General features: G+C 38.6%; 48 protein-coding genes, 5 tRNA genes and 2 pseudogenes (2 of these 55 running past the window's edge). 30 read left to right on the forward strand and 25 right to left on the reverse strand.

Translation table 11 applies throughout. The annotated features are described in order from the left end of the window. The 6 genes from ilvY to ppx form a co-directional block, all read left to right on the forward strand. Positions 1-719 carry the 3' portion of an HTH-type transcriptional activator IlvY gene (gene ilvY, locus KP710_RS07345; protein WP_111407808.1) on the forward strand. 160 nt of this gene lie to the left of the window's left edge, so the window shows 719 of its 879 coding nt (coding positions 161-879); its start codon lies beyond the left edge, outside the window; its stop codon occupies positions 717-719. 31 nt (positions 720-750) lie between these two features. Next, the gene (gene rarD / locus KP710_RS07350; protein WP_111407809.1) at positions 751-1,629 is read left to right on the forward strand and encodes an EamA family transporter RarD; all 879 of its coding nucleotides are present in this window, start codon (positions 751-753) and stop codon (positions 1,627-1,629) included. After that, complete coding sequence (gene glpE, locus KP710_RS07355; protein ID WP_111407810.1) at positions 1,630-1,947, forward strand: thiosulfate sulfurtransferase GlpE; 318 nt, start codon at positions 1,630-1,632, stop codon at positions 1,945-1,947. A gap of 122 nt (positions 1,948-2,069) precedes the next feature. Beyond that, positions 2,070-3,806: an autotransporter assembly complex protein TamA gene (tamA, locus tag KP710_RS07360; RefSeq protein ID WP_215771038.1), complete on the forward strand. Its 1,737-nt coding sequence runs from the start codon at positions 2,070-2,072 to the stop codon at positions 3,804-3,806. A gap of 9 nt (positions 3,807-3,815) precedes the next feature. Next, the gene (tamB, locus tag KP710_RS07365; RefSeq protein ID WP_111407812.1) at positions 3,816-7,712 is read left to right on the forward strand and encodes an autotransporter assembly complex protein TamB; all 3,897 of its coding nucleotides are present in this window, start codon (positions 3,816-3,818) and stop codon (positions 7,710-7,712) included. A 7-nt stretch (positions 7,713-7,719) separates the two neighbouring features. Next, the gene (ppx, locus tag KP710_RS07370; RefSeq protein ID WP_048953329.1) at positions 7,720-9,249 is read left to right on the forward strand and encodes an exopolyphosphatase; all 1,530 of its coding nucleotides are present in this window, start codon (positions 7,720-7,722) and stop codon (positions 9,247-9,249) included. A gap of 163 nt (positions 9,250-9,412) precedes the next feature. On the opposite strand, the gene tuf is transcribed toward ppx, so the two are convergent. The 5 genes from tuf to KP710_RS07395 form a co-directional block, all read right to left on the reverse strand. Then, the gene (tuf, locus tag KP710_RS07375) at positions 9,413-10,597 is read right to left on the reverse strand and encodes an elongation factor Tu (RefSeq protein ID WP_005646706.1); all 1,185 of its coding nucleotides are present in this window, start codon (positions 10,595-10,597) and stop codon (positions 9,413-9,415) included. 102 nt (positions 10,598-10,699) lie between these two features. Further along, positions 10,700-10,775, reverse strand: a tRNA-Thr gene (locus tag KP710_RS07380). 3 nt (positions 10,776-10,778) lie between these two features. Then, positions 10,779-10,853: transfer RNA gene (locus KP710_RS07385), tRNA-Gly, on the reverse strand. Between the two features lie 42 nt (positions 10,854-10,895). Then, positions 10,896-10,980: transfer RNA gene (locus KP710_RS07390), tRNA-Tyr, on the reverse strand. Positions 10,981-11,009: 29 nt separating this feature from the next. Then, positions 11,010-11,085, reverse strand: a tRNA-Thr gene (locus KP710_RS07395). Positions 11,086-11,299: 214 nt separating this feature from the next. Here KP710_RS07395 and coaA point away from each other — a divergent pair. Then, the gene (gene coaA / locus KP710_RS07400) at positions 11,300-12,235 is read left to right on the forward strand and encodes a type I pantothenate kinase (protein ID WP_048953349.1); all 936 of its coding nucleotides are present in this window, start codon (positions 11,300-11,302) and stop codon (positions 12,233-12,235) included. A gap of 76 nt (positions 12,236-12,311) precedes the next feature. Here the strand turns inward: coaA and KP710_RS07405 are convergent, their stop codons facing one another. Continuing rightward, complete coding sequence (locus KP710_RS07405) at positions 12,312-16,169, reverse strand: YadA-like family protein (protein ID WP_215771039.1); 3,858 nt, start codon at positions 16,167-16,169, stop codon at positions 12,312-12,314. Between the two features lie 307 nt (positions 16,170-16,476). On the opposite strand from KP710_RS07405, the gene KP710_RS07410 reads away from it, so the two are divergent. After that, complete coding sequence (locus KP710_RS07410; protein WP_215771040.1) at positions 16,477-16,794, forward strand: DUF4298 domain-containing protein; 318 nt, start codon at positions 16,477-16,479, stop codon at positions 16,792-16,794. Between the two features lie 93 nt (positions 16,795-16,887). Here KP710_RS07410 and tpiA read toward each other — a convergent pair whose 3' ends face one another. Next, entirely contained in the window at positions 16,888-17,679 is a 792-nt protein-coding gene (tpiA, locus tag KP710_RS07415) for a triose-phosphate isomerase (protein ID WP_065249271.1), read from the reverse strand. Positions 17,680-17,844: 165 nt separating this feature from the next. Here tpiA and KP710_RS07420 point away from each other — a divergent pair, with 165 nt between their 5' ends. Together KP710_RS07420 and xerC are read left to right on the forward strand one after the other, a co-directional pair. After that, positions 17,845-18,279 (forward strand): GNAT family N-acetyltransferase, encoded by a 435-nt coding sequence (locus tag KP710_RS07420; protein WP_005629228.1) that lies wholly within the window; start codon positions 17,845-17,847, stop codon positions 18,277-18,279. Next, the gene (xerC, locus tag KP710_RS07425; protein ID WP_215771041.1) at positions 18,279-19,166 is read left to right on the forward strand and encodes a tyrosine recombinase XerC; all 888 of its coding nucleotides are present in this window, start codon (positions 18,279-18,281) and stop codon (positions 19,164-19,166) included. Before KP710_RS07420 ends, xerC begins: the two co-directional genes overlap by 1 nt. A gap of 117 nt (positions 19,167-19,283) precedes the next feature. Here xerC and KP710_RS07430 read toward each other — a convergent pair whose 3' ends face one another. From KP710_RS07430 to fkpA, 5 genes are all read right to left on the reverse strand, one after another. After that, complete coding sequence (locus KP710_RS07430) at positions 19,284-19,571, reverse strand: DsrH/TusB family sulfur relay protein (protein WP_111407818.1); 288 nt, start codon at positions 19,569-19,571, stop codon at positions 19,284-19,286. Positions 19,572-19,579: 8 nt separating this feature from the next. After that, positions 19,580-19,939, reverse strand: a complete 360-nt coding sequence (gene tusC, locus KP710_RS07435) for a sulfurtransferase complex subunit TusC (protein ID WP_111407819.1) — start codon at positions 19,937-19,939, stop codon at positions 19,580-19,582. Beyond that, entirely contained in the window at positions 19,936-20,316 is a 381-nt protein-coding gene (gene tusD, locus KP710_RS07440) for a sulfurtransferase complex subunit TusD (RefSeq protein ID WP_111407820.1), read from the reverse strand. The genes tusC and tusD overlap by 4 nt, the downstream gene beginning before the upstream one ends. After that, on the reverse strand, positions 20,316-20,981 hold the full coding sequence (locus KP710_RS07445) for a helix-turn-helix transcriptional regulator (protein WP_111407821.1): 666 nt from the start codon (positions 20,979-20,981) through the stop codon (positions 20,316-20,318). The genes tusD and KP710_RS07445 overlap by 1 nt, the downstream gene beginning before the upstream one ends. A gap of 87 nt (positions 20,982-21,068) precedes the next feature. After that, positions 21,069-21,794 carry an FKBP-type peptidyl-prolyl cis-trans isomerase gene (gene fkpA / locus KP710_RS07450; protein ID WP_111407822.1) on the reverse strand — a complete coding sequence of 242 codons (726 nt, stop codon included), beginning with the start codon at positions 21,792-21,794 and terminating at the stop codon, positions 21,069-21,071. Positions 21,795-21,891: 97 nt separating this feature from the next. On the opposite strand from fkpA, the gene KP710_RS07455 reads away from it, so the two are divergent. Then, positions 21,892-22,113 (forward strand): SlyX family protein, encoded by a 222-nt coding sequence (locus KP710_RS07455; protein WP_111407823.1) that lies wholly within the window; start codon positions 21,892-21,894, stop codon positions 22,111-22,113. A gap of 91 nt (positions 22,114-22,204) precedes the next feature. Here KP710_RS07455 and pgdx read toward each other — a convergent pair whose 3' ends face one another. Further along, positions 22,205-22,930 (reverse strand): hybrid peroxiredoxin PGdx, encoded by a 726-nt coding sequence (gene pgdx / locus KP710_RS07460; protein WP_111407856.1) that lies wholly within the window; start codon positions 22,928-22,930, stop codon positions 22,205-22,207. Between the two features lie 124 nt (positions 22,931-23,054). Here pgdx and oxyR point away from each other — a divergent pair, with 124 nt between their 5' ends. Together oxyR and fabR are read left to right on the forward strand one after the other, a co-directional pair. Then, positions 23,055-23,960, forward strand: a complete 906-nt coding sequence (gene oxyR / locus KP710_RS07465) for a DNA-binding transcriptional regulator OxyR (RefSeq protein ID WP_048953362.1) — start codon at positions 23,055-23,057, stop codon at positions 23,958-23,960. Further along, entirely contained in the window at positions 23,960-24,583 is a 624-nt protein-coding gene (gene fabR, locus KP710_RS07470; RefSeq protein ID WP_048953364.1) for an HTH-type transcriptional repressor FabR, read from the forward strand. The genes oxyR and fabR overlap by 1 nt, the downstream gene beginning before the upstream one ends. Positions 24,584-24,708: 125 nt before the next feature. On the opposite strand, the gene mutS is transcribed toward fabR, so the two are convergent. After that, entirely contained in the window at positions 24,709-27,294 is a 2,586-nt protein-coding gene (mutS, locus tag KP710_RS07475; RefSeq protein ID WP_111407824.1) for a DNA mismatch repair protein MutS, read from the reverse strand. Between the two features lie 58 nt (positions 27,295-27,352). Then, a tRNA-Sec gene (locus KP710_RS07480) sits at positions 27,353-27,447 on the reverse strand. Between the two features lie 70 nt (positions 27,448-27,517). Here KP710_RS07480 and selA point away from each other — a divergent pair. The 3 genes and pseudogenes from selA to KP710_RS09440 form a co-directional block, all read left to right on the forward strand. Beyond that, positions 27,518-28,903, forward strand: a complete 1,386-nt coding sequence (selA, locus tag KP710_RS07485) for an L-seryl-tRNA(Sec) selenium transferase (protein WP_111407825.1) — start codon at positions 27,518-27,520, stop codon at positions 28,901-28,903. Beyond that, entirely contained in the window at positions 28,900-30,759 is a 1,860-nt protein-coding gene (gene selB, locus KP710_RS07490; protein WP_111407826.1) for a selenocysteine-specific translation elongation factor, read from the forward strand. Before selA ends, selB begins: the two co-directional genes overlap by 4 nt. Before the next feature lie 51 nt (positions 30,760-30,810). Continuing rightward, positions 30,811-31,007: pseudogene (locus KP710_RS09440) on the forward strand (hypothetical protein); the annotation flags it as partial. Between the two features lie 33 nt (positions 31,008-31,040). On the opposite strand, the gene KP710_RS07495 reads toward KP710_RS09440, so the two are convergent. From KP710_RS07495 to lexA, 6 genes and pseudogenes are all read right to left on the reverse strand, one after another. Continuing rightward, on the reverse strand, positions 31,041-31,421 hold the full coding sequence (locus tag KP710_RS07495) for a cupin domain-containing protein (RefSeq protein ID WP_111407827.1): 381 nt from the start codon (positions 31,419-31,421) through the stop codon (positions 31,041-31,043). 291 nt (positions 31,422-31,712) lie between these two features. Next, positions 31,713-31,940, reverse strand: a pseudogene (locus tag KP710_RS07500) (phosphoribosylformylglycinamidine synthase subunit PurQ); the annotation flags it as partial. A gap of 86 nt (positions 31,941-32,026) precedes the next feature. Continuing rightward, positions 32,027-32,656, reverse strand: a complete 630-nt coding sequence (locus tag KP710_RS07505) for a YkgB family protein (RefSeq protein WP_140523550.1) — start codon at positions 32,654-32,656, stop codon at positions 32,027-32,029. A gap of 128 nt (positions 32,657-32,784) precedes the next feature. Beyond that, a complete protein-coding gene (gene purL, locus KP710_RS07510; protein WP_215771042.1) occupies positions 32,785-36,732 on the reverse strand; it encodes a phosphoribosylformylglycinamidine synthase in 3,948 nt (1,315 codons plus the stop codon). A 130-nt stretch (positions 36,733-36,862) separates the two neighbouring features. After that, entirely contained in the window at positions 36,863-37,687 is an 825-nt protein-coding gene (gene dapF, locus KP710_RS07515) for a diaminopimelate epimerase (RefSeq protein ID WP_111407830.1), read from the reverse strand. A gap of 142 nt (positions 37,688-37,829) precedes the next feature. Continuing rightward, the gene (gene lexA / locus KP710_RS07520) at positions 37,830-38,453 is read right to left on the reverse strand and encodes a transcriptional repressor LexA (protein ID WP_005632942.1); all 624 of its coding nucleotides are present in this window, start codon (positions 38,451-38,453) and stop codon (positions 37,830-37,832) included. 174 nt (positions 38,454-38,627) lie between these two features. Between lexA and plsB the strand changes: the two genes are divergently transcribed. The 13 genes from plsB to psiE all read left to right on the forward strand — a co-directional run bounded on the left by plsB (position 38,628) and on the right by psiE (position 51,358). Beyond that, positions 38,628-41,054 carry a glycerol-3-phosphate 1-O-acyltransferase PlsB gene (gene plsB, locus KP710_RS07525; RefSeq protein ID WP_111407831.1) on the forward strand — a complete coding sequence of 809 codons (2,427 nt, stop codon included), beginning with the start codon at positions 38,628-38,630 and terminating at the stop codon, positions 41,052-41,054. Positions 41,055-41,282: 228 nt separating this feature from the next. After that, positions 41,283-42,956: a YadA-like family protein gene (locus tag KP710_RS09445; RefSeq protein ID WP_252346389.1), complete on the forward strand. Its 1,674-nt coding sequence runs from the start codon at positions 41,283-41,285 to the stop codon at positions 42,954-42,956. A gap of 183 nt (positions 42,957-43,139) precedes the next feature. Continuing rightward, positions 43,140-43,751, forward strand: a complete 612-nt coding sequence (gene rsmG, locus KP710_RS07535; RefSeq protein ID WP_111407833.1) for a 16S rRNA (guanine(527)-N(7))-methyltransferase RsmG — start codon at positions 43,140-43,142, stop codon at positions 43,749-43,751. 125 nt (positions 43,752-43,876) lie between these two features. After that, a complete protein-coding gene (locus KP710_RS07540; protein ID WP_048953129.1) occupies positions 43,877-44,251 on the forward strand; it encodes an ATP synthase subunit I in 375 nt (124 codons plus the stop codon). A 36-nt stretch (positions 44,252-44,287) separates the two neighbouring features. Continuing rightward, a complete protein-coding gene (gene atpB, locus KP710_RS07545) occupies positions 44,288-45,085 on the forward strand; it encodes a F0F1 ATP synthase subunit A (RefSeq protein ID WP_046943039.1) in 798 nt (265 codons plus the stop codon). Positions 45,086-45,133: 48 nt separating this feature from the next. Further along, complete coding sequence (gene atpE / locus KP710_RS07550; RefSeq protein WP_005632219.1) at positions 45,134-45,388, forward strand: F0F1 ATP synthase subunit C; 255 nt, start codon at positions 45,134-45,136, stop codon at positions 45,386-45,388. Between the two features lie 38 nt (positions 45,389-45,426). Further along, on the forward strand, positions 45,427-45,897 hold the full coding sequence (gene atpF / locus KP710_RS07555) for a F0F1 ATP synthase subunit B (protein WP_046943038.1): 471 nt from the start codon (positions 45,427-45,429) through the stop codon (positions 45,895-45,897). Positions 45,898-45,909: 12 nt separating this feature from the next. Further along, positions 45,910-46,443: a F0F1 ATP synthase subunit delta gene (gene atpH / locus KP710_RS07560; RefSeq protein WP_111407834.1), complete on the forward strand. Its 534-nt coding sequence runs from the start codon at positions 45,910-45,912 to the stop codon at positions 46,441-46,443. A 12-nt stretch (positions 46,444-46,455) separates the two neighbouring features. Continuing rightward, entirely contained in the window at positions 46,456-47,997 is a 1,542-nt protein-coding gene (gene atpA / locus KP710_RS07565) for a F0F1 ATP synthase subunit alpha (protein ID WP_005629241.1), read from the forward strand. Between the two features lie 15 nt (positions 47,998-48,012). Continuing rightward, a complete protein-coding gene (atpG, locus tag KP710_RS07570; RefSeq protein ID WP_048953131.1) occupies positions 48,013-48,885 on the forward strand; it encodes a F0F1 ATP synthase subunit gamma in 873 nt (290 codons plus the stop codon). A gap of 16 nt (positions 48,886-48,901) precedes the next feature. After that, a complete protein-coding gene (gene atpD, locus KP710_RS07575) occupies positions 48,902-50,275 on the forward strand; it encodes a F0F1 ATP synthase subunit beta (protein ID WP_048953132.1) in 1,374 nt (457 codons plus the stop codon). Positions 50,276-50,305: 30 nt separating this feature from the next. Further along, on the forward strand, positions 50,306-50,734 hold the full coding sequence (locus KP710_RS07580; protein ID WP_048953133.1) for a F0F1 ATP synthase subunit epsilon: 429 nt from the start codon (positions 50,306-50,308) through the stop codon (positions 50,732-50,734). Positions 50,735-50,938: 204 nt separating this feature from the next. Beyond that, positions 50,939-51,358: a phosphate-starvation-inducible protein PsiE gene (gene psiE / locus KP710_RS07585; RefSeq protein ID WP_048953134.1), complete on the forward strand. Its 420-nt coding sequence runs from the start codon at positions 50,939-50,941 to the stop codon at positions 51,356-51,358. 68 nt (positions 51,359-51,426) lie between these two features. Here psiE and KP710_RS07590 read toward each other — a convergent pair whose 3' ends face one another. The 4 genes from KP710_RS07590 to hemC are packed head-to-tail and all read right to left on the reverse strand — an operon-like array spanning position 51,427 to position 55,644. Further along, on the reverse strand, positions 51,427-52,689 hold the full coding sequence (locus KP710_RS07590; protein ID WP_048953135.1) for a heme biosynthesis protein HemY: 1,263 nt from the start codon (positions 52,687-52,689) through the stop codon (positions 51,427-51,429). 9 nt (positions 52,690-52,698) lie between these two features. After that, on the reverse strand, positions 52,699-53,946 hold the full coding sequence (locus tag KP710_RS07595) for a uroporphyrinogen-III C-methyltransferase (RefSeq protein WP_048953136.1): 1,248 nt from the start codon (positions 53,944-53,946) through the stop codon (positions 52,699-52,701). Positions 53,947-53,955: 9 nt separating this feature from the next. Further along, positions 53,956-54,702 (reverse strand): uroporphyrinogen-III synthase, encoded by a 747-nt coding sequence (locus KP710_RS07600; protein WP_111407835.1) that lies wholly within the window; start codon positions 54,700-54,702, stop codon positions 53,956-53,958. Positions 54,703-54,714: 12 nt separating this feature from the next. Continuing rightward, positions 54,715-55,644, reverse strand: coding sequence for a hydroxymethylbilane synthase (gene hemC / locus KP710_RS07605; RefSeq protein ID WP_048953138.1), 930 nt, complete (start codon positions 55,642-55,644; stop codon positions 54,715-54,717). A 268-nt stretch (positions 55,645-55,912) separates the two neighbouring features. Between hemC and KP710_RS07610 the strand changes: the two genes are divergently transcribed. Beyond that, positions 55,913-57,671 carry the 5' portion of a TonB-dependent hemoglobin/transferrin/lactoferrin family receptor gene (locus tag KP710_RS07610; RefSeq protein ID WP_279386095.1) on the forward strand. 521 nt of this gene lie beyond the right edge of the window, so 1,759 of the gene's 2,280 nt are visible here — the first part of the coding sequence; it begins with the start codon at positions 55,913-55,915; its stop codon lies beyond the right edge, outside the window.

A 57,671-nucleotide genomic window follows, 5' to 3' on the forward strand; every position in this document is an offset into this window, starting at 1 on the left:
AAGTTAAACTCACTGAATATGGCGAGAAATTTTTGCAATTTGCTAAAACAGAATGGCAAAACTGGCAACAATTTAAACAACAGCTCAAGGATGAATCCGATGAACTTTGCGGTGAAATTAAACTTTTTTGTTCTGTAACCGCATCTTATAGCCATCTTCCGCACGTACTTAAAGAATTTCGCCAGCGTTATCCTAAAGTGGAAATTCAGCTGACTACGGGTGATCCGGCGCTTGCATTAGAGTTGATTCAAACACAACAAGTTGACCTCGCTATTGCGGGTAAGCCGAATAATCTGCCATCCAGTGTGGTATTTCATAAAATTGATGATATTAGCTTATCTTTAATTGCACCGCGAGTGGCTTGTTTGGCGACACAATTACTGCAAGAAAAACCCATTAATTGGCAGCAAATGCCTTTTATTTTCCCTGTTGAAGGGCATGCTCGGCAACGGATTGAACAATGGCTACGGGAGAAACATATTAAACATCCAAAAATTTATGCTACCGTTGCAGGGCATGAAGGGATTGTTCCAATGGTTGGATTGGGATTCGGATTAGCGATGTTGCCTGATGTGGTCATTGACAATAGTCCAATGAATAATCAAATTTCCAGACTTAATCTTGATAAGCCTGTTGAGCCTTTTGAATTGGTTATTTGTACCCAAAAAAGGAATCTCGAACAGCCCTTAATCCGTGCATTTTGGGCGATGTTAGAATAGAATGATTGGCTGTTTAGAATAAGGATTTCTTATGTTTAAAGGTGTTCTCGTTTCATTACTTGCCTCATTTCTATTTGGCTATATGTATTATTTTTCTACGCTGCTGAAACCTTTGAGTGGCACGGATATTTTCGGTTATCGGATGATTTTTACGTTTCCCTTTGTTGTTCTTTCCGTGTTTATGTTTAAGCAGAAAAATGCATTGATTCATCGCTTAAAACTCATCAAAAAACAACCGCACTTGGCATTGCCCTATCTTTTTTGCGGCTTATTGATGGGGTTTCAGATGTGGCTTTTTCTTTGGGCACCGAATAATGGCAGTTCGTTGAGTGTGTCTTTTGGTTATTTACTTTTGCCAATTGTGATGGTGACAGCTGGTCGGTTAATTTTTAAAGAACGAATTTCAACGTTCAAATTTATTGCAGTCGTAATTGCCGCATTGGGTGTGATTTCTAATATCGTGCTAAAAGGTGGGCTTTCTTGGGAAGCTATTGCGATTTGTGTTGGCTATACCACCTATTTTTCCGTTCGAAAAGCATTAAAAAATAGTGATCTAGCTTCTTTTTGTTTAGAGATGTTAATCCTAATCCCGATTAGCATTTATTTTGCCTTGCAAACAGATTTCGCTGTGGTTGAACAAAGTAATCCTAATATTTTGGGGCTGCTGGTGTTGCTTGGATTAATTAGTGGCACCGCATTGATAGCTTATGTCATTGCCAGCAACATGCTACCGATGAATTTGCTTGGCTTACTTGGTTATGTGGAAACCATTATGATGATTTTCGTATCGTTTTTTATCGGTGAACAAATTGACGCCGAAAGTTACCCACTTTTTATTTGTTTAGTACTCGCTATGATTCTTATTATGATTGATGGTGTGTACAAACAGCACACAAAAGGAAGTTTATAAATGTCATTTAAAGAAATTACACCACAACAAGCTTGGGAAATGGTTCAACAAGGGGCGGTGTTAACCGATATTCGTGATGATGCCCGCTTTACCCACTCGCATCCTAAAGGTGCTTTTCATTTAACGAACCAAAGTTTTTTGCAATTTGAAGAGTTAGTCGATTTTGACTCCCCTATCATTGTGAGTTGTTATCATGGAGTAAGTAGTAAAAGTGTAGCGACCTTTCTAGTGGAACAAGGCTATGAAAATGTGTTTAGTATTATTGGTGGATTTGATGGCTGGTGTAGAGCAGAATTACCTATTGAAACCGCTTATTAATGTTTACCCACATTCAAGTATAAAAATTATGACAAGAAATGATAAATAGCATTGATCATCTTTTACATATCCGTAGACTATAGCCACTAATGTGCAACGATAATACCTAGTAGCATTTAAGCATGAATAAAAAACCTCTAAAACTCACCGCACTTTTTCTTTTTTTTCCTAGCCTAGCTGCTTTAGCTGAACAAACGGTGGATATTGAAATTCAAGGTATCCGTGGATTTCGTGCTATTCGTAATACCGATCTTAATGTTCAACTCATCAATAAAGAAGAAATGGATGGCTCAGAACGTTATCAACACCTAGTAAGTAAAGCCGTAGATCGCGGCTTGCGGGTATTCGGCTATTATGAATCTTCCGTGCGTTTTGAACGAAAACAGCGTCAAGGCAAACGTGATTTATTGATTGCTCATGTTACACCTGGCGAGCCAACAAAAATTGCGGGCACTGATGTGCAAATTGAAGGGGAAGCCGCACAAGATGAAAATTTTGATGCGTTACGTAAAAAATTACCTAAAGAAGGGGTGTTAGTTGAACACCAAACTTACGATGATTACAAAACAGCGATCTCACGTTTAGCATTAAATCGTGGATATTTTGATGGGGAATTTAAGATTTCACGTTTAGAAATCAGCCCTGAAACCCATCAAGCATGGTGGCGAATGTTATTTGATAGCGGCGTTCGTTATCATTATGGCAATATTACTTTTAGTCATTCACAAATTCGGGATGATTACTTAAATAATATTCTTAATATTAAATCTGGTGATCCGTATTTAATGAATAACTTATCGGATTTAACTAGCGATTTTTCATCTTCAAATTGGTTTAGCTCAGTATTAGTTCAACCTAATGTTAATCATAAAAGCAAAACTGTGGATGTGGAGATTATTCTTTATCCACGTAAAAAAAATGCGATGGAACTAGGGGTGGGCTTTGCAACTGATGGTGGCGTGCACACTCAAATTGGTTGGACAAAACCGTGGATTAATAGCCGTGGACATAGTTTCCGCACGAATCTTTATCTCTCAGCACCAAAACAAACTTTCGAGGCAACTTATCGACAGCCTTTACTTAAAAATCCATTAAATTATTACTATGATTACTCTGTCGGTTGGGAAGGTGAAAAAGAGAATGATACCAATACGAGAGCGCTTACGTTGTCCGCGTTACGTTATTGGAACAACGCGCATGGCTGGCAATATTTTGGCGGACTTCGTGCGCGATACGACAGTTTTACACAAGCCGATATAACCGATAAAACTTTCCTCCTTTATCCAACGGTCGGATTTACTCGCACCCGATTACGTGGCGGTTCTTTTGCAACTTGGGGCGATGTACAAAAAATTACTTTTGATGTGGGTAACAAAGTTTGGTTATCGGAAGCGTCTTTCGTAAAAGTGCAAGCCTCTAGTGCATGGATTCGTACTTATGCGGAAAATCACCGTATCGTTGCTCGTGCAGAAGTTGGGTATTTACATACAAAGGATATTGAAAAAATTCCACCCGCACTTCGTTTCTTTGCTGGTGGCGATCGCAGTGTACGTGGTTACGGCTATAAAAAAATTGCGCCTAAAAATAAAAACGGAAAATTGGTTGGTGGCTCGCGATTACTTGCGGGTTCTTTAGAATATCAATATCAAGTTTATCCGAATTGGTGGGCGGCGACCTTCGCAGATAGCGGATTAGCAGCTAATGATTACACGACTAAAGAATTGCGTTATGGCGCAGGCGTTGGTGTCCTTTGGGCATCACCAGTGGGCGCAATTAAATTTGATATTGCCACCCCGATTCGTGATAAAGATAACAGCAAAAATATTCAATTTTACATCGGACTTGGTACAGAAATTTAAGGTGAATTTATGACAGAACAAATACAACCATCAGAAACTTCACCAAAATCACCTGAGCAACCTAATAAAAAACACTGGGTGCGCAAGGCTGTTTGTATCGGAAGTGCGGTCATTTTGGTGCCTGTTTTAGGTGTTGCTGGGGCACTTTCTTTCGATGCGGGGCAAAGAGGTTTAATTCAACTTGCCGATAAAATGCTTGATAGTTTTTCCGTTGAGCAAATTGAAGGCGGACTACAAAATGGCTTGGTGCTAAATAATGTTCGTTATCAAACCGCTGGGATTGATACTCATATTGCACAAGCACGTTTACAGCTTGATTTCGGTTGTTTGCTTTCACGTGAGGTTTGTTTACGTGATTTCACTTTAAATAAACCGACGATTGCGATTAATACAGCATTACTGCCTCCATCTACGCCTGATGATTCAAAGTCTGGCACGATGAAACGCATTTCCTTGCCAATTGGTATCAATGCAGAAAATTTGGTGGTGCAAGATTTATCTGTAAATGTTGATCAGACTAATCTCACTCTCAGTCATTTTAAAAGTGCGGTAAGTTTAAATAATGAAAAAGGCTTAACTATTGCGCCGACTGAAATTAACGATATTTCAGTTATTTCAAAAAAATTGTCTGAAGTTAAATCAGAGCCGAAAGCCGAACAGACGAATAAACCTGTAGATTGGGATGCGATTGAGCAATCTTTAACGCCTGCTTTTTTAGGCAATGTATCAGAAATAATTCTTCCTTTTGATTTACACATCCCCGCGATTAAAGGCAAAAACTGGCATTATCAAGCGATGAATGAAAAAGGTGAAACACTTCAATCTATTGAAATCCCAAGCCTGATTGCACAGGCGGATACCGTCGATAACCAACTGCAATTACAAAAATTAGCGGTAGAAAGTTCGTTGGGTAATCTTTATTCGCAAGGTAAATTACAACTTGATGGCGATATGCCACTAGATTTAACTTTAAAATCCCATTTAGAGCCGTTGAAATCCGATGGAAAAGAAATTCTGCCAGCGAGTGATGTCGATCTTACGCTTTCGGGATCATTGAAAAAATCCATCGCACTTTCTTTAAAAACAAAAGGCGTATTAGATGCTGAACTAAATGGCGAAGTGCAATTAGCACAAGACAAAATGCCCTTAAACCTCGCATTAAATGTGGCAAAAGGACAATACGCTTTTGTAAACACAATGGCGCCACTCAAAATTAATGATGTAACACTTAAGCTCACAGGGGATTTACTGAATTATCATGCTGAACTTAAGGGTGGCGTAGATGGAATGGATTATATTCCTGCGTCTCAAGTGGACCTTAATGCTGACGGCAAACTTTATGAAGTAACCGTCAATAAATTGGGGATAGCTTCGTTAGATGGTAAAAGTGAATTTGTTGGGGCTGCAAACTGGAAAGAGGGAGCAAACTGGGATGTACAAGCCGATTTAGAAAAAATGAATATCGGTTTTTATGTACCTGTCATGCCTGCAACACTATCTGGCAAATTGCATTCGCGTGGCTTTGCAGGCTCTCAAGGCTGGCAAGTGGAACTGCCAGTAGCTGATTTAAATGGAACACTGTCTTCAAAACCCATTAGTTTAAAAGGCTCTGCAACACTTAATCAAAATGTACTTCTAACAGTACCTGATTTGCAGATTAGATATGGTGAAAATCATCTTAACGCAAGCGGTGTATTAGATGACCATTCTGATTTTGTATTAGATGTCGATGCACCGAATTTACGTGGTTTATGGTCAGATTTAAGTGGTAATGTGAAAGGGCATGCGGCTATTTCTGGTCAGTTCACCAGCCCAAATCTTGATCTTGACTTAACCTCGTCTAATTTACACTTGCAAGGTTTCCAGTTATCTAAAGCGAGCGCGAAAGGGAATATCAAAAGCGATCCTTTAGCTAAAGGACAATTCAATATTAAGGCTGAGCAACTTCATTATGGTGAAAGTGTTAAACTCCGTTTACTTGATCTCGCCTTATCTGGCGATGAACAAAATCATTTGTTAACGCTTAAATCCCAAGGTGAGCCTGTTGCTGCAAATTTACAAATTAACGGTCATTTTGACCGCACTTTGGAGCAGTGGAAAGGCACACTTTCCCAAGCAAAATTCGATACACCTATTGGCGATGTAAAATCTAACCAAGCTATTGCGGTATCTTACGATCACAAACAAACACAAGCCAATATTGCTTCACATTGCTGGAAAAACACAGATGTAGAGTTATGTTTTCCACAATCTTTCAATGTGGGCAAGCAAGGGAATATTCCTTTCCAATTTAAACGTGTTAATTTGGATTTAGTTAATAAACTTATCGAACAAGATAGCCTCAAAGGCAACTTACAAGCCCAAGGTAATGTTGCTTGGTTTACGGATAAACCATTCCAATTTACCGCCAAAGTAGATGGCAATCACTTAACTTTCTCTCAAAAATTGGATTACCGTACGTTTAAATTGGATATTCCAAAATTAACACTTAACGCCGACATTCAAAATAACAATTTGGTTTTAAAAACAGACATCAATGTGCATAACCAAGGCAGGATTGTAGGCGATATTCATTTAAATGACCTGGCTAAAAATCGTCAACTTGGCGGAACCCTTGCGATAGAACGACTAAACTTGTCTATCGCAAATCAGCTACTTACTAGTGGTGAATCAGTGAATGGTGAGGTAGTTTCGAAGTTGAGTTTCGGTGGGAATTTAGAGAAACCATTATTAAATGGCGACTTCAATATTCGCAATATTCGTACCAAATTAAAATCTATGCCAGTCAATATTACAGATGGCGATATTGCCGTACATTTCCACGGTAATAATTCCACTTTACAGGGCAAAATTGAAACTAGCGATAGTCGTTTAAATTTAACTGGCCGAGCAAACTGGGCGAATATCGAACATTGGACAACAGAATTAAATGCTCAGGCAAATAATTTCAACGTGGATATTCCTTCTATGGCGAAACTACGTTTCAGTCCAAATATCACGGTAAAAGCGAATCCGAAAGAATTGAATTTAAGCGGGACAGTGGATATTCCTTGGGCGCGAATTAGAATTGATAGCTTACCAGACACTGCTGAGCCAGTGAGCGAAGATGAAGTTATTTTAAATGGCCCTCATAAGAGCAAAGAAGAACTGATTAAACGTGAATTTGCGGCAAAAACAAAATCAGGCATGGATATTCGTTCTGATTTACGCATCAATATTGGTAAAGATGTCAGCCTTGATGCCTATGGCTTAAAAACCAATCTTGATGGTTTACTTTCTGTGAAACAAGACAGGGGCAATTTAGGTTTATTCGGGCAAATTAATTTAACCAAAGGACGCTATGCATCTTTTGGACAAGATTTATTAATTCGAAAAGGACAAATTAACTTTTCAGGCCAACCGTCACAACCGATGTTAAACATTGAAGCAATTCGTAATCCAGAAGCAATGGAAGACAGTAAAATTACTGCTGGTGTTAGAGTAATAGGTACGGCTGATAGACCTGATGTCACCATCTTTAGCGAACCAAGCAAACCACAAGATCAAGCACTTTCTTATTTATTAACTGGTCGCTCATTAGAAAATAGTGGTGAGGCAGGTTCTAGTGGCTCCGTGGGGGCGGCGTTACTTGGTCTAGGGCTTTCAAAGAGCGGTAAATTAGTGGGAAGTATTGGTGAGGCTTTTGGTATCCAAGATTTAAACCTTGGCACATCGGGTGTGGGTGATAAATCCAAAGTGACCGTCAGCGGAAACCTCACTAACCGCTTACAAATAAAATATGGTGTAGGCTTATTTGATGGCTTGGCAGAAGTAACCTTACGTTACCGCTTAATGCCACAACTTTATTTTCAATCCGTTTCTAGTACAAACCAAGTGTTTGATTTACTTTATCAATTTGAATTTTAGGAATTTTATGAATAACGCAATATTACCCTCACAACATCGTGGTAATGTCCGTGAAATTGCAGCAATTGATCTTGGCTCAAACAGCTTTCATATGATTATTGCACGTATCGTGAATGGTTCTATTCAAGTCCTTTCTCGCTTAAAACAAAAAGTGAGACTAGCAGAAGGATTAGATGAAAATGCCGTACTCAATCAAGAAGCAATTACTCGAGGAATAAACTGTTTGGCATTATTTGCAGAACGTTTACAAGGTTTTCCGATGGAAAATGTTAACGTCGTCGGTACCTATACATTAAGACGCGCGGTCAATAATGATGAATTCTTACGTCAGGCGGCCCGCGTTTTCCCATATCCAATAAATATTATCAGTGGGCAAACAGAAGCCAAAACAATCTATGCTGGCGTATGTCATACCCAGCCAGAAAAAGGCCGTAAACTGGTAATTGATATCGGTGGTGGCTCAACAGAAATGATCATAGGGGATGACTTTACCCCGCTTATTGCAGAAAGTCGCCATATGGGTTGTGTCAGCTTTGCCACTCAATTTTTCAAAGATGGAATTATTTCAGTAGAAAATTTCCAACGAGCCCGTCAAAGTGCGGTAAATAAAATCGAAGATTTAGGTTTTGAATATCGTAAACTTGGCTGGCAATCTGTACTGGGCTCCTCCGGAACCATCAAAACTGTTTCTCAGGTTATTTCCTCAACTATCGATCCTAATGGTATTATCACCACAGAGCGATTAAATACCCTTATCGCTCAAACGCTACGAGCTAATCATTTCACTTCACTGAATATCAATGGCTTAAATTCTGATCGCGTAGATGTGTTTGTACCCGGACTGGCTATTTTAAGTGCTGTATTTGAGGTATTAAATATTCAACAGATGCGTTATTCTGATGGAGCACTACGTGAAGGTGTTATCTATAGCTTAGAAAAAAACTTTCAAGTTGCTGACATTCGTGCACGCACAGCTTGGGGATTAAGTGAACAATTTAATATAGATCAAGCACAGGCTCACCGTGTTGCTGACAGTGCAAACTTATTAAGTGCTCAATATCAACATTGGCAATCTCAAGCATATATTGAAGAAATGCGAGAAATCCTGCTTTGGGCTGCTCGCCTGCATGAAGTAGGTATTGTCATCAATCACAAAAGTTTGCAAAAACATTCTGCTTATATTTTACAAAATATCGCACTACCTGGTTTTGACCGTGAACAGCAACGTTTACTCACCACCCTCGTTAACTGGCATATTGGTCACCTCAAGCCAAACGAATTTCTTCGATCTTCTCGTTATCATGAACAAGATATCATCACGCTTATACGCATTCTCCGTCTTGCGGTAATTTTCAATAAATCACGTCAAGCCACGGAAAATCTAAAAACGTTCACCTTTCAAACTCAACGATCTGACAATAATTGGCTCTTAACGCTTGAAGAAGGTTACTTAGAACGAAACCCATTAATATGGAATGAATTAAGAATTGAAAGCAATCTTCTAAAAGATTTAGAAATGGGACTAATCTTTAATTAATCCTGTCTTACTAACTATATAAAATAAGCTTTTGAGATAAAATCACAAAAGCTTATTTTTTATCCTCACTATTCCCAGTGGCTCGATATAAATGCAAAAAAGTGCGATGAAAACTCACCGCACTTTTCTCTTACTTGTCTCTTAGACTATTTCGCTACATCTATTATTTGATGATTTTCGCTACAACGCCCGCACCAACTGTACGACCACCTTCACGGATTGCGAAACGTAAACCTTGGTCCATCGCGATTGGGTGGATTAAGCTTACTGTCATTTTGATGTTATCACCAGGCATTACCATTTCCACGCCTTCTGGTAATTCAATAGTACCAGTTACGTCAGTTGTACGGAAATAGAATTGTGGACGGTAACCTTTGAAGAATGGAGTATGACGACCACCTTCTTCTTTTGATAATACGTACACTTCTGATTCGAAGTCAGTGTGTGGTGTGATTGAACCTGGTTTTGCTAATACTTGACCACGTTCGATTTCTTCACGTTTAGTACCACGTAATAATGCACCGATATTTTCACCTGCACGACCTTCGTCAAGTAATTTACGGAACATTTCAACACCCGTTACTGTAGTTTTCGCTGTATCTTTGATACCGACGATTTCTACTTCATCACCAGTACGGATGATACCACGTTCTACACGACCTGTTACTACAGTACCACGACCTGAGATTGAGAACACGTCTTCGATTGGAAGAAGGAACGGTTGGTCAATCGCACGCTCTGGCTCTGGGATGTAAGTATCTAAGTGGTTTGCTAATTCAAGGATTTTTTCTTCCCATTCTGCTACGCCGTTTAATGCTTGTAATGCAGAACCACGTACGATTGGAGTATCGTCACCTGGGAAGTCATATTGAGAAAGAAGTTCACGAACTTCCATTTCTACTAATTCTAATAACTCTTCATCATCTACCATGTCGCATTTGTTTAAGAATACGATGATGTAAGGTACACCTACTTGGCGACCTAATAAGATGTGCTCACGAGTTTGTGGCATTGGACCATCAGTTGCTGCTACTACTAAGATAGCACCATCCATTTGTGCCGCACCAGTAATCATGTTTTTCACATAGTCGGCGTGTCCCGGGCAGTCAACGTGTGCGTAGTGACGAGTTGCTGTATCGTATTCAACGTGTGAAGTGTTGATGGTGATACCACGCGCTTTTTCTTCTGGCGCGTTATCGATTTGGTCAAATGCGCGAGCTGCACCACCGTAGTGTTTAGATAATACGGTTGTGATTGCTGCTGTTAAAGTTGTTTTACCGTGGTCAACGTGGCCGATTGTACCCACGTTTACGTGCGGTTTTGTACGTTCAAATTTTTCTTTAGACATTTAAAGAGTCCCTCTAAATAGACACGGTTATCGATGGGTAAATTAAACCACATTAACCAATAAAATTGTTTGCTATAATTGAAGGAAGAGAGAAATGAAGGATGGTGCTGATAGGCGGATTTGAACCGCCGACCTCACCCTTACCAAGGGTGCGCTCTACCAACTGAGCTATATCAGCGTTTGGAGCGGGCAGCGGGAATCGAACCCGCATCATTAGCTTGGAAGGCTAAGGTAATAGCCATTATACGATGCCCGCAAGTCCTAAATTCGTCTGTCCCATCAGGATTCATCTAAAAGATGGTGGAGGGAGAAGGATTCGAACCTTCGAAGGCTGAGCCAACAGATTTACAGTCTGCCCCCTTTGGCCGCTCGGGAACCCCTCCACGCTAAATGAATACTTGATACGAAGGAATGGTGCCGACTATCGGAATCGAACTGATGACCTACTGATTACAAGTCAGTTGCTCTACCTACTGAGCTAAGTCGGCGTGTCGTAAGCAAGTGAGGCGTATTATATGGAAAAAACTTTTCCTGACAAGTGTTTTTTCTAAAAAATTTATTTTTTTTGTCTATTCGTTTAAATCACAATCAAAAATGTGATTTTTTAATCAGAAATCATGAAGTATGCTGAAAAATCAATGCGAAATTTCATCTTATAGAGTATATTTTCTCGCATTTATTTCACGATAAAATCACTACATCATGGAATTTTCAAATCAATTAACCCCGTTTTTAAGCTTCAATCGCGCACAATGGGCTGAATTACGTAAATCCGTTCCGTTAAAACTCACAGAACAAGATCTTAAGCCTCTCCTAGGTTTTAACGAAGAACTTTCACTGGATGAAGTCAGCACAATTTATTTACCCCTGACACGCTTAATTAATTATTACATCGATGAAAATTTACGTCGCCAAACGGTATTACATCGATTTCTCGGCAGAAACAATACCAAAATTCCCTATGTTATCAGTATTGCTGGCAGTGTGGCTGTCGGGAAAAGCACATCTGCACGGATATTACAGTCACTTCTTTCCCATTGGCCAAAAGAGCGAAAAGTTGAACTCATCACCACTGATGGCTTTCTCTATCCACTTGAGAAACTCAAACAAAATAATCTGTTGCAAAAGAAAGGTTTTCCCATTTCCTATGACACGCCCAAACTCATTCGCTTTCTTGCTGATGTAAAATCGGGTAAAAGAAACGTTCATGCACCAATTTATTCTCACCTGACATACGACATTATTCCCAATAAATTTGATGTTGTCGATCAACCGGATATTCTCATTTTAGAAGGATTAAATGTGCTACAAACAGGCAACAATAAAGCAAATCAAACCTTCGTGTCTGACTTTGTTGATTTCTCCATCTATGTTGATGCAGAAGAACATTTATTAAAAGAATGGTATATCAAACGATTTTTAAAATTCCGTGAAAGTGCCTTTACTGATCCTAATTCTTATTTCAAGCACTATGCAAAGTTATCAAAAGAAGAAGCCATTGCCACAGCAAGCAAAATTTGGGATGAAATTAATGGATTAAATCTTAATCAGAACATATTGCCAACACGAGAACGTGCCAATTTAATTCTAAAAAAAGGGGAAAATCACGAAGTAGAATTGGTGAAGCTAAGAAAATAAAAAAGTGCGGTGAATTTTCACCGCACTTTTAGGATTTATTCATGATGGGAAAATCCCATCATAAATGATTACGCTATTACCATTGGTAACCTACACCAACTCCGGCACCCACATCACCACTGGTGTTTGCGTTACCTTGAAGTTTTAAGATTACTTTACCATTATCACTAATACGAGAGTAACCTACAGCTAAAGCATTTTGACCTTTGAAGGTACCCGCTGCTGCAGCCACCATTGCTTTACCTTGAGTATAAGCTTGTGGTAATGCCGCCGCTGCATTCGCACCTGCAATACCTGCACGCGCTTGTTTGCTGTGTTTGTTTACTTTTCTGTCTAGGCTATCAATAGCACCAGCGTGATGATTAATAACCTTACTTAAGTTATTAACAGTCGTGCCTAAATTCGCTACTTTTTCGTTTGTAGCATATAACTGGCTACCATTCACAGCTTGTTTAGATGTTGAATTAAGATCCGCATCTTTCACATTATTGATATTGGTTGCTGCACCATCCTTACCTGCAAGGTTTAAACCTTTATCATCAGAGGTAATTTTAGTTGCATTATCGCCACTACCGATAGTAACGCTATTCACATCAATATCTTGTGCTAATGCATAAGTTATAGATTTTCCATCACGTTTTACTTTCAAGTTTTTACCAGCAGTGTGAGTAACTGTATCGCCAGATTTAACTGCAACTCCGTTATCATCATCAGTTGACTTTTTGATAACCTCTTGCGAGTCAGCTACTTTCACGAAAGTTGCTGCGCTGTTAATTGCCTCGGCAACTGTATCAACTGTCGCCAACTTACCTTTATCAGCATCAGAAACTGTCACTTTACCAGCTTGATCGCCATCAACCTTAGCTGCTGTTACGTTACCCTTAACACCATTAATCGCGTTTGTAGCATTTACAGAGAAGTTAACTTTTGCATTACCATCTTTATCCACAGTTGGGGTAATAGTTACTGAATTATCATCACTCGCAAAATCAAGACCTTTACCATTAGTTATAGCTGCGGTCTGATTGCCATTAGTTTTTAAATTCCAACCTGCATTTAACACATCATTAACTGTAGCAGCTTCTTTTTTCTGCGCATCTTTTAATGTTGGCGTTTTAACTTCAGTTGCATTAACTACATTACCACCAGTCACTTTATCTGGTGCAGTTAAATGATCATCTAAGTTAGTTACTTTACCATTTTCAAATGTAGTCGTAGCTTCACCTGGAGTTTTAGATTTCACAGTAATCTTATCAACTTCAATTGTTGATGCTAAACCGTAAGTAACATCTTTACCCTCACGTTTTACCGCTAAGTTTTTGTCAGCTTTCAACGTTAGAATATCACCTGCTCCCATGGCTTGAGCATCAGCATCCTTATCATTTTGTGTTCGCACATTCATTGAGTCAGATAAATTTTCAACTTTTGCAAACCATTTTGCGCCATTGATCGCATCAGCAACATTTTTAACTGTAGCAAGTTTAGTAGCATCATTATCATTTACGGCAGCCTTGCCCGCACCGTCTTCTCCAGCTTTTTTATCCTTATCTACAGTAATGTCACCAGTTTTACCTTCTAAGAGTTTTGATGAATCAATGCTGAAAGTAAAGTTAGAACCATCTTGCTCTACATTTACGCCATTTCCGCCTTTTAACGTCAATTTTTTACCTGCATTGATCAATTCACTTTTATTAGACTCACCATTTGACACAACGAAACCAGCATTATTAATAGCATCAACAACATTCTTAACTGTAGCAAGTTTCTTACCTTCGCGAGCATCTGCGTTTGCTTGAGTTTCCGTTGATGTTGGATTACTATCCACGGCAACTTTACCAAGATTAGTTTCATCAACTTTAATTGAGCCTTTATCAACATCAACAGAAACTGTTGTTGTATCTACGCCCTTGTCATCACGTACAGTTTTAACTTTAACTATAGTGCCATCACCATCTGCAAAGTTAACTACATCGTTTGGCGTTACTTTTTCGGTGTCTGATACCTTATCAGAGCCAGTTTTAGCATCTAAAGTAGACTTACCATTTTGCTGAACATAGAAACCTGATTTATTCACAGTTTGATCTAACTGATCTTTATTTACTGCTTGATCTGGTTGGGTAGCCCAGCCCACATTACTTAACTGAACACCATGTTCCCCTGCGGTAATCTTATCCTTAGATTCTGGTTTAGTTTTATCATAACCAGTTTCAGTAATATTGCCTTTGTCATCATAGGTATAGGAATTACCTTTCTCATACGGATTATTCTCTGTATCAGAGTCAGTTAATTTAGCGCCTTTTTTATCAATTTTAGATGCGTCAATTGGATCCCCTTTAATGTCGCCATTTTCATCCACTTGATACCATTTACCATCACTCGCTTTAGTTACTGGTTTACCATCAAATGTTGTGCTTGCGTAGTCAATAGGTGAGTCAGTCGAAATGTTTATAGTGCGTACGCCATTTTCTTCATCAACACCATCTACATCTACATTACCTAAACCAACAAAGTTAACAGTATGTCCAACTGACACATTATTCTTATAGTCATTACCAGATGCAGTAACGTTCCAACCAGCATTAACATAATTATTTAAATTAGTAAGTGCAGTAGTTACATTTGGCGCTGTTATATCTGGTTTCTTTTGACCATTTTCATCTTTATTATAATCACTACCTTCAGCAATAGTTAATGGTTGTGAGAATCCAGTTAACGTACCATCTTTATTTAAAGTAACACCCAAAGCTTTAGCTGTTTGGTTTGCTGCCGTACCTAAAGTTTTAGCCACTTGGTAAAGTTGTGAACCATTGATTGCATCAGTTGATTCTGCTGTAATTTGACCTGCTGCAACATGTTTAATTTGACGTTCATTATCTGCAGATCCAACAGATACAACATTACCTTGCTTACCTGTAGCTTCTTTATTTGTACCATCAGTATCAGTTCCACCTAACTTACCCCAAAAACCAGAATAAACCAATGGAGAACCTTCAGCCACAGCTGAATTTACAGCCATAACCTTTGTAGTATCTTTCCCTGCATCACTGCCATAACCTAATACAACAGCGCCATCACGACCTGCGGCTACAGTTATATTTGAACCTAATGTTGAAACATTATTACTGGATATCTTTGAATCTGCACCAACAGCCGCGATGTTTTTACCTGATAATACTGAGTTACTACCCACATTAACAGAACCCTGGCCAGATACTTTTGAAGCACTACCAACAGTAATGGAATCCCAAGAATTAGCTGTAGCGCTTTGCCCCATCGCAGTAGAGTAAGTTCCCAAAGCTTTTGATTGTGCACCAGTTGCAGTAGCTCGCTGAATTGCCTCTGCCTGTTGACCGACAGCAGTAGATGACTGTCCTTTCGCATTAGCAACTTTACCTACTGCTGTAGAGTCCACCTCATCTGCAACAGCGTGGGCACCAAGTGCAGTACTGCCCTGACCCCTAGCTAATGAATATGCCCCTAATGCAACCGCTGCATTTTGAGCGTTTGCACCACCAGTATCCTTACCATTTGCAAAATTACCAGTTGCTTGAGACATTAAACCTATTGCGATATGTGCATTACCGGCTGTACCAGAATTAGAACCAGAAAGAGCACCATTACCAATTGCAATACCATCATAAGCATTTACTTTCGCTTCAGCTTTATTTTCACTTAAACCTGTTTTAGCTTTATAGTCTGCATTTCCATAAAATTGATTTGTTACTGTGTCAGTTCCAATTGCTAATCCGCCTCTATCTTCTGCTTTCGTAACTACATTTGCAGCTTGTGCTCCACCTGCCACAACAGCTAAAAGTGCGGTAGAAATTGCGGCTAATTTTACAGATTTTGATTTACCTTTTGCGGACGCTAATTCACCCACAGCAGTCCAAGTTTGAGTTGCATGATTCCAAATTACTTTGAAAATGTTGTTCATTTAGGGGATCTCCTAGTATTAAGTAGATAACAGCGCCCTTTGCTGTTGAATATTACAAATAGATAAACAACCTTGTTTATCAGATTAACATCTTTTATAACAAATCTGTCTATAAAATACGTCGTTTAAATTTCGTGCGGATTCTACAAGCAATAACAATAAATGAAAAGCATCTTTACCAAACTTTACAATCTTTACATTGTAAATTATTGACTTTACATTCAATCTCTGTAAATAACTGATAACTTTATAATATAAGTGCGCTAAAATCTGCTCCGACCACACTTTTATAACATGAGAGAAAAATATGCTATCAAAAGAACGTTTATCCCAACTTGCCGAAATGGAAAGTATTTTAGATGAAGCAAATGGCTTTCTTACCGAGGCAGAGCAATTCTTGGAAAAATGGCAGGCGTTTTTACCTAAAATGAAACGCCTAGAACATTATTACTTCGAAGGCGATTGGAGAGAAGATTTTGAGGCTTATGAAAATGGCGAAGTACCAAAGGACCAACCTTGTGGCGTACTTTCCGAAGACTTAGTTTTTAACGCCAGTGTTGCACAACAGGGCTTGGCGATTGAGTATTTGAAAGTGGTGACTAAAATTCTCGATCAAACGAAATAATGACAAGTCATTGGCAATACAGTTTGCTTGAATTCATAAACAAAGTGCGGTGAAAATTCACCGCACTTTGTTGTTATTCTAATTAACTAAAAATTAATTTTTTGCTGCTGCCGCTGCTTTTACAATTACTGCAAACGCTGGGGCTTTTAATGATGCACCACCCACTAATGCACCGTCGATGTCTGGCTGAGTAAATAATTCAGCTGCATTTGCATCATTTACAGAACCGCCGTATTGGATAATTACTTGGTCTGCCACTGCTTGAGATTTCGCAGCGATGTGACCGCGGATAAATGCGTGAACAGCTTGAGCTTGTGCTGGAGTCGCAGATTTACCAGTACCAATCGCCCAGATTGGTTCATATGCGATCACTGCACCGTTGAATGCTTCTACACCTAATGCGTTGATTACCGCATCAATTTGACGTGCACACACTTCTTCTGTTTTGCCTGCTTCGTTTTCAGCTTCAGTTTCACCGATACATAATACTGGCACTAAGCCTGCTTCTTTTAATGCACCAAATTTTTTCGCTACGAATTCGTCGCTTTCTTTGTGGTAAGTACGACGCTCAGAGTGACCGATAATGATGTATTTTGCACCGAAATCTTTTAACATTTCGCTAGAAATATCACCAGTAAATGCACCTTTCACATTGATATCTACGTTTTGTGCACCTAATTGAACTACACTTTTACCGCCACAGCTGCAACCACAACCAGAAAGTGCTGCTTCAGCCGTACCTAAATACATAACTGGTGGGGCGATTGCCACATCACAACCTGTTACATCATGTAATTCTGCTTTTAATCCCTCGATTAATTCTTTGGTGAACGCTTTGGAACCGTTTAATTTCCAGTTACCCATAACTAAAGGACGACGTGCCATTTTTGTTTCTCCATAGTTGATAAAATTAACTCGCTTACTATACCAAAATTTCGCCACGATTCTTTGCAGAAGATCATAAAATTAAAAAAATTCTCATAGAAAGATGATTATCTTGAGTTAAAAAGCTACAATTACCTGTATGGAACCAATAAAAAATAACCAATTATGAAACTTTTCAAAGCTGAACAATGGAATATTGACGTGCTTCTTCCTCTTTTTGAAGCCTATCGCCAAGCCTATGGGCAAGCAGAGAATCCAGAACGCACCTTGGCTTTTTTAACTAATCGTATGCGTTTTAATGAAAGCCTGTTTTTTATTGCGGTGGATGAAAATGAAAAGGCTATTGGCTTTGTGCAGCTTTTCCCTCGCCTTTCTTCCTTACAATTACAACGCTATTGGCAAATCACTGATATTTTTGTGTTGGAACATGCTCAACAAACGGAAATTTATGCAGCGCTAATTTCTAAAGCAAAAGACTTTGTACATTTCACGCAATCCAATCGTTTAGTGGCGGAATTGGCGCAAAATCAATATTCAATGTTGGAATCGGAAGGGTTTAAATTAAACCCGAAAGAACGTTTATTTGAATTGAGTTTGTAATGCTAACCGCGTTAAATCGTTATTGGGATTATTTGCGGATTGAACGCCAAATGAGCCCTCACACGCTCACCAATTATCAACATCAACTTGATGCCATCATCAAAATCTTATCGCAACAAGATATTCATGCTTGGGCACAAGTGACACCCAGCGTGGTGAGATTTATTTTGGCGGAAAGTAAAAAACAAGGCTTAAAAGAAAAAAGCTTGGCTTTGCGTTTATCGGCACTACGGCGATTTCTTAGTTTTTTGGTGCAACAAGGCGAATTGAAAGTGAATCCCGCTACAGGCATTTCCGCACCGAAACAAGGCAAGCATTTACCGAAAAATATGGATGGCGAGCAAGTTCAACAGTTGCTTGCCAACGATAGCAAAGAGCCGATTGATATTCGTGATCGTGCTATTTTGGAATTAATGTATAGTTCGGGTTTACGTTTATCTGAATTACAAGGCTTAGATTTAAACAGCATTAATACTCGTGTGCGGGAAGTGCGCGTTATCGGGAAAGGTAACAAAGAGCGTGTGGTGCCGTTTGGGCGTTACGCTTCGCATGCCATTCAAGAATGGTTAAAAGTGCGGCCATTATTTAACCCAAAAGATGAGGCATTATTTGTTAGCCAGCTTGGAAATCGCATTTCTCATCGCGCCATTCAAAAACGTTTGGAAACTTGGGGCATTCGTCAAGGATTAAATAGCCATCTTAATCCGCACAAACTGCGTCATTCTTTTGCGACGCATATGTTGGAAGCCAGTTCTGATTTACGCGCCGTACAAGAATTGCTTGGGCATAGCAACCTTTCCACCACACAAATTTATACTCACTTAAATTTTCAACATTTGGCGGAAGTGTACGATCAGGCTCATCCAAGAGCGAAACGTAAAAAATAAACGCTCGATAAACTGTTTATAATAAAAATAGGTAAGCCATGATTCTGTCTAGAAGGGCACGAAGAACAAATAAAAAAATTTTACCTGCTTAATACACTGTGACAAATTTAGTTTAATTCAAAGTGCTAATTGCGGGTAAAACTTCTGCGTTATCGCCACAAAATCCAGCATAGTAATAGACCGCACTTTACTTTCTCTAGGTAAAAGTGCGGTGAGATTTCTTGCCAGAATATCTTGCTCTAACAACAGACATTCAGCTGGGCATTGTTCAAAATAATGCGGATATTTAATTGCAAGTAAGACTCCATCTTGCCATAACACCACTGCATCATTCTCAGTAATATTCGCAAAATACCCCTCAAGTTCTCTTTGAGGATAATCTGCTTGTGAAAAAGTATAAAGCATGATTTTCCTTAAAAAGTCAGCAATTTTTCAGCTTGATTCAGTTTGGACATAAAAGAAGCACGATCCATTTTTTCAGCTGAAATAATACATTGCTCTGACGAAATGCCGAATTTTTCCAAACTTTCTGAACAAATGAAACGTTGTGTTATTTCATATAAATCTAACAATTTAAAGGTGCGGATAAAATCTTTTTGGAGAATATGTTCTGGTTGTTGATAAGAAACAAGATTCAGCACACCGTCATCTATAAAGAATACGCCAATATCCTCTTCATCACAAAAAGCCGTTGCGGCAAGTAATGCATCTAATCCCTCACGGGCAAGTGCGGTGCCATGGGGAGCGGTTTTAAACAAAAAAGCAATTTTCATAATGTGATGACTCGCTCAGCCTTTAATGTTGCCGATATAAATTCACCTAGCCCCGCAATCGTGAAGCCCTCAGCAAGATTAATGTTTTCTGGGTTGATAGCTGTTAAAGTATCCACGATACCACGACGTTGCGAAGCGGCAACACAAAGGTGCAATGGGATTTGATGCATCATAGCAAGATCTTGCCAACACTTTTGCAAATTGATTTCATCACTAGCAGGATAAACTAATGCGTTGCCATTCGTTACGCCATCTTGGAAAAAGAAAATTTGGGCGATCTCATGTTTTCTTTCAATCAATGCTTTGGCAAATTGGTAAGCTAAAAAAGCCCCTTGCTGACCATAAATAGGGCTTTTAACTGCAAGTACATAGCGCATTATTCTTGCTCGTGTTTTATTTGACGAATATAGAGATAGACTGTATGGCGGGAAATATCCAAACGCTCAGCCACTAAATTGATCGCATCTTTAATGTCAAAAATGCCTTTTTCATACAGAGATAAGACAATTTGGCGGTTTTTAGTGTTATTGGCCACCATACGATCAGTATTTACTTCCTCGATGGTTTTCTCAATAGTTTGATTGACTAAATCCTCAACAGAGCTTGCAAAATTGACAGCCGATGTTTCTTCTGTTTTTTCTGTTGGCATAAAAGCCTGTACAAATTGTGAAATGGGCACGTCTAAATTAATATTAATACAAAGTAAACCAATAATACGTTGAGCTTTATTACGAATCGCAATCGTGACAGATTTCATCAACACACTGCCTTTAGTGCGAGTAAAATAAGGCTTAGAAACACTTTCACTTTGCATATTACGGAGTGAACGTAATGCCAAATCAGTAATAGGCGAACCAACTTGACGATTCGTATTATGGCCATTTGCAATACAAATAGCAGAATGCTCAATATCTTCTAAAGAATGTAAAACGATTTCACAGTGTTCGCCAATCAGCGCGCTAACGCCATCAACAACCGCTTTATAAGAATTAATAATAGTGCGATCTTCATCCGTGAAAGGTTGTTTATCGTTTAATGTCATGGTTCAAGGTTAAAAGTGCGGTCAAAATTCACTGAGTTTTATAACAAATGGCACGCATTAAAAAAACACGTGCCATGACTAGAAGTATTATTTTTCTGATTTAGGATTTACATCTAAAACTTCTACATCAAAAATGAGGGTTGAATTAGGTGGAATAGAAGCGCCGGCACCTTGTTTACCATAACCTAACGCTGGTGGAATCACTAACTGAATTTTGCCACCTTTTTTCACCAATTGAAGGCCTTCTGTCCACCCAGGAATAACTTGATTTAATTGGAATTCAACCGGTTGACCACGCTCTACAGAACTATCAAATACTTTGCCATTTGGTAATTTACCAGTGTAATGCACTTTCACCTTATCGGTAGCTTTAATTGCCTCACCTTTACCTGCATTTTCAATTTTGTAAAGTAAACCTGATTTAGTCGTTTTAACATCTTTGTCTTTAGCAAAATCAGCGCGATATTTATCTCCCTCTTCCTGAGCACTTTTCGCAATAGCTTCCGCTTTTGCTTTTGATGCAGATACTAATTTCGCTTCAATAGCTTCTAAAGTTTTTTGTACATTTTCATCTTTACGCACATCAACTTTACCCTCTAAAGCATCTTTTAAACCATCTAAGATACGAGCATTATCATAAGTAATCACTTCTTTGTGCGCATCGACCAAATCTTTCATTTGCCCACCCATTAATGCGCCTACGGCATAAGAGGCAGCTTTTTCATCAAGCGCTTTTTCTTCCGCAAAAACTTGACCAGAAATCACCGTACTTACCATTAATGCTGCGATAGATAATTTTTGAATTTTTAACATATGCGTTAATCCTTTATAATAAATGAAACAATTCTGAGGCTAGATTAAATCGCTTTTAACCTATTCTCAACTTTTTTTTAAAATTTAGAGAAATTTTATGCACATTGAACAAATATTAGAAAATCGTATTGCTGAACTTGAAACTAAAATCGCGTTTCAAGAGCAACTATTAGACGAACTGAATCATGCATTAGTTCAACAACAATTTGCGCTTGATAAAATGCAAGTTCAGCTACGCTATATGGCAAGTAAATTAAAAGATTTTCATCCATCAAACATTGCAAGCCAAGCGGAAGAAACGCCACCACCGCATTATTAATTTCTGCAATAAATTCGTACAAATGAAAAGGGCGCACAATGCGCCCTTTAAATTACATTCCCAAATAATAATCAGCTAAATACTTGCCTACTTATGAAAAGTATTTTTCCAAATCGTCGCTACCGCCAATATGCTTACCACCGATAAACACTTGTGGAACAGTAGTACGACCAGAAACCGCACGTACACTCACGATAGTAGCATCATGGCCTAATACGATTTCTTCAAAACTTAATCCTTTATCATGTAAAAGTTGTTTTGCTTTTGTGCAATACGGACAACCTGGTTTAGTAAAAATTGAAATAGATTCTTGAATTTGATGCTGTGGCGCAAGATATTTTAACATTGTATCTGCATCAGAAACTTTGAACGGATCACCCGGTTCATTTGGTTCAACAAACATTTTTTCTACAACGCCATTTTTCACTAACATAGAATAGCGCCAAGAACGTTTACCAAAACCTAAATCTTCTTTACCAACAAGCATTCCCATGCCTTCTGTAAACTCACCATTACCATCTGGAATGAAAGTGATGTTTTCAGATTTTTCGTCTTCTTTCCATGCGTTCATTACGAAAGTATCATTTACAGATACAACGACAATATCGTCTACACCGTATTTTTTGAATACTGGGGCTAATTCGTTATAACGTGGTAAGTGAGAAGATGAACAAGTCGGCGTAAATGCGCCTGGTAATGAGAATACAATTACGGTTTTATTATCAAATAATTCTGAGGTAGTAATATCAACCCATTTATCACCCTGACGAGTGCGGAATGTCACTTGAGGGACTTTTTTGCCTTCCATATTAGACATCATCATTATTCTCCTATTGGTTGTTGATTTAATTTGAATGCGCTGGATTATAGGGAAATTTATGGTATAGTTACAATCAATTAATTCTATTTTTTTAATTGAAGTTTTCTATAGGAAGAATCAAATGAATATCCGAGATTTAGAATACCTTGTAGCCTTATCAGAATATAAACATTTCCGCCGCGCTGCCGATTCTTGCAATGTCAGCCAACCAACTTTAAGTGGTCAAATTCGCAAGCTTGAAGATGAACTTGGCATTATTTTATTAGAACGAACCAGCCGTAAAGTATTATTCACACAATCAGGTATGTTACTAGTGGAACAAGCGCGTACCGTGTTGCGTGAAGTAAAATTATTGAAAGAAATGGCAAGTAATCAAGGTAAGGAAATGACAGGCCCATTGCATATAGGCTTAATCCCAACTGTTGGCCCTTACTTATTACCTTATATTGTTCCAACGCTAAAAGCTGCCTTTCCGGATCTAGAAGTCTTTCTCTACGAAGCACAAACACATCAATTGCTAGAACAACTCGAAACTGGTCGTTTAGATTGTGCAATTGTAGCCACCGTGCCTGAAACAGAAGCCTTTATTGAAGTGCCTATTTTTAACGAAAAAATGTTACTGGCCGTATCAGATGAACATCCTTGGGCAAAAGAAAAGAAAATGTCAATGAATCAACTGAAAGGGCAAGAAATGTTAATGTTAGACGATGGTCATTGCTTACGTAATCAGGCTTTAGATTATTGCTTCACGGCAGGCGCAAAAGAAAATGCCCACTTCCAAGCCACAAGCCTAGAAACTTTGCGCAATATGGTCTCTGCAAATGCAGGTATCACATTTATGCCTGAACTTGCTGTATTAAATGAAGGTGCTCGTAAAGGTGTAAAATATATTCCTTGTCACTCACCTGAACCATCACGCACTATTGCTTTGGTTTATCGACCGGGTTCACCTTTACGTAACCGTTACGAACGCGTAGCCGGTGCAATCAGCAGTGAAGTAAAATTAATTTTAGCCGGAGAAAAATAATGGCTGGGGTTCGTGCAATTCAAAAAGAGAAAACACGTCGAGCCTTAGTAAATGCCGCGTTTAATCAGCTCAGTGCGGAAAAAAGCTTTTCCAACTTAAGTTTACGCGAAGTCGCTCGTGAAGCGGGTATTGCGCCAACTTCATTTTATCGTCATTTTAGCGACATGGATGAATTAGGCTTAGAAATGGTAGATGAAGCTGGTTTAATTTTGCGTCAATTAATGCGACAAGCGCGTAAACGTATCGATGCTGGTGGTAGCGTAATTTCTGTTTCTGTTGATACGTTTTTTGAATTTATTACCAATAGCACAAATGTTTTCCGCTTATTATTACGTGAAAGCTCGGGTACCTCCCAAGCATTTCGAACTGCAGCCGCACGAGAAATCAAACATTTTGTCGATGAACTCGCAGAGTATATTTCATCTAAGCATCAGTATTCTCAATATATTGCATATGTTCAAGCTGAAGGCATTGTGACTATTGTCTTCACCGCTGGAGCAAATGCTTTAGATATGAATAAAGCTGAAAGAGAACAACTCAAAACACGCGTAATTTTACAATTAAGAATGTTAGCAAAAGGTGCAGATTTCGCGGCTCAAAAAGAAAAAGGAAAACACATATAAACTTAACCGCACTTTTTGACTTACAACCAAATCCGCAAAACTGGATTAGTTATCCTATTATTTATTTATAACATAACAAATGGCCACATTTTGCTTTACGAAATGTGGCCATTCTTCTCTATATCTTAACTTACCATTTTCTTTAACTGATACAAATACGCCAAGGCTTGTTTAGGGCTTAGATCATCAGGATCCAGTTTTTCAATAGCCTCTCTTAGTGCATCCGCTTCTTGTTCAAACAACAATTCACCTTGAGTGTGATTGGCTTCACGCAATGCCTGAATTTGTTGATCGGCTGAATGACCTGAGTTTTTTTCTAATTGTGTCAATTTCTGTTTTGCCAGTTTAATAACGGATTGCGGCACGCCAGCCAAAGCCGCAACTGCCAAACCATAACTTTTACTTGCTGCGCCATCTTGTACGGCATGCATAAAGGCAATGGTGTTGTTATGCTCAAGAGCATCTAAATGAATGTTGGCGATGCCTGCTAGCTGTTCTGGCAATGCAGTTAATTCAAAATAATGGGTGGCAAATAATGTAAGCGAGCGGATTTTTTTGGCTAACCATTCTGCACAAGCCCAAGCTAAGGATAAGCCATCATAAGTGGATGTGCCGCGACCAATTTCATCAATAAGAACGAGACTTTGCGCAGTAGCTTGATGAAGAATATTTGCCATTTCTGTCATTTCCACCATAAAGGTTGAACGCCCTGAGGCTAAATCATCAGATGCACCAATTCGAGTAAAAATACGATCAATCGGTCCAATTTGCGCGCTGTCTGCTGGCACAAAGCTGCCGATACACGCCAGCAATGTAATTAATGCGGTTTGGCGCATATAAGTACTTTTACCGCCCATATTTGGCCCGGTGATAACTAATAAATGACGGTTGTGATTGAGCTCTACAGGGTTGGCGATGAAAGGATCTTTCAATACTTGTTCCACGACAGGATGACGACCATTTTCAATTTTCACACTCACTTCATCACAGAATGTTGGCATCACGTAATTGAGGGTGTCTGCGCGCTCGGCAAGATTGACCAATACATCCAATTCAGAAAGTGCGAGGCTCGCCAGTTGTAATGAACCTAAGTGCGGTAATAATAAATCAAACAATTCATCGTAAAGTTGCTTTTCTAATGCTAATGCTGCGCCTTTCGATTTCAGCACTTTGTCTTCATATTCTTTGAGTTCAGGAATAATGTAACGCTCTGCATTTTTCAATGTTTGGCGGCGCACATAATGAATCGGGGCTTTATGCGCTTGGCCTTGGCTAATTTGAATGTAATAACCATGCACTGCATTAAAACCAATTTTTAGCGTATCAATGCCCGTGCTTTCGCGCTCACGTTTTTCTAAATTTTCCAAATATTGCGTTGCACCATCAGACAGCATACGCCATTCGTCTAACTCCGCATGGTAACCTTCAGCAATCACGCCACCATCCCGAATTAAAAGCGGCGGCGTTTCAATCAATGCACGTTGCAATAAATCGCATTGCTCGCTGAAATCGGAAATTTGGCTGAAAAGTGCGGTTAAAAATGGCGGTGTTTTTTGTTGAACAATCGTGCGTAATGCAGGAATTTGTTCTAATGCCGTGCGCAAGCGGGTGAGATCACGTGGACGCGCTGAACGCAGTGCCACACGTGCTAAAATACGCTCCATATCGCCAACTAATTGCAAATAAGGTTGGAGTTCATCGACCAAATCAAAATTCAGAATTTCCGCAATCGCTTGTTGGCGTTGTCTTAATTTTTCCACATTACGAACAGGTTGGTGAATCCAACGTTTCAGCAAGCGGCTACCCATTGGCGTGACGCATTTATCCAAGACAGACGCTAACGTATTTTCTGTGCCACCCGCAAGATTTTGCGTCAACTCAAGATTTCTGCGAGTGGTGGCATCTAACTGAATACAGTCTTGATTTTGAATTAAGCTAATGCTTTGAATATGGGGTAATGCAGTGCGTTGGGTTTCTTTTGCATATTGCAATAAACAACCTGCCGCACTTAAGCCTAGAGGGGATTTTTCCACACCAAAGGCGCGTAAATCTTTTGTGCCAAATTGGCGATTCAGTAATGTAATGGCTGTGCTAAGTTCAAACTCCCAAATCGGGCGACGGCGTAATCCCTTGCAATGTTCAATCGCAGTCATTTCGTTAAATTCTTCACAATACAGCAATTCAACTGGGGCAATACGTTGCAATTCCGCACGTAATGTTTCTTTATCTGCAGGTTCACAAAGCTGAAAACGGCCAGAGGTTATATCTAAAGTAGCTAATCCAAATTTTTCTTTCTCTTGATATACCGCAGCAATCAGATTGTCTTGGCGCTCTGGCAAAAGTGCTTCATCACTCACCGTACCAGGCGTAACAATTCGCACAATTTGGCGCTCTACAGGCCCTTTGCTTGTGGCAGGATCACCAATCTGTTCGCAAATCGCCACAGGTTCACCCAACTGAACCAATTTTGCTAAATAACCTTCCACCGCATGATAGGGCACTCCTGCCATTGGAATTGGTTGCCCTGCAGATTGACCTCGTTTCGTCAAAGAAATATCCAACAATGCCGCTGCTTTTTTCGCGTCGTCATAAAACAACTCGTAAAAATCCCCCATGCGATAAAACAACAAAATATCTGGATTCTCTGCTTTGAGTTTTAGATATTGTTGCATCATTGGCGTATGTTGTTGAAATGTTTCTCCGGAAAACATGAGGCTACCTACTTGTAAGATGAGATATTTAAGTGAATCTATGCGGACTTATATAGATTGGCGGAAGGTCATGGGAGTTGAACCCACCCGGGAACGCTGGCGTCCCCAACAGGATTTGAAGTCCTGCCACCTCACCGGAGATGACGACCTTCCGTGGTTGAAATTGCAGTTACTTTAGCGTAAATTAATCGGCAATTCAACGTTATTTTAAACGGATTCAAAAATGACCGCACTTTTTCAACAACTTCCTTCCGTTGATAAGATTCTCAAAACACCTCAAGGCTTACAACTCATTACCGAATTTGGCCACTCTGCAGTCGTGGAAACATGTCGAGAATTATTAACACAGGCTCGTCAATTTATTCAAAAAAATAATCAACTTCCTGAATATTTTTCTAATTTTGACCGCACTTTTGTAGAAATTCATTCTCGCCTACAAAAACAAAACCAAGTACAAATCAAAGCGGTGCATAATCTAACTGGTACAGTTTTACACACAAATCTTGGGCGGGCGCTTTGGTCTGAAGCAGCACAACAGGCTGCGCTTTCTGCGATGCAAAAAAATGTTTCGCTTGAATATGATTTAGATGAAGGTAGGCGTAGTCATCGCGACAATTACATCAGTGAATTATTATGCAAACTCACAGGTGCTGAGGCAGCCTGTATAGTGAATAACAACGCCGCTGCAGTATTGTTAATGCTGGCAACCTTTGCTCAAGGTAAAGAAGTAATTATTTCTCGTGGCGAATTAATTGAAATCGGCGGTGCATTTCGTGTTCCAGATATTATGAAACAAGCTGGATGCCATTTAGTGGAAGTGGGCACCACTAATCGTACTCACCTGAAAGATTATCGTAATGCTATCACTGAAAATACGGCTTTTTTAATGAAAGTGCATAGCAGCAATTATCAAATTTGTGGTTTTACCTCTTCAGTTTCAGAAGAAGAGCTTGCCGAACTAGGCCGAGAAATGAATGTGCCTGTTGTAACTGATTTAGGCAGCGGTGCATTAGTTGATTTAAGCCAATATGGCTTACCAAAAGAACCAACTGTGCAAGAAAAAGTCGCACAAGGTGTGGATTTGGTCTCTTTCTCTGGCGATAAATTGCTTGGTGGTGTGCAAGCTGGCATTATTGTGGGTAAAAAAGAATGGATCGAACAATTACAAGCCCATCCTATCAAGCGTGCATTACGTTGCGATAAAGTCATTTTAGCCGGCTTAGAAGCTACATTACGTTTATATTTAAATCCTGAAAAATTAACTGAAAAGCTACCAACTCTGCGATTACTCACGCAGCCATTAGAACAACTCAAAATAAATGCTACGCGTCTCAAAGAGCGGTTAGAATCTCGCTTAAATTCACAATTTGAAATTCGAATTGAAGATAGCCAAGCACAAATCGGTAGTGGCTCACAACCGATGGAAAGAATCCCTTCTATGGCTGTCACTATTGCAGAAAAAACAAACGCAAAACTTTCCGCACTTTCAGCTCGTTTTAAACAACTTTCTCAACCTATTATTGGGCGAATGGAAAACGGAAAAATTTGGCTAGATTTACGTAGCCTCGCGGATATTGAAACATTATTAAATATATTGGATGAACTATGATTATTGTTACTTCAGGTCACGTTGATCACGGCAAAACAGCATTATTAAAAGCATTAACTGGCACAAGTACCGCGCATTTACCAGAAGAAAAAAAACGCGGAATGACCATTGATTTGGGATATGCCTATCTGCCGTTAGAAAACAAAGTGCTTGGCTTTATTGATGTACCTGGGCACGAGAAATTCTTGTCAAATATGCTGGCGGGTTTAGGTGGTGTACATTATGCAATGTTAATTGTGGCTGCGGATGAAGGTATTGCGGCGCAAACGAAAGAACATTTAGCAATATTACGCCAGCTTCAATTCCACGAAATTATTGTTGTCATCACAAAAGCAGATCGTACAAATTCAGAGCAAATTGAATCGTTAATCCAAGCAATTAAACAAGATTATAGTTTTTTACGCGATGCTAACTACTTCGTTACCTCTGCAGAAACGGGACAAGGCATCAGTGAATTACGTCATTACTTAGCTAATTTGGCAGAATTAGCTGATACTCAAAAACCTTTCCGCTACGCAATAGACCGAGTATTCAGCGTAAAAGGGGCGGGTACCGTTGTGACAGGCACAGCCTTTTCAGGAACAGTGAAAGTCAACGATGAAATTTACCTTTCCACAGGACAGAAAGTTCGTATAAAAGCGATTCACGCACAAAATACATCAAGCGAACAAGGTATTGCAGGGCAACGTTTAGCGTTAAATTTAAATGCTGATTTAGACCGCACGCCAATGAAACGAGGCGATTGGTTATTGCAGAATGAGCCACTTCCACCAACAGATCGCATCAGTGTACAAATTTTGGCTGAAGTACCATTAAATGAAAGCCAACCTGTGCATATTTATCACGGAGCGAGTCGCACTACGGGTAAGCTCACCTTATTACAAGGAAAAAATGCCGCTAAAAATGACCGCACTTTGGCTGAAATCATATTAGATTCACCTTTATTCTTGGCTTTCGGAGACAAACTTATTTTACGCAGTGGTGATGCTAAATCGTTAATTGCTGGTGCGCGCGTATTAGAAATTGATTCACCCAAACGCCATAAACGAACAGAGGGTCGATTAAGCTTCTTGGCAAATTTAGCGCTTGCTGAAAATGCAGCCCAACGTATTGCATTCATCCTTCAACATAATGCAATATCAGCTCATAAACTGATGTGGATAGAACAACTCACAAATAAACAACTAGATGATGCAATTAACGAACGTAGCGCCGTTCGTTATCAAGATTGGTGCTTTAATACAGACTACAAAAAAGAAAAAATACAACTAATTTTAACCGCACTTAATACCTATCACGAGCAACACAATGATCAACTTGGTGTAAGCAAAGCACGTCTCTACCGAATGGCCGCTTTAAACCAGCCTGAAAACTTGATCAATCATTTTATTGATGAAATGTTAGAAGAGGGAAGATTACAGCAAACTCGAGGTTGGCTTCACTTACCCGAACATAAAATCCAATTTAGCCAAGAAGAACAAAAATATTGGGCAAGTGTACTCGATGAATTTGAAAAAGCTCAAGGACAAGCAATTTGGGTGCGTGATATGGCAAATGCCTTGGCTATGGATGAATCCCAAATGCGTAACTTTATGTATAAAGCAGGCAAACTAGGGTATCTCACACCCATCGTAAAAGATAGGTTTTTCTTAACTGAAAACATTTATGCCTATGCTCGCCTTATTAAGCAAATCGCAGAAAAAGAAGGGAAAGCATCAGTAAATGAAATTCGAGATCGATTAAATTTTGGGCGAAAACTGACAGTTCAACTCATGGAATATTTTGATCGTACTGGTTTCTTACGTCGTAAAGGAAACGATCATATCCTACGCGATAAAAACGTTTTTGATTTATAAGGAAACATTTTACTGATATATAACTAACTTCAATGAAGTAAATAACCAAGTGAAGAGCTCGAACAATACAAAGTGTAATTGCTCCCATACAACGTGCGTAAAAATATTTTATCAGTTCTTCACTGACGTAAATCAAATGTACGATGCGTTATTGAATAAAATCTGGCGCAACTTGTGTATTTACCGACTTCCCAGATACTGGCGTTGAGTTTTTGGGGTGCAGATCAGCAAGCGGTTCAATTTGGTAAAAGTTTTACCATTTTGAACCGCTTTTGCTTTAATTAGTGTTTGTGATCGTGATGATGCTCATGTGTGGCATCATCTACCTCAACTAATGTCACCATAATGACTGAGTCCTCTGCAGCTTCGCCTTGAATAAAGTATTTTCCATCAAAGTTAAGCACTTGCCCTACATTGATTTCATGTTTTTCATTGTCATTCAATACCACATTCATTTTTCCGCTTAGTACGGTAAAAATCACACTATCGCCTTCGTGGTTATGACGTTTTAATTGCTCTCCTTTCTTCAAGGCTTTTTTCACCACGGTAAACTGTTCCGTTTGCATAATTTTACCGAAGCCATCTTTTACTACACCAATATCTGCTTGTGCAATAGAGGCAATACCAAAGCTGAGTAATGAGGCTAATAACACTTTTTTCATAACAAGTCTCCTTCTGTGTTTTGAATTAGATGTCCTAATTCTGACACTTTTACTCAACTATTTCAATGCAAATTATTCTCAAATACAAAAAGCATCACAAAAATAACTCTTTATTACACCTTTTTTCTCAAATGATCCCCATCCGTTTTATGCAATTTCAATACGGTTAAAACAAGAATGATTGCAAAAATATATCCCGTTTCTAGATCAATAACTGGTCCTCCACTTGTTCCCTCATGAACCATTGTATCAAGTAAATCTAAAAATTCGCATCCAAGCGCCATCTTCAGACTAATCTTCAGGATACCATGAGTTGCTCACGGCACGGAATACACGCTCAGGGTGTGACATCATTGCAGCAATATGACCGTCCACTTTAGAAATCACGGTAATCCCTAATGCTGAAGCATTTGGGTTGGCTGGGTAGGTTTCAGTTACATTTAAATGACTGTCGATATACTGCGCCACAATCAAGTTTTGGGCTTGAAGTACGGTCAAATTTTCAAAAGTTTTGAATTCAGTCTCCTTTCTTTGTTATTGGTTTGTATCTCTTAATAACAAAAAAGCTTGCTGTTTTTCCCAGCAAGCCTTTTAAAATAACGCAATTAAGCAAATTGTTTTTTATTATTTAAATAGCGTTTCGCACATTCTGATGCAGCAACTAAACCGCCTGCCATCATAATAATATCTTTAATCACGAGTCGTCCAGCGCCTGAGAGATATGGGAATCCATAATTAGGTGTTGGGAAGTCCCCGCCTAAATTAGGCACCCAGGTTTCTGGCGTAAATATCAGGAACGACAGCGTGACTATCGACATGCCAAAGGTGAGTAAGCCTCCAAATAGCCCGAGTGTTGGAGACCAAATCCCCGCTAATACTAAAATACCAATGGTCACGATCATCGCGCCAATAATATAAGAAGCTGTATAGGTGCCATTAGCTTTATGCCATTCAATATTTTTTGCGACCATTTTGCCTTCAGGGTTTTTATATAGGGTATATTCTTTTACTAAAACACCCTTATCATTTTCTACCATGTTTGCTCCATTTTTGTAAAGGAAGCTTAAGAAAGGGCTATTTGACACAAAATGTGCGATACCATCTGCCTCATATTGGCAAACTTTTAAGCCACCAATCCAAACCATCACTACACAAATAGCAATGCGGATAAAGTTAATAAATTGACGTTGCAATGGTGCAACAATATTAGCTAGCAATGTAACTAAACTACTCATTAAGAACTCCTCATATAGTTCAATTGATATTACGGACAAAATATCCAAGAATTGTTCAGTATAAAAAAGAGATACTGACTCGCCCAGTATCTCTTATTCTGTATTAATTTTCTGTGAGCAATTTCACATTATTTAAAATTCACTCTAGCATTTCTAAAAATTCTCATCCACGCACCATCTTCAGACCAATCTTCTGGATACCATGAGTTGCTCACAGCACGGAATACACGTTCTGGGTGTGGCATCATCGCAGCAATACGACCGTCCACGTTAGAAATGGCAGTAATCCCTAATGGCGAACCATTCGGGTTGGCTGGATAGGTTTCAGTCACGTTTAAATGGCTATCGATATATTGTGCCACAATTAAGTTTTGCGCTTGAAGTGCGGTCAAATTTTCCGGTGTTTTGAATTCTACACGGCCTTCACCATGAGAAACCGCAATCGGCATATGAGAACCTGCCATGCCTTTAAACCACAATGAGTTGGTGTCATTGATTTTCACCATCGCAGCACGGGCTTCAAAACGTTCTGATTTATTGCGCACGAAACGTGGCCAATTTTCTGCACCAGGGATGATTTCCGCAAGGGCGGAGATAAATTGACAGCCGTTACATACACCTAATGAAAGCGTGTTTTCATTGGCGAAGAATTGGCTGAATTGATCGCGTAATTGTGGGTTAAATAAAATGGATTTTGCCCAGCCACCGCCAGCGCCTAATACGTCACCGTAAGAGAAGCCACCACAGGCCACCATCGCGTTGAAATCGTTTAAGTTATAACGGCCTGTCATTAAATCACTCATGTGAACATCAATCGCCGCAAAGCCAGCGCGGTCAAACGCTGCCGCCATTTCAACATGGCTGTTTACGCCTTGTTCACGCAATACGGCTACTTTCGGTTTCACGCCTTTGCTGATGTACGGCGCAGCAATATCTTCATTTACATCATAGGTTAAGTAAGCCGATAAACCTTTGTTGTCTGTCGTTTTTTTCGCTTCAAATTCTTGGTCAGCACATTCTGGGTTATCGCGTAAGCGTTGCATTTGATGGGTCAATTCTGCCCAAATGCCACGCAATTCAGAGCGTTTTTCATCCAAAATTTCCCTTCCGAATTGATGGATCACAATGCGATCATCGTTGCTAACCTTGCCGATGTCGTAGGTAATTCCCTCTAATCCATGTGTTTTCAACACCGTATAAATAGCGTCAAGTTCCGCCTCTAATACCTGAATCACCGCGCCTAATTCTTCGTTAAATAAAATGGCTAACTCGGAAATTTCTTGCGCATAGTGTTCCGCACCGAGCTCAAGCGCCCATCCTTTTCCGCTATCGAATAACGGAGAAATATCCACATCCACGCCACAGTTACCCGCAAACGCCATTTCTGCAAGCGTGGTAATTAAACCACCGTCTGAACGGTCGTGGTAAGCCAATAATTTACGCTCTGCCACCAATACTTGCATTGCATCGAAGAAATTTTTCAGTTTGGCTACGTTCACCACATCGGCTGGTTTGTCACCTAATTGCTTATACACTTGCGCAAGTGCGGTCGCACCTAGGCGATTTTTTCTTTCGCCTAAATCAACCAACAATAAACGGCTTGCGCCTTTGTCTGTACGTAATTGAGGTGTCACGGTCTTGCGTATATCTTCCACGCGCGCAAAAGATGAAATCACTAAAGAAAGCGGTGCAGTAACCGATTTTTTCTCGCCATTTTCTTCCCAAGTGGTTTTCATCGACATGGAGTCTTTACCCACCGGAATGGTAATGCCTAATGCAGGGCAAAGCTCTTCACCCACTGCTTTTACGGCTTCATATAAGCCGGCATCTTCACCACCATGACCTGCTGCAGACATCCAGTTTGCAGACAGTTTAATGCGTTTAATGTCACCAATGTTGGTACCTGCAATATTGGTAATGGATTCGGCTACCGCTAAACGTGCAGAAGCACCAAAGTCTAATAATGCTACTGGCGCACGTTCGCCCATTGCCATAGCTTCACCGTGATAGCTGTCTAATGAGGCAGTTGTGACTGCCACATCAGACACCGGAATTTGCCACGGTCCGACCATTTGATCACGCGCCACCATACCGGTTACCGAACGGTCACCAATGGTGATTAAGAAGGTTTTTTCTGCCACCACCGGTAAGCGTAATACGCGATGGAAGGCTTCTTTTAATTGAATATTTTCTGTTGCAAGCGGTTGATTTTCGACAGTTTTTGACGAAACCTCGCGCGTCATTTTCGGCGTTTTGCCTAATAACACATTCATCGGTAAATCAATTGGGTTATTGTCGAAATGGCTATCGTGCAAGGTTAAATGTTTTTCTTCCGTTGCCTCACCAATGACCGCAAACGGCGCACGCTCACGTTCACAAAGTGCGGTAAATAATTCGAGTTTTTCTGGCGCAACCGCTAATACATAACGTTCTTGTGATTCGTTACACCAAATTTCCAAGGGCGACATGCCTTTTTCATCGCAAAGAATAGAGCGTAAATCAAATTTACCACCACGCTCGCCATCGTGCACTAATTCAGGCATCGCGTTGGATAAACCACCTGCACCCACATCGTGAATAAAGAGAATTGGGTTTTCTTCGCCTAATTGCCAACAACGGTCAATCACCTCTTGGCAACGGCGTTCCATTTCTGGGTTTTCACGTTGAACGGAAGCAAAATCTAAATCTTCTTTTGATTTACCGCTATCCATAGAAGAAGCGGCACCACCGCCTAAGCCGATATTCATGGCAGGGCCACCTAATACGATCAATTTCGCACCAACTGGAATTTCACCTTTTTGAACGTGTTCGCCACGAATATTACCAATACCGCCCGCTAACATAATCGGTTTATGATAACCACGCACTTCTTCACCATTGAAACTATTAACTTTCTCTTCATAGGTACGGAAATAACCCAATAATGCAGGACGACCAAATTCATTGTTGAATGCTGCGCCACCTAATGGGCCTTCGATCATAATATCTAAGGCTGAAGCAATACGGTTTGGTTTTGAAAGTGGATTTTCCCAAGGTTGCTCAAAGTTTGGAATAACAAGGTTTGATACGGAGAAACCGGTTAAACCTGCTTTTGGTTTTGCACCACGACCCGTTGCACCTTCATCACGAATTTCACCGCCCGAACCTGTTGCTGCACCCGGGAATGGCGAAATTGCGGTTGGGTGGTTGTGGGTTTCCACTTTCATTAAGATATGTGCATCTTCATTGTGATAGCGATATTGTCCGTCTTGATCCGCAAAGAAACGACCGACTTTTGAGCCTTCCATTACTGCAGCATTATCTTTATAGGCTGAAAGCACGAAATCAGGGGTTTTCTCAAAGGTATTTTTAATCATCTTAAACAGGGATTTATCCTGTTTTTTGCCGTCGATAATCCAATCCGCATTAAAGATTTTATGGCGGCAGTGCTCAGAGTTGGCTTGCGCGAACATATAAAGTTCAATATCGTGCGGATTGCGCCCTAATTGAGTAAAGTTTTCCACTAAATAATCAATTTCATCTTCTGCCAGTGCCAAACCTAATTCTACATTGGCTGTCACTAACGCTTCGCGTCCACCTTTTAAAATATCCACCGTTTTAAACGGTTTCAGATCTTGATGACGGAATAAAATCTCTGCATCTTCTGGACGACGCACCACGGTTTCCATCATTCGGTCATGTAAAAGTGCGGTCAATTTTTCTGTCGTTTTTTCATCAAGCGGTTGGCTTAACTCAAAATAATACGCCAAACCACGCTCAATACGCTCCACTTCACTTAAACCACAGTTATGCGCAATGTCCGTCGCTTTAGAAGACCAAGAAGAAATCGTGCCAACGCGAGGAATCACGATAAAGGTTTCGCCTTTGGCATCGTGCTCTGCCAAGGTTGGGCCGTAATGTAACAATGCTTTTAATTTTGCTTCCTGCTCGCTAACAAGCGGTCGATTTAATTCCACAAAATGCAAATATTCCGCGTAAACCGATTTCACCGGTAATTGATTTTGTTGGAATTTTTGCATTAAACCTTGAATACGGAATTCAGAAAGGGCGGGTGAGCCACAAAAAGTTTGAAACATACGGGGTTCCTTTATGAGGATAGGAATGAAAATCGAGGGGTATTATAAAGGATATTTTTAAAAACGAAAACGTTTGCGTGAATGGGGAATAAAATCCCCCATCTTTAATAATTTGATGGGGATAAGAAGATTAAAGGGTTATAAAACCGTCATATACATGGGTCGCTTCGCCAGTCATATAAAGTGGATAACCAACGCCATCCCATTCAATGATTAATGAACCGCCTGGCAAATCGACTTGAACTCGATTGTTCAATAAACCTTGCATAATTCCAACTGCAACAGCTGCACAAGCTCCACTGCCACATGCTTGCGTTTCTCCAGCACCACGTTCATAAACTCTAAGTTTAATATGATCTTTATTGATGATTTGCATAAAACCAGCATTGACCCGTTCGGGAAAGCGCTCGTGGCTCTCTAGCAAAGGGCCAAGTTGTTCAACATTTGCTGTTTGAATATCATCTACTTGCACAACACAATGAGGGTTCCCCATTGAAACGGCACCACATAAGACGGTTTGAATGTCTGTACGTAGGATGTAATTTTTCTCGAATTTATTTGCGGTAAATGGAATTTTTGCTGGCTCCCAAATAGGTTCGCCCATATTCACACGAATTTGGTTATCGTCTTTTACCGTTAGAACCATATTGCCTTTTTGCGTGCTAACCGCGATGTCTTTTTTGTTAGTCAATCCTTTTAATGTCACAAAACGAGCAAAACAGCGGGCACCATTTCCGCATTGCGAAACTTCACTTCCATCGGCATTGAAAATACGATAATGAAAATCGAGTTCAGGATCATAAGGTGGCTCAACAAGCAAAAGCTGATCAAAACCAATTCCACGGTGGCGATCAGCTAAGCGTTGAATGGTTTCTGACGTAAAAAAAACATTTTGAGTAACACCGTCAACCACAACAAAATCGTTGCCTAATCCGTGCATTTTGGAAAACTGCATTTTTCCATCCTTTATTTAAATTCAAGATTGATTGCATTATAGAGAGCGGTAAAAAGAATGGCAAATTCAGAATTTTAGATTAAGAAAAGTGCGGTAAAACACAGGAAATTTTTACCGCACTTTATTCGCTAGTTTACTCAGATTACATCCAAGCATTATTGCGAATGATCCCTACGGCAATGCCTTCAATCTCAAAGTTTTCTTGCTCTTCAAGATTTACCACGATTGGATCAAATTCTTCATTTTCTGCGTGTAGATAAATGATAGAACCTTTTTTCTCAAGGCGTTTTACCGTCACTTCATCTTCAATACGGGCAACGACAATTTGTCCATTACGTACATCCTTGGTGCTATGTACAGCTAATAAATCACCATCTAAGATACCAATGTCTTTCATGGATTGACCATAAACTTTTAGTAAGAAATCTGCTTGTGGTTTAAACATATCGGCATCTACGCGATAAGTTGCTTCGATATGTTGTTCTGCGAGAATTGGTTCTCCAGCCGCTACGCGGCCCACGAGTGGTAAACCATCAAATTCTTCATTTGCACTATTGTCTAAAATGCGGATACCGCGAGATGCGCCAGGAATAATTTCAATCGCACCTTTGCGTGAAAGCGCTTTTAAATGTTCTTCAGCCGCGTTGGGGGATTTAAAGCCTAATTCTCGAGAAATTTCGGCTCGTGTTGGTGGCATGCCAGTTGTTTCTAAATGACGTTTTAATAAATCCAACACTTCTTGTTGGCGTGCTGTTAATGGTCTCATATACACTCCTGTTTTTAAATACAGATAACTGGTATTGTATACAGATTGTGTGAAGTTGCAATAGTTATTTTTTAAATCTGTGTATTAGGTCACATTCTGCCAGCAAATTTTTTAAAGCGGTTGAGATCGGATGTGTTAAAATATCTCAAATTTACAACAAAGAGAAAATTTATCATGGCAAATTTTGTAAATATGTATCGTCAATTATTGAGCTTGCCTCTGTCAGTATTAGTAAAAAATAATCCAATTCCAGCCAATCCGATAGAAGAGCTTTCCCTCAATATTCACCAACCTGTTGTTTATGTTTTGCCTTATACTTCTCAAACCGATTTCGTTATTTTCCGTCGAAATTGTTTGGCGTTAGGTTTACCTGATCCTGCTGAGAAAAATGAAATTGATGGTGTGAAGTTGCCTCGTTATGTGTATTTAGATGAGGGACGCCGCATTTTTAAATCGAAAGGTGCGAAAGATGAAACCACCACGATCTTCAATAAATACCTCGAATTACACCGCACTTCTGAGAGTTTAGATGTGCAACTTATTCCAGTTTCCGTTCTTTGGGGGCGTTCTCCTGGGCATGAAGATAAATCCGGCTTGCCTAACTTGCGTTTGTTAAATGGCATGCAAAAAACTTTTGCTGCTATTTGGTTTGGACGTGATACTTTTGTACGTTTTTCTCAAGCTGTTTCATTACGTTATATGGTGAATGAGTATGGCTCCGATGAAAAAATTGCGCAGAAGCTGGCTCGAGTTGCAAAAATGCATTTTGCCAAACAGCGTATTTCGGCAACAGGCCCTCGTTTACCGAATCGCCAAGCTATGTTTAATAAATTATTGCAATCAGAAGCGATTCAGCATGCGATTGAAGATGAAGCAAAATCGAAAAATATCAGTATTGAAAAAGCGCAAAAAGAAGCACATAAGATTTTGGATGAAATCGCAGCAGATGTAAGTCATTCAAGTTTACGAGCTGCGGATCGTTTTTTACGTTGGCTTTGGAATAAACTTTATTCTGGTATTGATGTGCAAAATGCAGATCGCGTACGTAAATTAGCACTCGAAGGTCATGAGATTGTTTATGTGCCTTGCCACCGTAGTCATATCGACTATTTATTGCTTTCTTATGTGCTTTATCATCAAGGGCTTGTTCCACCGCATATCGCAGCAGGAATTAATTTAAATTTCTGGCCTGTAGGTAGAATGTTCCGCAGTTGGGGCGCATTCTTTATTCGCCGTACTTTTAAAGGAAACAGATTATATTCCGCCATTTTCCGCGAATATTTATCAGAGTTATTCCATCGTGGTTATTCGGTAGAATATTTTATTGAGGGTGGTCGTTCGCGTACTGGCCGTTTACTTGCGCCAAAAACAGGCATGATGTCGATGACTCTTCAAGCGTTGCAACATAATCAAACTCGTCCAATTTCTGTTGTTCCAGTTTATGTGGGCTATGAGCACGTATTAGAGGTGGATACTTACGCAAAAGAATTGCGTGGTGCGGCGAAAGAAAAAGAAAATGCGGGTTTGGTTATTCGAGTAATTAAAAAATTACGCAATCTTGGTCAAGGTTTTGTGAATTTTGGTGAGCCAATTACGCTTTCAAACTACTTAAATCAACACTTTCCTGATTGGAAAGAGCAAAATCACGAAGAAAAACCACAATGGTTTGCTCCTGCTGTTGATTCTGTATCAAAACAGGTGATGGTAAACATTAATAAAGCAGCAGCAGTGAATGCAATGAATTTAGTTGGGACAGCATTATTGTCTTCTCGTCAGCGTGCACTTTCTCGTGAGCAACTTTTGGAACAACTGGCGAGTTATCAACAATTACTACAAAATGTGCCTTATTCCACAGATGTTGTATTGCCAACGGCTACGCCTGAAATGATGTTAAATCATGTATTGACGCTTGATCGTGTTGGCGTGTTAGTCGAAAAAGATAACTTTGGGGAAATTGTGCGTTTGGAACGCGCATCAGCCGTGTTGATGACTTACTACCGCAATAACATACAACACTTATTTGTATTACCATCTTTAGTTGCAAGCATCATTTTGCATTATGAGGCGATTCAAAAAGATTTATTAGTCGAAGCTGTCGGCAAGATTTATCCGTTCTTAAAAGGCGAGTTATTCTTGCACTTTAGTGAAGAAGAGTTAAAAACTCAAATTCACCAAATTATTGATGAATTTGCGCGCCAACAGGTGATTAACTCTAATGATAATTTCTTATCTATCAATAAATCGAAAGTACGTATTTTACAACTTTGGTCTGCAGGAATGCGTGAAATCTTGCAACGTTATTACATCACAATGACAATTTTGCAAAAACAACCAGATATTTCACGTGCAGAACTCGAAAAAGAAAGCCAACTTGTTGCACAGCGTTTATCTGTGTTACATGGTATTAATGCACCAGAGTTCTTTGATAAAGCAGTCTTTTCTATGTTCATTGCAAACTTAAAAGAACAAGGTTATTTTGATGATAACGGCCAAGGTAACCTTGAAAAATTAGAGGCATTATCCTCTATTCTTGCACATTTAATTTCAACTGAAATTTGCCTCACTGTAAAAGGCACGGTGGCTAAAGTTGAAGATAACTAAATATTGCCATGTTACAAAGTGCGGTGAGTATCCACCGCACTTTGTATTTTATATTGAAATTGTGATCTAGATCACTTTATTGAAATTGTATTTTATGCCTTTTAGGTGTATAAATTATACGCTTTAAAGTTGAGATATATTAATTATTTGGGATAATTGATTCATTCACTTTTTTGCAATTATTTTATAAAACAACGTAAACTGAATTAACCAAAAAGGATTATTTTTATGAAATGTGAAATATTAAAACGCACTGCAATAGCATTATTTGTTGGTGGTATTATTTCGGCTTCAGCTACCGCAGAAGATAAATCTGTTGAGGCCGCTGGAAGTGATTTTGGTAAAGTTATTAAAGCAGAGATTACAAAACAAACGGAAGCAGTAAAAACAGAATTAACCAATAGTATCGCTGAAAAAGCAGATAAGAGCGCTGTATCAGAAGCATTGAATAAATTGCAAACTGAAAAAGCAAGTCTCGAAGATGTAACCAAGTTATCTGAAAATGTTACAGAAGGGTTTAATAGTATTCAAGATAAAGTACACAACCTACAAGAAGCTTTGGTTGGAGATAACACAGAAAATAATCCAGGCTTAATTAAATCAGTAAGTTCAGCTGTTGAAGAGTTAAATGATAATATTGCTAAAAAAGCAGATCAGAGTGCTGTAGATGATATAAATACTGAATTAACTGCAAGAGCAGAAGCAATAGAGACATTGCAAAAAGAAAAAGCAAGTCTCGACGATGTAACCAAGTTATCTGAAAATGTTAAAGAAGGATTTGATAGTATTCAAGATAAAGTACACAACCTACAAGAAGCTTTGGCTGGAGATGGTACAGATGAAAAACCTGGTTTAATTAAATCAGTAAGTTCAGCTGTTGAAGAGTTAAATGATAATATTGCTAAAAAAGCAGATAAAGCCACTGTAGAGCAAAATACAAAAGAGATTGAAAAAATTAAAAATCTGAAAGGCTATGATTCTTTAACTGAGGTTGAAAATAAGGTTAAAGAGGGTGTAAGTGGAAAAGCAGATAAGCAAGCATTAGAAGACCTTAAAATAGAGGTTAAAGATAACGAAGAAGGAATCGGTGAATTATCAAAAACAGTCAGCGACATTGATGACAATGTTGTTAAGTTAACAGATGCTCATAATGAATTATTAAAAGAGCATAATAATTTAGTCGAAGATGTTAAAGGTTTTAATGACGCTTATAATAAATTTACCGATGCTACAAATACAGAGCTAGACAAAAAAGCAGATATTGATGATGTAGAAGATGCTTTATCTAGAAAGGCAAATGCATCAGATGTATATACTAAGACTGAAAGCGACAGCAAACTAGATGTTAAAGCAGATAAAACTGAGTTAGCAATTAAAGCAGACAAAACTGAGTTAGCAATTAAAGCAGACAAAACTGAGTTAGTAGCTAAAGCAGATAAAACTGAGTTGGCAAATAAAGCTGACAAGAATAGCGTTTACTCAAAATCTGAAACCGATAATAAATTTGCATTAAAAGCGGATAATTCAGTTGTTAGTGCTCAGGCAGCAGATATTAATAACTTACGTACCGATGTTAATGCTCATAAAGTAGACATTGATAAGTTACGTACAGATGTTAATGTTCATACAAAACGTCTTGATCATTTAGATAATAGAGTAAATAAACTTGATAAAGATCTTAAACGTGGTCTTGCTGCTCAAGCTGCTTTAACAGGTTTATTCCAACCATATACTGTGGGTAAAGCAAACTTTACAGCAGCTGTAGGTGGTTATAAATCTCAAACTGCAGTAGCGATTGGTACTGGTTATCGTTATAACCAAAACATTGCGACTAAAGCAGGGGTTGCATTTACACAAGGTGGCGGTGTAACTTATAACGCTGGTGTAAACTTTGAGTGGTAAATAAATATTACCTATAAGGGCAGACATTGTGTCTGTCCTTTTTTCTTTATTAAACAAAATATTGGCGTTAATAGACTGGTTAGAAATAAATTAAGACGGAATCTTATTATAAGTAAAAAAACACTAAAGATTTTCACCGCACTTTTAAGTAAAATAGCGCAATTTTCTAAAGAGATAATAAATATGAAAGCCAAATTAGCTAGTTTACTTGCGCAAGCAAATATAAAAATAAGTGATCAACAAATTCAGCAGCTGATTGATCTGGTCAATTTACTCAATAAATGGAATAAAGCTTATAATTTGACGTCAGTTCGTGATCCACAAGAAATGTTAGTCAAACATATCTTAGATAGCCTTGTTGTAAGTCCTTATTTACAAGGTGATCGTTTTATTGATGTCGGTACTGGCCCTGGCTTGCCTGGTTTACCTTTAGCAATTATTAATCCTTCCAAACAATTTGTCCTCCTTGATAGTTTAGGCAAACGTATTAGTTTTATTCGAAATGCAGTACGTGAGCTTGGGCTCACTAATGTAACTCCTGTTTTAAGTCGAGTAGAAGAATATCAACCTGAAGATAAATTTGATGGCGTATTAAGTCGCGCTTTTGCTTCATTAAAAGATATGACTGATTGGTGCCATCATTTACCCAAAGAAAACGGTCATTTTTATGCATTAAAAGGTATTTATCAGGAAGATGAAATTAATGAATTGAATAAAAAATACACTATTCAAGAAGTGATTGAACTACATGTTCCCGAACTTATAGGTGAGCGACATTTAATCGTTTTGCGTTAAAAAGTAACAAATAGATAAATTATTTTCTAAAAGTGTGATTTATATAACACTTTTTATGTGTTTTTAAGTTGAATCTAAATCCAGCAAAGGTATAATCGGCGAGCTAAAATTATTTTGTAAAAGTGATGTCGCGCATTTTATCTCACGCTAAAAAAAACTACAGAAAAGCTATTGTTATTGAGAGTCTTTTGCTTGTAGTTTTTTATTTGCTTATTTATGGATGGCAACGCCAAAGTGCGGTAGATTTTGGCTACGGTTTTTTAAGTGCCTTTTTGCCTTTTTGTACATTCATATTTATCATTTTTTACAGAAAACAAAATTTTTCAACAAAACTGACCGCACTTTATCGTGCTGAAGCAATAAAGTTTATTTTAACGATGGTTTTTATCATTATTGCCATCAAATGGTTATTAGTTATCAATTTTATTGCGTTTTTTGTTGGTTTTTTATTGGCGTTAGTGCTGAATAATGTTATTCCACTTATTCTCAATAAAATTTAGCTTTGGGTTATTCTTCTTCAGAACAAAGGATCGATTATGTCTGGACAAACTTCAATTGAATATATCCAACACCATTTAACTTATCTTACAACAGGTGAAGGTTTTTGGACGTTTAATCTTGATACGTTTTTCTTCTCTGTGTTGTGCGGTTTCCTTTTCTTAGCTATTTTTCGCAAGGTGGCTAAAAAAGCAACAACAGGTGTGCCGAGTAAACTACAATGTGCTGTTGAAATGGCTGTAGAATGGATTGATGGTGTGGTAAAAGAAAATTATCACGGTAAACGAGATGTGATAGCGCCGTTGGCTTTAACTATTTTCGTATGGGTGATGATTATGAATACTATTGATTTGGTACCTGTGGATTATATTCCCCAGTTGTTTGCTATTATTACAGGCGATCATCATATTCCTGTACGAGCCGTGCCGACTACGGATATGAATATGACATTTGCAATGTCGATTTCAGTATTTGTATTAATCCTTTTTTATACGATTAAATCTAAGGGTATTAAAGGTCTCGCAAAAGAATACACTTTACACCCTTTTAATCATTGGGCATTTATCCCTGTTAATCTTCTTCTTGAATCCGTGACGTTGATCTCAAAGCCTGTTTCATTAGCACTTCGTTTATTCGGAAATATGTATGCTGGTGAGCTGATCTTTATTTTGATTGCCGTGATGTATTCAGCCAATGCGTTTGTGGCTGCACTGGGTGTGCCATTGCAGTTGGTGTGGGCGATTTTCCATATTTTGGTTATCGCATTACAAGCCTTCGTCTTTATGATGCTTACTGTGGTTTACCTGAGTATTGCATATAATAAAGCGGAACATTAATTTTTATTTTTTATTTAACAACTCAACTCTCAACAACGGAGAAAATTTATGGAAACTGTAATTAGTGCAACAATCATTGCTTCTGCGATTATGCTTGCTTTTGCTGCGTTAGGTACTGCGATTGGCTTTGGTCTTCTTGGCGGTAAATACCTTGAGTCTGCCGCTCGTCAGCCTGAATTAGCTAATTCACTACTTACTAAGATGTTTATTGTTGCAGGTCTTCTTGATGCGATTGCGATGATCGCTGTAGGTATCGGTTTATATTTCGCATTCGCAAATCCATTTGCTGCATTATTAGGTTAATAAACAACAAATTTCCTAATTAACGAAGGAGGTATGTTGTGAATATTAATGCAACATTAATTGGTCAAACCATCGCCTTTATTATTTTTGTATGGTTCTGTGTGAAGTTTGTTTGGCCACCAATTATTAATGCGATTGAAACACGTCAAAGCCAAATTGCGAACGCTTTAGCTTCAGCTGAAGCAGCTAAAAAAGAGCAAGCAGATACGAAAAATCTTGTTGAACAAGAACTTTCAGCTGCAAAAGTACAAGCTCAAGAAATTTTAGATGCAGCGAATAAACGTCGCAATGAAGTATTAGACGAAGTGAAAGTAGAAGCCGAAGAACTAAAAGCAAAAATTATTGCTCAAGGTTATGCAGAAGTAGAAGCAGAACGTAAACGTGTTCAAGAAGAATTACGTCTTAAAGTGGCTTCATTGGCAGTGGCTGGTGCTGAGAAAATTGTGGGTCGTTCTATTGATGAAGCGGCAAACAATGACATTATTGATAAATTAGTTGCAGAGTTATAAGAGGCTTAGCTTATGTCAGAATTAACTACAATAGCTCGCCCTTATGCAAAAGCTGCATTCGACTTTGCCATTGAACAAAGTGCGGTCGAAAAATGGACTGAAATGTTAGGTTTTGCTGCAGCCGTAGCTGAAGATGAAACGGTAAAAGCTTACTTAAGTAGTTCTCTTTCTGCACAGAAATTAGCTGATACAGTAATTTCTATTTGTGGCGAACAATTGGATCAATATGGGCAAAATCTTATTCGGTTAATGGCTGAAAATAAGCGTTTGAGTGCTATTTCTGCGGTGTTTGAAGAATTTAAACATCACGTAGAGGAGCACCAAGCTATAGCAGAAGTTGAAGTAACATCTGCGCAACCATTGAATGCAACACAAATCGAAAAAATTGCAGCTGCAATGGAAAAAAGATTAGCTCGCAAAGTAAAATTAAATTGCAACGTGGATAACGCACTTATTGCTGGTGTGATTATTCGTACTGAAGACTTTGTGATTGACGGAAGTAGCCGTGGGCAACTTACTCGTCTCGCAAACGAGTTGCAATTATAAGAGGAATACAAGATGCAACTAAATTCAACTGAAATTAGTGAATTGATTAAAAAACGCATCGCTCAATTCGACGTGGTCAGTGAAGCGCGTAATACAGGGACAATTGTTTCTGTAAGCGATGGTATTATTCGCATCCACGGTTTAAGCGATGTGATGCAAGGTGAAATGATCGCCTTACCAGGTAATCGTTATGCGATGGCACTTAACCTTGAACGCGATTCTGTTGGTGCTGTAGTTATGGGACCTTACGCAGATTTAGCGGAAGGTATGGAAGTTCAATGTACAGGTCGTATTCTTGAAGTACCAGTTGGTCGTGGTTTATTAGGTCGTGTAGTTAATACGCTTGGTCAACCAATCGATGGTAAAGGCGAAATTGAAAATGATGGTTTCTCACCAGTAGAAGTGATTGCGCCAGGCGTTATCGATCGTCGTTCTGTTGATCAACCAGTTCAAACCGGTTATAAAGCTGTTGACTCAATGGTACCAATCGGCCGTGGTCAACGTGAATTAATCATCGGTGACCGCCAAACGGGTAAAACTGCGTTAGCAATTGACGCTATTATTAACCAACGTAATTCAGGTATTAAATGTATCTATGTTGCGATTGGTCAAAAAGCCTCTACTATTGCAAACGTCGTGCGTAAATTAGAAGAACATGGTGCGCTTGCAAATACTATCGTGGTAGCAGCATCCGCATCTGAATCAGCTGCGTTACAATATTTAGCACCTTATGCTGGTTGTGCGATGGGTGAATATTTCCGTGATCGCGGCGAAGATGCGTTAATTGTTTATGATGATTTATCAAAACAAGCCGTAGCTTATCGTCAAATTTCATTATTATTACGTCGTCCACCAGGTCGTGAAGCCTATCCAGGTGATGTGTTCTATTTACATTCTCGTTTACTAGAACGTGCTTCTCGTGTAAACGAAGATTACGTAGAAAAATTCACTAAAGGTGAAGTGAAAGGAAAAACAGGTTCTTTAACCGCACTTCCTATTATTGAAACCCAAGCTGGTGACGTATCTGCGTTTGTTCCAACCAACGTAATTTCTATTACTGATGGTCAGATTTTCTTAGAATCTAACTTGTTTAACTCAGGTATTCGTCCTGCGGTAAACCCTGGTATTTCGGTATCTCGTGTGGGTGGTTCAGCGCAAACTAAAGTTATTAAGAAATTAGCGGGTGGTATTCGTACCGCGCTAGCTCAATATCGTGAATTAGCAGCGTTTGCACAATTTGCATCAGATCTTGATGATGCGACTCGTAAGCAACTTTCTCACGGTGAAAAAGTAACTGAATTATTAAAACAAAAACAATTTGCTCCATTATCTGTTGCAGAACAAGCGGTTGTATTGTTTGCTGTTGAATTTGGTTATTTGGATGACGTGGAATTATCAAAAATTGCAAGTTTTGAGACCGCACTTTTAGATTATTCTAACCGTAATCACGCTGAGTTTATGCAAGAGCTTACTAAAACCGGTAACTATAATGACGAAATCAAAGATACATTAAAAGGTATTTTAGATAGTTTTAAAGCGAATAGTGCTTGGTAGTAACGGAGAGATAAGATGGCAGGTGCAAAAGAGATAAAAACCAAAATTGCCAGTGTACAAAGTACACAAAAAATTACTAAGGCAATGGAAATGGTGGCGACCTCGAAAATGCGTAAAACGCAGGATCGTATGGCTGCATCTCGTCCGTATTCTGAAACTATCCGTAACGTTATTAGTCATGTGTCTAAAGCAAGTGTCGGTTATAAACATCCGTTCTTAGTTGAGCGTGAAGTGAAGAAAATCGGTATCTTGGTTATTTCAACAGATCGTGGTATGTGTGGTGGATTAAATGTTAATTTATTCAAAACCACACTTAACCAAATCAAAAATTGGAAAGAACAAAATATCTCTACAGATTTGGGCCTGATAGGTTCAAAAGGGATTAGTTTTTTCCGTTCCTTTGGATTTATTAATATCAAAGGTCAACTTTCTGGTTTAGGCGATACACCCGCTCTAGAAGAATTAATTGGTGTCGCAAATACAATGTTTGATGCTTATCGTAATGGTGAAATTGATGCAGTTTATATTGCATACAATAAATTTGTTAATACGATGTCTCAAAAACCTGTTGTACAACAATTAGTTCCTTTACCAGAATCTAAAGACGATCATTTAAATGAAAGACAACAGACTTGGGATTATCTTTATGAACCAGAACCAAAAGTACTATTAGATAGTCTTTTAGTTCGTTATTTAGAATCCCAAATTTATCAAGCGGTTGTAGATAATTTAGCTTCAGAACAAGCGGCTCGAATGGTAGCAATGAAAGCAGCAACTGATAATGCAGGTAATTTAATTAATGATCTGCGGTTGGTGTATAACAAAGCTCGTCAAGCAAGTATCACAAATGAATTGAATGAAATCGTAGCCGGTGCGGCAGCGATTTAAGAAAAGAGGAACGGTAATGTCAGCAGGAAAAATTGTACAAATCATCGGTGCGGTGATTGACGTTGAATTTCCACAAGATGCAGTGCCAAAAGTTTACGATGCATTAAAAGTTGAATCAGGTTTAACACTTGAGGTGCAACAACAATTAGGTGGCGGTGTGGTACGTTGTATCGCATTAGGTGCTTCTGATGGTTTAAAACGTGGTTTAAAAGTAGAAAACACGAATGAGCCGATTCAAGTACCGGTAGGCACAAAAACCCTTGGTCGTATTATGAATGTATTGGGTGAACCAATTGACGAACAAGGTCCAATCGGTGAAGAAGAGCGTTGGGCTATCCACCGTTCTGCGCCAAGCTATGAAGAACAATCAAACAGTACGGAATTATTAGAAACTGGTATCAAAGTTATCGACTTAATTTGTCCATTTGCTAAAGGTGGTAAAGTTGGTCTATTCGGTGGTGCGGGTGTAGGTAAAACCGTTAACATGATGGAATTAATCCGTAACATCGCGATCGAGCACTCTGGTTACTCTGTATTTGCGGGTGTAGGTGAACGTACTCGTGAAGGTAATGACTTCTATCATGAAATGAAAGATTCTAACGTATTAGATAAAGTATCTTTGGTTTATGGTCAGATGAATGAGCCACCAGGTAACCGTTTACGTGTTGCGTTAACTGGTTTAACCATGGCAGAAAAATTCCGTGATGAAGGTCGTGATGTATTATTCTTCGTGGATAATATCTATCGTTATACCCTTGCTGGTACGGAAGTATCTGCGTTATTAGGTCGTATGCCATCAGCGGTAGGTTATCAACCAACCTTAGCTGAAGAAATGGGTGTATTACAAGAACGTATTACTTCAACTAAAACAGGTTCTATTACCTCTGTACAAGCGGTATACGTACCTGCGGATGACTTAACTGACCCATCTCCAGCAACAACTTTCGCACACTTAGACTCAACCGTTGTATTAAGTCGTCAAATTGCGTCTTTAGGTATCTACCCAGCTGTTGATCCATTAGATTCAACTTCACGTCAGTTAGACCCACTTGTTGTTGGTCAAGAACATTATGATATTGCTCGTGGTGTACAAGGTATTTTACAACGTTATAAAGAATTGAAAGATATTATCGCAATTCTTGGTATGGACGAATTATCTGAAGAAGATAAATTAGTGGTGGCACGTGCACGTAAAATTGAACGTTTCTTATCACAGCCGTTCTTCGTTGCTGAAGTATTTAACGGTACTCCGGGTAAATATGTTCCATTAAAAGAAACCATTCGCGGCTTTAAAGGTATTTTAAGCGGTGATTACGACCATATCCCAGAACAAGCGTTCTATATGGTAGGTTCAATCGACGAAGCGCTAGAAAAAGCCAAAAATATGTAATCACTTCAAGTCATTTGAAGGAGAACAAAAATGGCGACATTTAATTTAACAATAGTAAGCGCAGAGCGAAAAATCTTTGAAGGTGAAGTGAAACAGATCCAAGCAACAGGTGTTGAGGGAGAATTAGGAATTCTCCCTGGACACACACCATTGCTAACGGCAATTAAACCAGGGATTGTTAAATTTACCCTTCAAGATGGAAATGAAGAAGTTATCTATGTTTCCGGTGGTTTTTTAGAGGTTCAACCAAATATTGTTACGGTACTAGCAGATGTTGCTATCCGTGGTAGTGAATTAGATGCTGAGCGTATTCGCGAAGCAAAACGTAAAGCTGAAGAGAACATTGTATCTCATGCATCAGATGTAGATCATGATTTACTGGTTGCGAAACTTTCTAAAGAGTTAGCAAAACTTCGAGCTTATGAATTGACTGAAAAACTCTTGAAAACAAGACGGTAATAAAAAAGTGCGGTGAATTTTCACCGCACTTTTTATATCTAATAATATATCCTTTAAACATACCTTTCTATATCAACTGTTGACTACTCTATTCACTTATTATAGCCACTCTATACTATATTATTTTCCTAAATAGCTTTGACCAACTTTTCTATATTAGATTAAAATATACGCCTTTTTAAATTTTATCCTTAAGGAAGAAAAATGGAAGAATCTTTGGAATTAGAAAAGCTCCCGAAAATGATAACTGGAGTCCTAAAAATAGTGTTAAGTTCTGCATTAATTGCATTAGCAATTGTACTAATTATTGCTTTGGGTAAAATAACTTATACCTTAGCAATGATGGTTTTAAATACATCAAGCTTTGTACCCTATGATGTAGCTGAACAAGCTGTAATGTTTTTCTTATATTTCGGGTTTATAGGATTAATAGTTCAATATTTTAAAAGTGGCTATCATTTTCCATTGCGCTATTTTATATACGCAGGGATTACAGCAATGTTAAGACTCATTATTGTAAATCATGAAAGCTCAGTTGATACCTTATTATTTGCTGGTTCAATTCTTGTTATGGTTATTGCGCTTTGCCTTGTTTTATATTCTAACAGACTTAAAAATCTATAAAGATATAAAACATAATAAAACGCACTTCATTGAAGCGCGTTTTATCTATTATAATTTGCTTTTGAAAGCTAATTTCCTTTTTTTAGCATATTTTCCTCATTTTTTTCAAGAGGAATATTGTCTATAGCCATTACGGATTTTAAACTATCTTGTCGTACTTGTTCTGCTAGGACTTTATCACCAGACTGTTCAAAAACGTAAGAAGCCATCATCAAATCATTTGATTCTAATTGATTAGGACAAGCAATCACCTTTTTAAAAACTTCAGCAGCTTGGGAAAATTCGTTATTACGAACATATAAATAGCCCAACGCTCGATTAATACAACATTTTTCTACATCACCAGCATGTTTAGCTCGTTTTGCTACAAGTTTAATTAACTTGCTGTTATCTTCCGGCTGTAAACGTGTAATTTGAGTGCAAAGCGCTTTACCAATTGGTGTGTTGTCACCAATTTTTTTCAAGATTTCAAGGGTAAATTCTGCTGCAGACTCATGATCATTACAATCAATTAAACGTTGAATTAAGCCTACTTTTAAATCAACATTATTACGGCGACGACGAGGTAGCTCATCCCACCATGCAAGTAATCCATCAACGCCTTCCTCATTCATCTTTTCATCAAGTAGGCCATTTTCTGTTTGCGTACGAAGTTCTTGAAACTCTTCTGTGCTAAATAAACCACTATTTTCTACACTGTCTAAAATCTCATCAAGCGCTTGATAAGCTTTAGAGCGCAAATAAATATCCACAGCAAGTTTTAATACTTCTTTATTACGGTTAGACATTTCAAGCAGGCTATCTACTGAACTACGCGCTGCTGGTAATTTATTTTGTTGTAATAAAATCCGTGTCCGAGCGATTTCAACCAATAAATTATCAGAACCCGCTAACTCTGTTGCCTCAATTAAATAACGATTTGCACTAAATTCATCACCACGTTGTTGTGCAGCTTCAGCTGCTTTGATTAGATTTAATACTGGCTCAGCAGAGTGTTTGGCATTTTTACCAATCAATTTTTCTGCTTTTGCATAATCTCCCTCATTCATTTTAACCAAACCTTCAAGGGTTTGTTTTTGTGCTCTAACACGTTTACGGCGTGAAAACCAGTTGTAAGATCCTCTACTTAAACGTAAAAATCGGGTAATAATCCACTCCAATCCATAGATGATTGCTAACGCGATAACAAAAAAGATGACTAGCGTTGTAATAGACATTTCAATAATATTGTTAGCCGTTTCAATACGGACATAACCTTGCTGACCAGAAAGATAAGGTCCAGCCACAAGTCCTGCAAGCAGCGCTATCATTAGAAAAAGCACTCTAAACATAGGCTCTCCTTATTGTTGATGCTCGGCTTTTGCCGGTTTATCTTCAGATTTTTGCATTGTATCCTCTACTTTCGGCATACTTTCAACCGCTTTATCTGTCTCAATTTCTACTTTTTGTACATCTAATGGTAAGCGATTAAGATATTTATCAAGCAATGTTAAACTTGCCAATTGTTCTGGAACATCCACATAAATAGACAGTTCTGACAATTCATCCACAGATTTTAAGAAATTCTGCGTAGTTTCAGAATTTGTATCAAAATAGCTACGAACCCAAGACGACACAGCATCTAAAGATTGTTTATAAAGCTCATCCTGTTGACGAGGTACAGCCATAATAGCAAGTTGTAAACGTAAACGAATATTTTCACGAAGATAAATATCTTGATTCGGTGCTAATAATTCTTTCTTATTTGCGCTTTGTTTTGGCGAAATACGAATAAAATGATTTAAGAAAGAAGTAGCACTTTTTTCAACATTTTGTTGCCAATCCTCGATACTATCGGATAATTTATTATTATTTTCAGGGGTGTCATCAAAATTTACATTAAGCACTTGCAACTCATCAACTGTGTTGGCAAGCTGTGAAAGTTTTTGCATCACTGAATTTTGATCTACACTAGAAAGAGAAAGTAATTTCTTCAAATCTTGGTTAATCGCATTACGAACAGAATTAGCTTGAGCATTATTAATTTTAACTAGCGTTTCATCAGCTAATTTCAATAAAGAAATAGCTGTATCAACGTCATTATCTAAAATAAGTTTACGTAGTGCGTTATTCAATAAAAAATCGACTTCAGAGAATAACCAATCATTTGGTTGTTGTGCACTTGCAAGTTGACTCACTTGTTTTATTTGAGCCTGTAAAGTAGTAATTTCTTCCGTTTTACTTTTATTAAATTCTTCTAATTGAATTACCTTTTCCTGCATGGCTTTTAAACCACTTTCCAATTGGCTTACTTGCTCATTTTTCTCATTTGAAGTAACACGAGAGGCTGACTCTCCGACTTGGTTTTCAAGAACAATTAACTTTTTCTGAAAGTCTGTAACTTGTTGTTGGCCAATATAATAACCAGCACCGCCAACACCAAGCGCAATTAAAATAGCTAACAAACTTAATGCTGTACCATTTTTTTTAACTATCGTTTGTTGAAGAACAGGCTGTTCAGCAGATTGTTCCGCTTCCGTTTTTTCTACTACTATTTCAGGGGTATCGCTGACTTGTTCAGTGATATCATTTGATTGATTCTTTGCCATATCAATTCCTTAATGAGTCTTAAGTAAGGTATTTAATAAACTTGTGTTATCTGCTTTAGGAGAAATGACGACATTAGCCCAACCAGCTTCTTTCGTAAAATTAGCAATACGTTGGCTTACAGTAATCAGTGTGCATTGTTTTAACCATGCCTGATCATTTTCAGGCACAAATGTTAATAGGGATTGAATGATGTCTAAACTTGTCGCCACAATAGTATTTACACCTAAACGCTTACAAATATTTATTTTTTCTTCTGCATCATAAAGAAGAGGCTCCCGACGATAACATTCAACATAGCTTACCAGTGCTCCACGTAATTCTGCTTGTTTGCGAAAAAAATCTCGACCACTATTAGCTCGTAATATTAAAATCTGTTTACCTTGCAAAAATTGCATTTCGGGTAACTCTAACAAGCCTTCACTACTTTCAGAACGAATAGGGTAACGCACATTGCGCTCGCTTTGACAAGAAAAATACTGTGCGGTTCGTTCTCCAACTGTAAAGAAATGTAAATCTTTTCTCCAAATATTATTTGTTTTTTTTAATATTTTATCCGCAAAATCTACCGCACTTTTAGAAACCAAAAACACATAATCACCAGCATTAAGTTGATTTAACCTAGTGGGTAAATTAACAAGCTCATAGCCTTCTTCTAGAGTAAATAAAGGCAAATGCAGTGCCGTCATACCTGATTGACTTAACATATCAACCAATTGTCTACCACGTTCGTCAGGGCGAGTCACTAAGACAGCCATTACTTCCCCCTATTATGCATAAATTCTTGCTAAAATTTTATCAGCACCTTGCGTTAATAACTGTTTAGCCAAAGTACGGCCTAATTCTTCTGCATTTTCTACCGTACTTTTGCCTTCTGCTCGAAGAATCAACGAACCATCCACATCACCCACTAATGCACGTAAATAAATTTCATCTCCCTGTAACACAGCATACCCTCCAATTGGTACCTGACATCCACCTTGTAATGCAGTATTCATCGCACGTTCAGCCAAAACACATGCTGTTGTTTCTTCATCAGCTAGCGGTGCTAATAAATCTTTCACGACTATATCATCCGTTCGGCATTCTATTCCTACGGCACCTTGTCCTGCAGCCGGCAATGACTGTTCTACTTCAATAAAAGAAGCAATTCTAGATGCTAAACCTAAACGAATTAAACCTGCAGAAGCCAAAATAATGGCATCGTATTCACCAGCATCAAGTTTACTCAAACGCGTACCCACATTTCCACGTAAAGAACGAATATCTAAATCTGGTCGAAGCTGTTTTAACTGGCATTGACGACGTAAGCTAGATGTTCCTACAATCGAGCCCTGTGGTAATTCAGATAAAGAACAGTAAGAATTTGAAACAAAAGCATCTCGAGGATCTTCGCGTTTACAAATCACACTTAAGCCCAAACCTTCAGGAAAAGTCATTGGTACATCTTTCATTGAATGTACAGCAATATCTGCTCGCTTCTCCAATAATGCATGCTCTAGTTCTTTCACAAATAAACCTTTTCCCCCAATTTTTGCTAAAGGTGAATCTAAAATCACATCACCTTTTGTCACCATAGGCACAAGTTCAACTGTTAAATGGGAATGAAATTGCTCTAAGCGCTCTTTCACAAAATTTGCTTGCCATAAAGCTAAAGGACTTTGACGCGTTGCGATTTTTACAATTCGAGATTGGGTCATAATTGATTCAATTTACATAATAAAATTACCAATTATCCTATCACTGTTAGGAAAAAAAGTCATTTTGATTGTACTGTGATAATGATTAGCAAAATAAAAGTTCAACTTAATTTTTTGATCTCAATCACAAAATAAAAATAATTATCAAAAACATATACAAAATAAAAAATTCATTATTTATAATAATTATCATTTATATAACTTAAGGAAATCATAAATGAAACAACATAAATTAACCCCTTATGCTCTGTTGCTGATTACTACAGGCATGTCTGTTACGAGTTATGCTTTGGCTGAGGAGCAATTGTCTGAAATTAAGATTACGGATGAAATATCGTCTGAACATAAAACACAGTCAAATGTTATCCGCACGAATGCAAAAACTATCCAACAAGAAATGATTCGAGATACTCGAGATTTAGTGAGATATACGACTGATGTAGGGATCAGTGACAACGGGCGGTTCCTAAAGGGTTTTTCTATTCGTGGAGTAGAAGGTAATCGAGTTGGTATTAGTGTAGATGGTGTGAATTTGCCTGATAGTGAGGAAAACTCACTTTATTCGCGTTATGGCAATTTTAATCCTTCTCGTTTGAGTATTGATTCAGAGTTAGTTAGAGATATTGATATTGTTCGGGGCTCAGATGCTCTTAATTCTGGTAGTGGTGCTTTAGGTGGCAGTGTTAATTACCATACTTTAGATGCACAAGATATTGTTAAATCCAATAATAAATTTGGTGCCTTATTACGTGGTGGATATGCCAGCAAAAATAGTGAGTGGGTCAGAACTCTAGGTCTTGGGTATGTTGGCGATAAGGTGGATGCTGTTTTGATGTACTCACAACGTACAGGTCATGAAATTAAGAGTAGGGGGGAGGGACCTGAATTTAATTACACAAGAAGTCAACATCCAGATCCTGCTACCCACCGTTTTCATAGTTATTTAGCTAAGGTGGGCTATCAAATTACTCCACATCATAAGGTTGGTGTTGGTCTTAATGGGCAAAAAGGTAGCCGATATGTCGATGAACGTAGCTACACTTCATACGGAAGTGCTTGGCGTGAAGCGGATGATCAAAATAAACGTATTAATGTCAATGCATATTATCTCTATACGCCGGAATCTAATTACTTAGCATTCAGTAAATTAGATTTTGATTATCAAAAAACAGATTTGGCAGCGGTTAACTATAAAGGTCAACGCGATTGGCTAACAAATGAAAAACAATTGAGTGAAGTTTATGATCGTCGGATGAAAACTGTGTTTAAACGAATTTCTGCTGAATTAGAAAGCATGCCATTTAATTTGGGGGGCGAGCATGTCTTCTCTTTTAGAACCTACGCAAGTGAACGAGAATTTAAAAACATTAACCATGATACCAATGAATTTGGATTAGACGACTGGTATACCATTCAAAGACCTGTAAAAACGAGAATATACGGTGCTTCACTAAAAGATCAAATTACATGGAATCCTCGTTTTGAAAGTGGTTGGAGACCAACATTCTCTGCAAATGTTGGTACTCGCTATGATTATGCTAAACTTTCTCCTAAAGCTTTAAATGCGGCCTGTAGTAAGGCTTGTTTAGCAGAAGGGGAACCGGCACAAAGTAGTTTTTCAAATTGGAGCGGTTTTCTAGGTTTAGATGCTCAAACAACAGATACTTGGAAATTTGGCTATCAATTGAGTACAGGTTATCGTATTCCTACTGCCACTGAATTATATTTCAGTTTTACTAATGCTTATGGAACATGGAAATCTAATCCCGGATTGAAGTCTGAGCGCAGTATCAACCATACAGTTTTTGCTAAAGCACAGAATGAAAAAGGTATATTTGATGTTAGTTTATATCAAACTCGGTATCGTGATTTCTTATTTGAGCAAGAAAGTATTATTGAACAGACTCAATATGGACGAACTTATCAAACTCCAGTGCAACAAATGGTAAATGTTGATAATGCAAGGGTACATGGTGTAGAAGTAAAAGGTAGTTTGAATTTAGATACTATTTTTCCTATTCCTCAAG

Origin of the sequence: Haemophilus sp. SZY H35 (genome assembly GCF_018829705.1) — a bacterium.
Taxonomy (GTDB): Bacteria; Pseudomonadota; Gammaproteobacteria; order Enterobacterales; family Pasteurellaceae; genus Haemophilus; species Haemophilus haemolyticus_K.

What these genes read in the sequence shown, in the direction of transcription:
- atpE (WP_005632219.1), top strand. Translation starts at nt 45,134, where the DNA reads ATGGAAACTGTAATTAGTGCAACAATCATTGCTTCTGCGATTATGCTT.
- KP710_RS07455 (WP_111407823.1), top strand. Translation starts at nt 21,892, where the DNA reads ATGCACATTGAACAAATATTAGAAAATCGTATTGCTGAACTTGAAACT.
- tamA (WP_215771038.1), top strand. Translation starts at nt 2,070, where the DNA reads ATGAATAAAAAACCTCTAAAACTCACCGCACTTTTTCTTTTTTTTCCT.
- KP710_RS07590 (WP_048953135.1), bottom strand. Translation starts at nt 52,689, where the DNA reads ATGTTTAGAGTGCTTTTTCTAATGATAGCGCTGCTTGCAGGACTTGTG.
- lexA (WP_005632942.1), bottom strand. Translation starts at nt 38,453, where the DNA reads ATGAGACCATTAACAGCACGCCAACAAGAAGTGTTGGATTTATTAAAA.
- psiE (WP_048953134.1), top strand. Translation starts at nt 50,939, where the DNA reads ATGGAAGAATCTTTGGAATTAGAAAAGCTCCCGAAAATGATAACTGGA.
- plsB (WP_111407831.1), top strand. Translation starts at nt 38,628, where the DNA reads ATGGCAAATTTTGTAAATATGTATCGTCAATTATTGAGCTTGCCTCTG.
- KP710_RS07595 (WP_048953136.1), bottom strand. Translation starts at nt 53,946, where the DNA reads ATGGCAAAGAATCAATCAAATGATATCACTGAACAAGTCAGCGATACC.
- KP710_RS07600 (WP_111407835.1), bottom strand. Translation starts at nt 54,702, where the DNA reads ATGGCTGTCTTAGTGACTCGCCCTGACGAACGTGGTAGACAATTGGTT.
- glpE (WP_111407810.1), top strand. Translation starts at nt 1,630, where the DNA reads ATGTCATTTAAAGAAATTACACCACAACAAGCTTGGGAAATGGTTCAA.
- tusD (WP_111407820.1), bottom strand. Translation starts at nt 20,316, where the DNA reads ATGCGCTATGTACTTGCAGTTAAAAGCCCTATTTATGGTCAGCAAGGG.
- dapF (WP_111407830.1), bottom strand. Translation starts at nt 37,687, where the DNA reads ATGCAGTTTTCCAAAATGCACGGATTAGGCAACGATTTTGTTGTGGTT.
- coaA (WP_048953349.1), top strand. Translation starts at nt 11,300, where the DNA reads ATGGAATTTTCAAATCAATTAACCCCGTTTTTAAGCTTCAATCGCGCA.
- fkpA (WP_111407822.1), bottom strand. Translation starts at nt 21,794, where the DNA reads ATGTTAAAAATTCAAAAATTATCTATCGCAGCATTAATGGTAAGTACG.
- tuf (WP_005646706.1), bottom strand. Translation starts at nt 10,597, where the DNA reads ATGTCTAAAGAAAAATTTGAACGTACAAAACCGCACGTAAACGTGGGT.
- ppx (WP_048953329.1), top strand. Translation starts at nt 7,720, where the DNA reads ATGAATAACGCAATATTACCCTCACAACATCGTGGTAATGTCCGTGAA.
- hemC (WP_048953138.1), bottom strand. Translation starts at nt 55,644, where the DNA reads ATGACCCAATCTCGAATTGTAAAAATCGCAACGCGTCAAAGTCCTTTA.
- rsmG (WP_111407833.1), top strand. Translation starts at nt 43,140, where the DNA reads ATGAAAGCCAAATTAGCTAGTTTACTTGCGCAAGCAAATATAAAAATA.
- selB (WP_111407826.1), top strand. Translation starts at nt 28,900, where the DNA reads ATGATTATTGTTACTTCAGGTCACGTTGATCACGGCAAAACAGCATTA.
- tusC (WP_111407819.1), bottom strand. Translation starts at nt 19,939, where the DNA reads ATGAAAATTGCTTTTTTGTTTAAAACCGCTCCCCATGGCACCGCACTT.
- atpD (WP_048953132.1), top strand. Translation starts at nt 48,902, where the DNA reads ATGTCAGCAGGAAAAATTGTACAAATCATCGGTGCGGTGATTGACGTT.
- KP710_RS07410 (WP_215771040.1), top strand. Translation starts at nt 16,477, where the DNA reads ATGCTATCAAAAGAACGTTTATCCCAACTTGCCGAAATGGAAAGTATT.
- KP710_RS07420 (WP_005629228.1), top strand. Translation starts at nt 17,845, where the DNA reads ATGAAACTTTTCAAAGCTGAACAATGGAATATTGACGTGCTTCTTCCT.
- rarD (WP_111407809.1), top strand. Translation starts at nt 751, where the DNA reads ATGTTTAAAGGTGTTCTCGTTTCATTACTTGCCTCATTTCTATTTGGC.
- KP710_RS07430 (WP_111407818.1), bottom strand. Translation starts at nt 19,571, where the DNA reads ATGCTTTATACTTTTTCACAAGCAGATTATCCTCAAAGAGAACTTGAG.
- atpA (WP_005629241.1), top strand. Translation starts at nt 46,456, where the DNA reads ATGCAACTAAATTCAACTGAAATTAGTGAATTGATTAAAAAACGCATC.
- KP710_RS09445 (WP_252346389.1), top strand. Translation starts at nt 41,283, where the DNA reads ATGAAATGTGAAATATTAAAACGCACTGCAATAGCATTATTTGTTGGT.
- atpG (WP_048953131.1), top strand. Translation starts at nt 48,013, where the DNA reads ATGGCAGGTGCAAAAGAGATAAAAACCAAAATTGCCAGTGTACAAAGT.
- KP710_RS07445 (WP_111407821.1), bottom strand. Translation starts at nt 20,981, where the DNA reads ATGACATTAAACGATAAACAACCTTTCACGGATGAAGATCGCACTATT.
- KP710_RS07540 (WP_048953129.1), top strand. Translation starts at nt 43,877, where the DNA reads ATGTCGCGCATTTTATCTCACGCTAAAAAAAACTACAGAAAAGCTATT.
- atpB (WP_046943039.1), top strand. Translation starts at nt 44,288, where the DNA reads ATGTCTGGACAAACTTCAATTGAATATATCCAACACCATTTAACTTAT.
- tamB (WP_111407812.1), top strand. Translation starts at nt 3,816, where the DNA reads ATGACAGAACAAATACAACCATCAGAAACTTCACCAAAATCACCTGAG.
- tpiA (WP_065249271.1), bottom strand. Translation starts at nt 17,679, where the DNA reads ATGGCACGTCGTCCTTTAGTTATGGGTAACTGGAAATTAAACGGTTCC.
- purL (WP_215771042.1), bottom strand. Translation starts at nt 36,732, where the DNA reads ATGTTTCAAACTTTTTGTGGCTCACCCGCCCTTTCTGAATTCCGTATT.
- xerC (WP_215771041.1), top strand. Translation starts at nt 18,279, where the DNA reads ATGCTAACCGCGTTAAATCGTTATTGGGATTATTTGCGGATTGAACGC.
- KP710_RS07505 (WP_140523550.1), bottom strand. Translation starts at nt 32,656, where the DNA reads ATGAGTAGTTTAGTTACATTGCTAGCTAATATTGTTGCACCATTGCAA.
- fabR (WP_048953364.1), top strand. Translation starts at nt 23,960, where the DNA reads ATGGCTGGGGTTCGTGCAATTCAAAAAGAGAAAACACGTCGAGCCTTA.
- selA (WP_111407825.1), top strand. Translation starts at nt 27,518, where the DNA reads ATGACCGCACTTTTTCAACAACTTCCTTCCGTTGATAAGATTCTCAAA.
- oxyR (WP_048953362.1), top strand. Translation starts at nt 23,055, where the DNA reads ATGAATATCCGAGATTTAGAATACCTTGTAGCCTTATCAGAATATAAA.
- KP710_RS07580 (WP_048953133.1), top strand. Translation starts at nt 50,306, where the DNA reads ATGGCGACATTTAATTTAACAATAGTAAGCGCAGAGCGAAAAATCTTT.
- mutS (WP_111407824.1), bottom strand. Translation starts at nt 27,294, where the DNA reads ATGTTTTCCGGAGAAACATTTCAACAACATACGCCAATGATGCAACAA.
- atpH (WP_111407834.1), top strand. Translation starts at nt 45,910, where the DNA reads ATGTCAGAATTAACTACAATAGCTCGCCCTTATGCAAAAGCTGCATTC.
- KP710_RS07405 (WP_215771039.1), bottom strand. Translation starts at nt 16,169, where the DNA reads ATGAACAACATTTTCAAAGTAATTTGGAATCATGCAACTCAAACTTGG.
- KP710_RS07495 (WP_111407827.1), bottom strand. Translation starts at nt 31,421, where the DNA reads ATGAAAAAAGTGTTATTAGCCTCATTACTCAGCTTTGGTATTGCCTCT.
- pgdx (WP_111407856.1), bottom strand. Translation starts at nt 22,930, where the DNA reads ATGTCTAATATGGAAGGCAAAAAAGTCCCTCAAGTGACATTCCGCACT.